The organism is Pseudomonadota bacterium (genome assembly GCA_039033415.1).
Lineage (GTDB): Bacteria > Pseudomonadota > Gammaproteobacteria > Xanthomonadales > SZUA-38 > JANQOZ01.
Map to the genome: position 1 here is coordinate 54,682 of JBCCCR010000015.1, position 57,671 is coordinate 112,352.

At 60.4% G+C, this 57,671-nt stretch carries 50 protein-coding genes (2 of these 50 only partly in view); 30 read left to right on the forward strand and 20 right to left on the reverse strand.

Annotation, left to right across the window (positions count from 1 at the left end):
• The 17 genes from AAF358_13700 to AAF358_13780 all read left to right on the forward strand — a co-directional run.
• A protein-coding gene (locus AAF358_13700; GenBank protein ID MEM7706608.1) for a terminase gpA endonuclease subunit crosses the window boundary here: on the forward strand, positions 1-1,917 show its 3' portion. 117 nt of this gene lie to the left of the window's left edge; the window shows 1,917 of its 2,034 coding nt (coding positions 118-2,034); the start codon falls outside the window, past its left edge; its stop codon occupies positions 1,915-1,917.
• Complete coding sequence (locus AAF358_13705; GenBank protein ID MEM7706609.1) at positions 1,917-2,153, forward strand: hypothetical protein; 237 nt, start codon at positions 1,917-1,919, stop codon at positions 2,151-2,153. The genes AAF358_13700 and AAF358_13705 overlap by 1 nt, the downstream gene beginning before the upstream one ends.
• A complete protein-coding gene (locus AAF358_13710) occupies positions 2,146-3,693 on the forward strand; it encodes a phage portal protein (GenBank protein ID MEM7706610.1) in 1,548 nt (515 codons plus the stop codon). The genes AAF358_13705 and AAF358_13710 overlap by 8 nt, the downstream gene beginning before the upstream one ends.
• Positions 3,644-4,969 (forward strand): S49 family peptidase, encoded by a 1,326-nt coding sequence (locus AAF358_13715; protein MEM7706611.1) that lies wholly within the window; start codon positions 3,644-3,646, stop codon positions 4,967-4,969. Before AAF358_13710 ends, AAF358_13715 begins: the two co-directional genes overlap by 50 nt.
• 50 nt (positions 4,970-5,019) lie before the next feature.
• Positions 5,020-5,385 (forward strand): head decoration protein, encoded by a 366-nt coding sequence (locus AAF358_13720; protein MEM7706612.1) that lies wholly within the window; start codon positions 5,020-5,022, stop codon positions 5,383-5,385.
• Positions 5,386-5,398: 13 nt separating this feature from the next.
• Entirely contained in the window at positions 5,399-6,421 is a 1,023-nt protein-coding gene (locus AAF358_13725; GenBank protein ID MEM7706613.1) for a major capsid protein, read from the forward strand.
• A gap of 42 nt (positions 6,422-6,463) precedes the next feature.
• Entirely contained in the window at positions 6,464-6,769 is a 306-nt protein-coding gene (locus tag AAF358_13730) for a hypothetical protein (GenBank protein MEM7706614.1), read from the forward strand.
• Positions 6,762-7,373 (forward strand): hypothetical protein, encoded by a 612-nt coding sequence (locus AAF358_13735; GenBank protein MEM7706615.1) that lies wholly within the window; start codon positions 6,762-6,764, stop codon positions 7,371-7,373. The genes AAF358_13730 and AAF358_13735 overlap by 8 nt, the downstream gene beginning before the upstream one ends.
• 3 nt (positions 7,374-7,376) lie before the next feature.
• Positions 7,377-7,811 carry a hypothetical protein gene (locus tag AAF358_13740; protein MEM7706616.1) on the forward strand — a complete coding sequence of 145 codons (435 nt, stop codon included), beginning with the start codon at positions 7,377-7,379 and terminating at the stop codon, positions 7,809-7,811.
• Positions 7,812-7,823: 12 nt separating this feature from the next.
• Positions 7,824-7,985 (forward strand): hypothetical protein, encoded by a 162-nt coding sequence (locus AAF358_13745; protein MEM7706617.1) that lies wholly within the window; start codon positions 7,824-7,826, stop codon positions 7,983-7,985.
• The gene (locus AAF358_13750; GenBank protein MEM7706618.1) at positions 7,966-8,901 is read left to right on the forward strand and encodes a hypothetical protein; all 936 of its coding nucleotides are present in this window, start codon (positions 7,966-7,968) and stop codon (positions 8,899-8,901) included. Before AAF358_13745 ends, AAF358_13750 begins: the two co-directional genes overlap by 20 nt.
• 103 nt (positions 8,902-9,004) lie before the next feature.
• On the forward strand, positions 9,005-9,421 hold the full coding sequence (locus AAF358_13755) for a hypothetical protein (GenBank protein ID MEM7706619.1): 417 nt from the start codon (positions 9,005-9,007) through the stop codon (positions 9,419-9,421).
• 86 nt (positions 9,422-9,507) lie between these two features.
• A complete protein-coding gene (locus tag AAF358_13760; protein ID MEM7706620.1) occupies positions 9,508-9,855 on the forward strand; it encodes a DUF1799 domain-containing protein in 348 nt (115 codons plus the stop codon).
• Positions 9,852-15,125 (forward strand): tape measure protein, encoded by a 5,274-nt coding sequence (locus AAF358_13765; GenBank protein ID MEM7706621.1) that lies wholly within the window; start codon positions 9,852-9,854, stop codon positions 15,123-15,125. The genes AAF358_13760 and AAF358_13765 overlap by 4 nt, the downstream gene beginning before the upstream one ends.
• Positions 15,122-18,559, forward strand: a complete 3,438-nt coding sequence (locus AAF358_13770) for a hypothetical protein (GenBank protein ID MEM7706622.1) — start codon at positions 15,122-15,124, stop codon at positions 18,557-18,559. Before AAF358_13765 ends, AAF358_13770 begins: the two co-directional genes overlap by 4 nt.
• Positions 18,559-19,371, forward strand: a complete 813-nt coding sequence (locus AAF358_13775; GenBank protein ID MEM7706623.1) for a hypothetical protein — start codon at positions 18,559-18,561, stop codon at positions 19,369-19,371. Before AAF358_13770 ends, AAF358_13775 begins: the two co-directional genes overlap by 1 nt.
• A complete protein-coding gene (locus AAF358_13780) occupies positions 19,368-20,186 on the forward strand; it encodes a hypothetical protein (protein ID MEM7706624.1) in 819 nt (272 codons plus the stop codon). The genes AAF358_13775 and AAF358_13780 overlap by 4 nt, the downstream gene beginning before the upstream one ends.
• A gap of 61 nt (positions 20,187-20,247) precedes the next feature.
• Here AAF358_13780 and AAF358_13785 read toward each other — a convergent pair whose 3' ends face one another.
• The gene (locus AAF358_13785) at positions 20,248-20,529 is read right to left on the reverse strand and encodes a hypothetical protein (GenBank protein MEM7706625.1); all 282 of its coding nucleotides are present in this window, start codon (positions 20,527-20,529) and stop codon (positions 20,248-20,250) included.
• A 278-nt stretch (positions 20,530-20,807) separates the two neighbouring features.
• Here AAF358_13785 and AAF358_13790 point away from each other — a divergent pair, with 278 nt between their 5' ends.
• On the forward strand, positions 20,808-21,722 hold the full coding sequence (locus AAF358_13790) for an alpha/beta hydrolase (protein MEM7706626.1): 915 nt from the start codon (positions 20,808-20,810) through the stop codon (positions 21,720-21,722).
• A 103-nt stretch (positions 21,723-21,825) separates the two neighbouring features.
• Positions 21,826-23,016 (forward strand): serine hydrolase, encoded by a 1,191-nt coding sequence (locus AAF358_13795; GenBank protein ID MEM7706627.1) that lies wholly within the window; start codon positions 21,826-21,828, stop codon positions 23,014-23,016.
• Between the two features lie 51 nt (positions 23,017-23,067).
• Here the strand turns inward: AAF358_13795 and AAF358_13800 are convergent, their stop codons facing one another.
• A complete protein-coding gene (locus AAF358_13800; GenBank protein MEM7706628.1) occupies positions 23,068-23,940 on the reverse strand; it encodes a hypothetical protein in 873 nt (290 codons plus the stop codon).
• A 324-nt stretch (positions 23,941-24,264) separates the two neighbouring features.
• Here AAF358_13800 and AAF358_13805 point away from each other — a divergent pair, with 324 nt between their 5' ends.
• From AAF358_13805 to AAF358_13820, 4 genes are all read left to right on the forward strand, one after another.
• Entirely contained in the window at positions 24,265-25,146 is an 882-nt protein-coding gene (locus AAF358_13805; GenBank protein MEM7706629.1) for a DUF1838 family protein, read from the forward strand.
• Positions 25,143-25,814: a hypothetical protein gene (locus tag AAF358_13810; protein MEM7706630.1), complete on the forward strand. Its 672-nt coding sequence runs from the start codon at positions 25,143-25,145 to the stop codon at positions 25,812-25,814. Before AAF358_13805 ends, AAF358_13810 begins: the two co-directional genes overlap by 4 nt.
• Before the next feature lie 62 nt (positions 25,815-25,876).
• Positions 25,877-29,749: a C13 family peptidase gene (locus AAF358_13815; GenBank protein ID MEM7706631.1), complete on the forward strand. Its 3,873-nt coding sequence runs from the start codon at positions 25,877-25,879 to the stop codon at positions 29,747-29,749.
• 55 nt (positions 29,750-29,804) lie between these two features.
• Positions 29,805-30,767, forward strand: coding sequence for an NAD(P)H-binding protein (locus AAF358_13820; GenBank protein MEM7706632.1), 963 nt, complete (start codon positions 29,805-29,807; stop codon positions 30,765-30,767).
• A 39-nt stretch (positions 30,768-30,806) separates the two neighbouring features.
• Here AAF358_13820 and AAF358_13825 read toward each other — a convergent pair whose 3' ends face one another.
• The 4 genes from AAF358_13825 to AAF358_13840 all read right to left on the reverse strand — a co-directional run bounded on the left by AAF358_13825 (position 30,807) and on the right by AAF358_13840 (position 34,287).
• Positions 30,807-31,547 (reverse strand): response regulator, encoded by a 741-nt coding sequence (locus AAF358_13825; protein MEM7706633.1) that lies wholly within the window; start codon positions 31,545-31,547, stop codon positions 30,807-30,809.
• A gap of 155 nt (positions 31,548-31,702) precedes the next feature.
• Positions 31,703-32,137 carry a response regulator gene (locus tag AAF358_13830; GenBank protein ID MEM7706634.1) on the reverse strand — a complete coding sequence of 145 codons (435 nt, stop codon included), beginning with the start codon at positions 32,135-32,137 and terminating at the stop codon, positions 31,703-31,705.
• Positions 32,130-33,314 carry an ATP-binding protein gene (locus tag AAF358_13835; protein ID MEM7706635.1) on the reverse strand — a complete coding sequence of 395 codons (1,185 nt, stop codon included), beginning with the start codon at positions 33,312-33,314 and terminating at the stop codon, positions 32,130-32,132. The genes AAF358_13830 and AAF358_13835 overlap by 8 nt, the downstream gene beginning before the upstream one ends.
• Positions 33,315-33,522: 208 nt before the next feature.
• Positions 33,523-34,287, reverse strand: a complete 765-nt coding sequence (locus AAF358_13840; GenBank protein ID MEM7706636.1) for a DUF2797 domain-containing protein — start codon at positions 34,285-34,287, stop codon at positions 33,523-33,525.
• Positions 34,288-34,452: 165 nt separating this feature from the next.
• On the opposite strand from AAF358_13840, the gene AAF358_13845 reads away from it, so the two are divergent.
• On the forward strand, positions 34,453-35,550 hold the full coding sequence (locus AAF358_13845; protein MEM7706637.1) for a D-2-hydroxyacid dehydrogenase: 1,098 nt from the start codon (positions 34,453-34,455) through the stop codon (positions 35,548-35,550).
• Here the strand turns inward: AAF358_13845 and AAF358_13850 are convergent.
• Both AAF358_13850 and AAF358_13855 read right to left on the reverse strand, forming a co-directional pair.
• On the reverse strand, positions 35,544-36,419 hold the full coding sequence (locus tag AAF358_13850; protein MEM7706638.1) for an NAD(P)-dependent oxidoreductase: 876 nt from the start codon (positions 36,417-36,419) through the stop codon (positions 35,544-35,546). The genes AAF358_13845 and AAF358_13850 overlap by 7 nt on opposite strands.
• Positions 36,416-36,619: a hypothetical protein gene (locus tag AAF358_13855; GenBank protein ID MEM7706639.1), complete on the reverse strand. Its 204-nt coding sequence runs from the start codon at positions 36,617-36,619 to the stop codon at positions 36,416-36,418. The genes AAF358_13850 and AAF358_13855 overlap by 4 nt, the downstream gene beginning before the upstream one ends.
• Before the next feature lie 111 nt (positions 36,620-36,730).
• On the opposite strand from AAF358_13855, the gene AAF358_13860 reads away from it, so the two are divergent.
• Entirely contained in the window at positions 36,731-37,615 is an 885-nt protein-coding gene (locus AAF358_13860) for a LysR substrate-binding domain-containing protein (protein ID MEM7706640.1), read from the forward strand.
• Positions 37,616-37,662: 47 nt separating this feature from the next.
• Here the strand turns inward: AAF358_13860 and AAF358_13865 are convergent, their stop codons facing one another.
• The 5 genes from AAF358_13865 to AAF358_13885 all read right to left on the reverse strand — a co-directional run bounded on the left by AAF358_13865 (position 37,663) and on the right by AAF358_13885 (position 44,475).
• Entirely contained in the window at positions 37,663-38,322 is a 660-nt protein-coding gene (locus AAF358_13865) for an SDR family oxidoreductase (protein ID MEM7706641.1), read from the reverse strand.
• Between the two features lie 84 nt (positions 38,323-38,406).
• Positions 38,407-39,801 (reverse strand): TIGR00366 family protein, encoded by a 1,395-nt coding sequence (locus AAF358_13870; protein ID MEM7706642.1) that lies wholly within the window; start codon positions 39,799-39,801, stop codon positions 38,407-38,409.
• A gap of 144 nt (positions 39,802-39,945) precedes the next feature.
• On the reverse strand, positions 39,946-41,841 hold the full coding sequence (locus AAF358_13875; protein ID MEM7706643.1) for an ATP-binding protein: 1,896 nt from the start codon (positions 41,839-41,841) through the stop codon (positions 39,946-39,948).
• Between the two features lie 98 nt (positions 41,842-41,939).
• Positions 41,940-44,078 (reverse strand): S9 family peptidase, encoded by a 2,139-nt coding sequence (locus AAF358_13880; protein MEM7706644.1) that lies wholly within the window; start codon positions 44,076-44,078, stop codon positions 41,940-41,942.
• Positions 44,079-44,121: 43 nt separating this feature from the next.
• Positions 44,122-44,475 carry a hypothetical protein gene (locus tag AAF358_13885; protein ID MEM7706645.1) on the reverse strand — a complete coding sequence of 118 codons (354 nt, stop codon included), beginning with the start codon at positions 44,473-44,475 and terminating at the stop codon, positions 44,122-44,124.
• Positions 44,476-44,709: 234 nt separating this feature from the next.
• Here AAF358_13885 and AAF358_13890 point away from each other — a divergent pair, with 234 nt between their 5' ends.
• Both AAF358_13890 and AAF358_13895 read left to right on the forward strand, forming a co-directional pair.
• Entirely contained in the window at positions 44,710-45,501 is a 792-nt protein-coding gene (locus AAF358_13890) for an arginine deiminase family protein (protein MEM7706646.1), read from the forward strand.
• 259 nt (positions 45,502-45,760) lie between these two features.
• Positions 45,761-47,464: a vanadium-dependent haloperoxidase gene (locus AAF358_13895; protein MEM7706647.1), complete on the forward strand. Its 1,704-nt coding sequence runs from the start codon at positions 45,761-45,763 to the stop codon at positions 47,462-47,464.
• A 48-nt stretch (positions 47,465-47,512) separates the two neighbouring features.
• Here the strand turns inward: AAF358_13895 and AAF358_13900 are convergent, their stop codons facing one another.
• The 3 genes from AAF358_13900 to AAF358_13910 all read right to left on the reverse strand — a co-directional run bounded on the left by AAF358_13900 (position 47,513) and on the right by AAF358_13910 (position 50,958).
• Positions 47,513-48,052 (reverse strand): arsinothricin resistance N-acetyltransferase ArsN1 family B, encoded by a 540-nt coding sequence (locus tag AAF358_13900; GenBank protein ID MEM7706648.1) that lies wholly within the window; start codon positions 48,050-48,052, stop codon positions 47,513-47,515.
• 166 nt (positions 48,053-48,218) lie between these two features.
• Positions 48,219-48,788 (reverse strand): peroxiredoxin, encoded by a 570-nt coding sequence (locus tag AAF358_13905; protein MEM7706649.1) that lies wholly within the window; start codon positions 48,786-48,788, stop codon positions 48,219-48,221.
• Positions 48,789-48,981: 193 nt separating this feature from the next.
• On the reverse strand, positions 48,982-50,958 hold the full coding sequence (locus AAF358_13910; GenBank protein ID MEM7706650.1) for a S9 family peptidase: 1,977 nt from the start codon (positions 50,956-50,958) through the stop codon (positions 48,982-48,984).
• A 182-nt stretch (positions 50,959-51,140) separates the two neighbouring features.
• On the opposite strand from AAF358_13910, the gene AAF358_13915 reads away from it, so the two are divergent.
• Positions 51,141-51,860 carry a class I SAM-dependent methyltransferase gene (locus AAF358_13915; GenBank protein MEM7706651.1) on the forward strand — a complete coding sequence of 240 codons (720 nt, stop codon included), beginning with the start codon at positions 51,141-51,143 and terminating at the stop codon, positions 51,858-51,860.
• A gap of 128 nt (positions 51,861-51,988) precedes the next feature.
• Here AAF358_13915 and AAF358_13920 read toward each other — a convergent pair whose 3' ends face one another.
• From AAF358_13920 to AAF358_13930, 3 genes are read right to left on the reverse strand one after another with little or no spacing between them, the layout of a single operon-like run.
• Complete coding sequence (locus tag AAF358_13920; protein ID MEM7706652.1) at positions 51,989-53,815, reverse strand: polysaccharide deacetylase family protein; 1,827 nt, start codon at positions 53,813-53,815, stop codon at positions 51,989-51,991.
• Positions 53,816-53,871: 56 nt separating this feature from the next.
• Positions 53,872-54,234 (reverse strand): MmcQ/YjbR family DNA-binding protein, encoded by a 363-nt coding sequence (locus AAF358_13925; GenBank protein MEM7706653.1) that lies wholly within the window; start codon positions 54,232-54,234, stop codon positions 53,872-53,874.
• An 18-nt stretch (positions 54,235-54,252) separates the two neighbouring features.
• On the reverse strand, positions 54,253-54,891 hold the full coding sequence (locus tag AAF358_13930) for a hypothetical protein (GenBank protein ID MEM7706654.1): 639 nt from the start codon (positions 54,889-54,891) through the stop codon (positions 54,253-54,255).
• Between the two features lie 124 nt (positions 54,892-55,015).
• Between AAF358_13930 and AAF358_13935 the strand changes: the two genes are divergently transcribed.
• Positions 55,016-55,528, forward strand: a complete 513-nt coding sequence (locus tag AAF358_13935) for a TetR/AcrR family transcriptional regulator (protein ID MEM7706655.1) — start codon at positions 55,016-55,018, stop codon at positions 55,526-55,528.
• Positions 55,529-55,537: 9 nt separating this feature from the next.
• Here AAF358_13935 and AAF358_13940 read toward each other — a convergent pair whose 3' ends face one another.
• On the reverse strand, positions 55,538-56,221 hold the full coding sequence (locus tag AAF358_13940) for a hypothetical protein (protein ID MEM7706656.1): 684 nt from the start codon (positions 56,219-56,221) through the stop codon (positions 55,538-55,540).
• 179 nt (positions 56,222-56,400) lie between these two features.
• Here AAF358_13940 and ccoN point away from each other — a divergent pair, with 179 nt between their 5' ends.
• On the forward strand, positions 56,401-57,671 hold the 5' portion of the coding sequence (ccoN, locus tag AAF358_13945) for a cytochrome-c oxidase, cbb3-type subunit I (GenBank protein ID MEM7706657.1). It continues 157 nt past the right edge of the window; 1,271 of the gene's 1,428 nt are visible here — the first part of the coding sequence; the start codon lies at positions 56,401-56,403; its stop codon lies beyond the right edge, outside the window.

The following is a 57,671-nucleotide window of genomic DNA, read 5'->3' on the forward strand; positions in this document are numbered from 1 at the left end:
GAAGTGACGCACTTGATGGCAAAGCCGGCTGAGTGCCTGCGGGACAACATCCACCGCGAAGTGGTCGTTGTCGCACCGGCGCGGACCGGTAAGACCCAGATGTTGATCGACAACTGGATCTTGCACGGAATTCTCAACGATCCGGCAGATATGAAGGTGTTTTGCCCGGACGAGAAGTTCGCCCGCTGGTTCTCGAAGAAGCGGATCGATGTCGAGCTCATGGGTGCGGTCCCCGAGCTTAGAAGCCAGATTCGCCCGGGCGCCCACAACGACAACGTCTACGACAAGATCTTTCGCAATGGCGTGATGCTGTCGATCGGCTGGCCGTCAAAGTCTCAGCTGGCCGGTCGTGACTTAACCCGGGTTGCGTTTACAGACTACGACCGCGGCGTGGAAAGCGTCGGCGGCGAAGGTAGCCAGTTCGAGCTCGGCGCCAAGCGAACGGAGGCGGCCCTTTCCCGAGCCAAGGTGCTCGCGGAGAGCTCGCCCGGTAAAGCAGTCTACGACCCGAAGTGGAAGCCGCGCAGCCTTCACGACGCGCCGCCTACGACCGGCATCCTGGGTCTGTATCGCGATGGCGATCGGCATCGGGTCTACGGCAAGTGCCCGCACTGCAAAGAGTACTTCATGCCGGAAGCCGGGCCCGAAGCGCTCAGCATTCCGGCGGAAGGAACAAACGAAGAGCGCGCACTGGCGGCGTCTCTCGTCTGCACCAATTGCGGCAGCGAAATCGATCAGACGCAAGAACGCGAGTTTCGTCGGTCGGGGGAGTGGGTCGGCGAAGGCCAGACCATCCACTCGGACGGCACGATCGAAGGCGAGGTTCGACAGACCAACCGAGCAAGCTTTTGGATGCCCGGTTGGTTCGCAGGTTTTCAAACCTGGGCCGGCATCGCGCTGCGCTATTTGCGCGGCCTTGAGAGCTATAACGAGACAGGCGACGAAGAGCCCCTTCGCGTCTGCTACAACACCGACATGGGCGCCCCGTACATCGAGATGGGGCGTCGATCGGACGAAGACCATGCGACCGCCATGCAGGACCGAAAGGTCCCGTTGGAACGCTACCAGCTCCCTGAGTGGACGCGGTGCGTATTGGCGTCCGTTGATGTTCAGGGCGGCGCCAAGTCGCGATTCGAAGTTCTGTTCTTGGCAGTCGGTGAGCATCGAAAGCAGGCCGTCATCGATCGGAAAAGCATCCGGCTTTCTGCTCGAAAACTCACAAATGGCGAGTATGACAAGTTGCGTCCGGCCCAGTATGTCGAGGACTGGCGTCTGATCGAGCAGCAGGTGATCAACACCACCTACAAGCTGCCTAATGGTCGTGAGATGCGAGTTCTCCGAGCCGGTGTTGACACGGGCGGCGAGGACGGCGTTACGAACAACGCCTATGCGTGGTACCGCGAGCTCCGTGAGCGGGGGCTGCACCAGCGGGTCGTCCTGGTCAAGGGTATGGGCCCGAACCCGCCGTATCGAACCAAGGTCTCGTACCCAGACGACAAATCGAACGCCAACGGCGAAATCCCGGTACTGCTGTTGAACACCAACGCGCTGAAAGACGCGGTTTGGGGCGACATCACTCGGCACGACCCAGGCCCCGGCTACGTGTACTACCCGCAGTGGTTAAAGGACTGGTTCTTTCAGGAGCTGTGCGCCGAGCAGCGAATGCCGAAGGGCTGGGAGCGAATCGGCGCCAAACCCAACGAATCTTTTGACTTGTTCGTCTACATCCGCGGCATGTGGATCGATATGGGCGGCGACCGGGTGGACTGGAGCAATCCACCGATTTGGCTTCGCAGCTGGGACTTGAATCCGGAGGTTATGGCTCCGCAAGCCCGGCGAGAAATGCAGCGATCCACACAGGCCGCAGTGGCAGCTACGCCCGCGCGCCCTACGCGCTTCAGATACAGGAGTAGGTGATGGCCACTACAGCCGAACAAAAGATCAAGGCCTTGCAGTCCAAGATTGAAGACCTGGAGGACGCGCTGGGCTCTGGAGAGAAAGTTGTGAAGTTCACCGACGGAACTCTCACCGAGTACCGATCGGTAGAGGAGATCAAGGCGGCGGTGCAGTACTTCACCGATCAGATCACCAGGCTGAACGAAGAAGTACCCCATCGAGCGTACACGGTTCGGGTGAACCAAGGCTATGTCTGAACAGAATTGCCGAATCGGCAAGGTTGAGCCGGCATACAAAGCCGCCGGTGTCGGACCGAGAATCGTTAATTGGATTGGGACGAGCCGCGGACCGCAGTCGACGATCCAAGGCAGCCTGACCAACCTCCGGAACCGCAGCCGGCAGGAGCATCGGAACAACCCGTGGGTCCGCAAAGCGCTGACCTCTCTTGTCGCCAACGAAGTTGGAACCGGCGTAAGCCCCGCTTCATTGGCACTAGACGTCGGTCATCGGGAAGCGATCGACGACCTGTGGAAGATTTCTCACGAACAAATCGACGCGGACCACGCCACGAACTTCTATGGCCTGGAGGCCATGATCGTGGGGGCGCGCCGACAGTCCGGAGAGTGCTTTGTTCGGCGTCGACCGCGGCGAGTCGGTACACCGGACCTGGCGGTACCGCTTCAGATTCAGGTTCTCGAAGGGGATTTCTGTCCGCATAGCAAAGACGAAGATCTCTCGAACGGCAACCGAATTCGATCAGGCATCGAGTTCAATCGCCGCGGGCAACGCGTGGCGTACCACATGTACCCGGAGCATCCTGGCGATCGAAGCACCGTTTTCTTGCGGACTGTCGACACGATCCGGATTCCGGCGAGCCAAATCATCCATCACTTTATCCCGAATCGGCCAGGTCAGATCCGCGGTGAGGTTGACTCAGCGACTAGCTTGCTGGCGGCCAAGAATTTTCACGAGTACTCGGATACGGAGCTGGAGAGGAAGAAAGCGCGCGCACCGTTTACCGGCTTCCTGGCGCGCGAGAAGGTAGACGGCTGGGCATACAACCCGATTACGGGTTCGGAGATCAACTCCGAAACGAATCAAGGCAAGAGCGTAGAGCCTCCGCCAGTTGATTTTTACCCCGGCGCGATCCTTACCGGGCTTCCGGGCGAGTCTCTTGATCTCTTCAATGCCGACGACAACGGCAAAGGGTACGCCGACTACATGCGCTGGCAGCTGCTCACTGTGGCTGCGGGCTACGGCCTTCCTTATGAATTGCTTTCTGGCGACTGGAGCAAGGTCAACGACCGCTTGGTCCGCGCGATTCTTAACGAGTTTCACCGGCTGATTGAGATGAACCGGGAGCACTATTTGGTGCACCAGGTTTGTCGCGTTGTCCGTCGTTGGTGGATGGATTGGGCCGTATTCACTGGTGCGCTGACGCTCCCTGGCTATGACCAAAACCGGTCCGATTATCTCGCCACGATCTGGCAGCCGCAGGCCTGGCCGTACGTGAATCCCGAGACCGATATTAAAGCGGCCATTCTTGCGGCGAATCACGACCTGTCCAGCATCCCGGACGAAGCGCAGAAGCGCGGCGGCAACGCCGCGGCAAACGCAGAAAAGAATGCGGAGTACCGAAAAGACCGGGAAGAGTCTTTCGCCGAAGCCGGCGTGCCGGCTCCGCCTTTGGAGCCCCAGCCAGGTGCTGGGGCTTCCCCTTCTAACGAGGACGACGATGTTCCAGAAGATGATGAAAACGATCCGGCGACTGGGTCCGCACAGCAGTCTAGCGGCTGAGGTCCACGCCAATCTCTATGGCCAAGTTCTGGCTATCGAAGAGACCCATCTGAACGCGTACTTGACGCACGTATTCGCCAATCAAGAGATGCTGGCCGCTGGCCCCTCTATGGTCAGTTCATCGCCGATCGTTAGTGAATCGGGCGTTGCCGTGCTGAACATCTCCGGACCACTGCTTGCGCGCGAGGTGGGCTTCTGCAGTCCGCTGTCGTACGACGCGATCCGCGGGTCAATCGAGACCGCGCTGGAAGATCCCCGGGTCAATCAGATTGTGCTGCGGATGGACACTCCAGGCGGCCACGCCAGTGGCGCGTTCGAGTTGGCCGAGTTCATTTTCGAATCGCGGGGCAAGAAGCCCATCGTTGCTGCCGTCGACCCACTAGCAGCTTCTGCCGGCTATCTGATCGCAGCCTCGGCCGATCGAGTTTATCTGGGGCCCACAGGGCAAGTTGGAAGTATCGGAACGGCCTGGATGCATGAGTCCATCGCTGGAATGAACGAACAAATGGGAAGGGAGGTGACCACAGTCTACTTCGGTGCTCACAAGGTCGATGGGAATCGAAATTTTCCCTTGAGTGAGCAAGCTCGGGCTCGCGCACAGTCCGAGGTGGATCAGTTGGGCAATGAGTTCGTAGCGGCCGTGGCTCGCTACCGAGGTCTGACGCCCGACGCCGTGGCGGCTACCGAAGCGCTGGTTTATCGCGGCCAAGAGGCCATCAATCTGGGCTTGGCCGACGAATTGGCCGACTTTGACACCGTATTGGAGAACGCAATGCCGAAAGAACAATCTGTAACCCTGGGCACTGGTGCCCCTTCAGTGTCTGCGGAGGCAGACCCGAATCAGCCGATCGCTGCAACCGAACCGACTACTGAGCCTCAACAGCCAGCCGCTCCGGCAGCGCCCGCGGCAATGGACGCCGGCTCCGTGCTCAATGCGGTTGTGCAAGCCGGCTTCGCAGAGCAGACCGCAGTCCAACTGGTAACCCAGGAATGGCAGCTGGAATCGCTCACTGCAAAGCTCGCTGAGCTGACCGAACTCCGAGAACACTTTGGAAGCCTTGGTCTTGATGCAGACAGCGTCGTCGCTGCGTATCTGCGAAGCCCGGTCGAAGGCTTCCGAATGGCTATGTCGTCTCGAGAAGAAGACCTCGATCCGGACATTTCTAACACCCCGCCCGCTCCGCGTACCGAGGAAGAAATCGCCGAGGAACGGTCGACCGCTATGTGGGACAAGGCGCAAACCGCCGAATCCTCCGACTCCAAGATCTGGGGCTAACGCCGGCTGACTTGGTTAAACCCTAACGGCAACAACAAGAGGTAACAACAATGCCGAGCATTACTGAAACGCGACACGCTGGCGAGTTTCTCCTGGGCGAGTGGGATGCCATCTATTCCCAGGATGCCGCCATTCTTTTTAACGGCGAAGGCGCGCTGCTTCCCGGCGCAGTCTTGGGTAAGCGAACTGCCGACGGCAAGTACGTGGCTCTGAACCCGGGCGGTTCGGGCGGCGCCGAAGTTGCCGCAGGAATTTTGTTCGAGGCCGCCGACTCCTCAACCGGGGATGCAGTCTGCGTCGTCGTGGCACGTGACGCCATGGTGAACGGAAAGCTGCTGGATTGGGGCGCCGCATCCGCACCGCAGATCGTAACCGCTACCGCTGAGCTTCTGGCGGCTGGCATCAAAGTCATTTAATCGGAGGTAGCTCATGAGTTTGCTTGATATTTTCGCTGCGGATGGGTTCACCACCGCGAGCATGATTACGCCCATCGATCGAGTCCAAACGGTACCCGGTCAAATTGGGAGTCTGGGGATCTTCGTTTCCACCCCGGTGCGAGACATCACGGTTCACATTGAAGAGCGCGCTGGAGAGATTCAGCTGATCCCAACGTCTCAGCGTGGCGCCGAGCCGACCACGAAAGACAAAGAGAAGCGCACCGTTCGCTCCCTCGAGATCCCTCGCATCGCAGTGATGGATCGGATTAACGCGTCTGAGCTGCAGTTCTTGCGCGCCTTCGGCGAAGAGCAACAGCAGGTTGAGGCTGCGGCCGAAATCAATAAGCGGTGGTCCGGTCCGAACGGTCTGATGTCCGACATTGAGATGACTTGGGAGCACATGCGCCTCGGCGCCCTGCGCACTCAGCTTCTGGATGCCGACGGCAGTACCGTGCTGTATGACTACGCCACCGAGTTCGGTGTGGCCTCACCGACCTTTAACCCCAACTCGGCGCTTACCGGCGGCCAGTTCCGGTCCAGTATCGAGAACAACGTTACTCGCTACATGCGGCGAACGGCCAAAGGCGCCAACATCTCCGCTGGTGTGGTTGCGCTTTGTGCTGAGGGTGCTTGGGATAAGCTGATGCAGAACGCCGAGATTCGGGAGACCTTCCTGAATTATGAGGCGGCGGCTCAGCTTCGCGAGAACACGGTTGGCAGCTCGTTCAACTTCGCGGGCGTTCAGTTCCAGGAGTACTTTGGTACTGATGACAACAATACTGTGGCTCTCACTGGCGATGACATCGTGTTCTTCCCGGCGGGCCAGTCTGGTGCCTTCGAGGTTTGCTGGGCGCCAGGTGAGGGATTCGATGATGTCGGCTCTCTCGGTCGTCCCACTTATCCGTTCCTGACTCGTGACGAGAAACGAAACCGGTACGTGGATGTTGAGATCTACAGCTACCCTCTGTACATCTGCCGACGCCCGGATCTGGTGATCCGCGGGACCATGTCCTAAGGCGGCAAACGGGCCCCCTTTTTTAGGGGGCCCAAGTCCTATATGGCTCAGGCAAAACACATTCGACTGTTTCGGGCGACGTTCCGTCACCACGGCGAGGACTACCCGTACCGTTTCCAAAACGGGCAGGAAAGAACCGTCCGGGCGGTCGTTCGATTTGGTCACCAAGTTATCGACTCCGACAACAACGTCGTCGCGGATTCTGCAGACGTGGTTTACCTCCAAAAATCGGAGGTGCCCAAACCTAGTCAGGGCGACCGAATCATTATCGACGGGGATGGGTACGTCCTGGGTCAGCGCCTAGACCAAACCGGCTTTTACGGCGCGTATCTGATTCAAAATGACTAGCATCGCGCTCACTCTGACCGGGCAGCAGGCGCTGATAAACGGCACGGACCCTCGAGTCCTTCGGCGAGCGATGAACCGTGCTCAGCGACGAACAGAGGCGCGGGTGAAGACGGTCGTTCGGCGTGCCGTATCTCGGCGATACACGGTCACTCAGAATCGCGTCTCGAAGGCCTTCCGAGTAGGTCAGCGGCGCTCTAACAACTTCGTCGTATCCGCGCTTCTGCTCTATCAAGGGCGCCGGCTGAATCTCAAAGCCTTTTCTACCGGGCGGCGCACAGTCCGAACGCGTCGAGGCAAGCGGGTCCAGGCGACCGTGAAGGTGCTCCGAAGCGGACGGAAGTCCCCGGTAGACGGCACATACGGCGGCTTTCATGCCACCGGGCGAAACAACAACGAGCTCATCTTAGAGCGGACCGGTGTTGTGCGTAGCGCACCACGCTACGCCGGCGACGAGAAGCTTCGCTCACTCACAGGTCCGGCGATCGCTCAAATGGTTCGATCCGCGCAAGTGCTGGATCAAGTGAACCAACTCATGGAAGAGGTCTACCCAACCGAGTTCTTTCGTCAGCTCAGGCTGGGTCAGCGTCAAAGCGGAAGGAGATAAGCAATGTCGGACCCAGTCGGTGCACTAGATGTTATTCCGCTCGTGGCTCACGTCGACCAAAACAAAACGGATCTGATCAAACGGGTATTGCTGGCTAATACAGCCGATGCGCTTTCTGACTACGAAGCGGATGCGCCCACGGTTCAGATCTACGCCAGCATGTTTGACGCAAACGATCAGCCTGAAGGCGAGATGCGTTGCCACCAAGGTTTCTACTCACTGTTCCACGTTGACTACGTCTGCGACGTCGCGGACCTCAACGCGGTAACGGCCGAAGTTCGAAAAATCGTATTCCCCTATTCGTTTGGAGAAATGTTCGGCGATATCGCCTTTGCCTTTCCGCCGCGCGCCGGCGGAGTTAGCGGCGGCGTTCTCGACATGAAAGGCAAATACGTTCACTGGCAGGACCGCTTCCAGGTCCTGCATCACACCCCTTAGCAGGAGACCCTCATGGTTCGATCCGGCGGGCGGTACGAAGTCCGGGACGGCGAGCGCGTGCTCGTCGATTGGGGCGGCGTACCCGTAGAAGAAAAACAAGAAACCCAACCTGAAACCGCCCCGGCGGACGATGACTACGTGGAGGTAGAAGACGATGCTGTTCTTTCGAAGTAAGACCCTTTTTGCCAAGCTTCAGCCGACGGCGCTGACCGACTCTGTACCGATCGCGACCGACGCCGTTCAGGTGTTTGATCTGGAGATCGACCCGTACGAAGGTGACACCGTCGAAGAGACGGTCGAGCGGGAGCAGTTCGGCAACTACCTGCAGTTCAACACCTCCCCGACAACCACGATGCGCTTTAAGGTTTACTTGAAGGGTACGGGTTCCGCCGGTGACGCTGCTTTCTTCGGTCCGCTTCTGCGCGGTTGCGGTTTCGCCGAGACGCTGAACGCCAGCACCGATGCGACCTACGATCTCGTTTCGACGGGTCAAGAGATGCTGACCCTCAAATACGTGCTGAGCGGCAACCAGGTGCACGCGGCACTCGATTGTCGCGGAACGGTTCGGCTCGAGTTCACTCGCGGCGGCCTGCCCTACCTGCAGTTCGAGTTCACCGGCGCCTACGTGGAGCCTGTTACGTCTGCACTGGCCGCCGACATCTCTGCCTGGGAAGCCATTACCACGCTGCCGGTCAACCGGGCCAACACGGTGTTCACGCTGGACAGCACGACCCCGTGCCTTGAGCAGCTCGTCGCTGACGTTGCTAACGAAGTGGTCTCTCGCGACCTCCCGAACTGCTATAGCACGAGCATCGTCGACCGCTCGCCGAACGGCAACTGCAACTTCGAGGCGCCAACGCTGGCGACGAAGGATTGGTTCGATGTTCTGGAGTCGCACAACGGCGTAACGACTGTTGCAGGCAGCATCGTTCACGGCTCGACGGCCGGGAACATCATTGAGGTACAGATGCCCCGGGTTCAACTGGCCGGCATCAGCTTCGAAAACAGCGACGGCATTCTGGTCTACAACACCAACGCCCGGTTCATCCCGGTAGCGGGTAACGACGAGATCCAGATTATCGTGCGCTAACTGAGTCCCAAAGGACTCTTAAAGGTTGCAACCGCTGTCCCGGGGTTGGGTCGTTCCCCCGGGGCAGCACCTTTTTCTGACGACCCGAAAACGACTGAGGTTAATGGATATGACCGCATTTAAAGGCGCTAAGAATCAGTACACCGAAGAGTGTCTGGCGAAGTTTCAAGACGGCACTGTGGTGCCGTTCAAGGCCACTTTCAAAAAGCTCAAGCGCAGCGAATCCAAAGCGCTGCTGAAGCACCAAGGTGTTTCGATGGGTCGCGCTACCGCGATCAGTAAAGGCGACGCCAACGAAGAAAGTCTCAAGTTCTTCGAAGACGACTATATGGTCGAGCAGACGCTGAAAAATCTCGTGGGTTGGGAGATGCCGTCGCCGGAAGAAGGCGTTGAATGGATTCCGTTTACGCCCGAGAACGTCGCCGAGTGCGTCGAGATTAACGAGTACGCGAACGCCCTAACCGCCGGCTTCATGAAAGTGCAAACGGGATCTGTTGAGGCCGACGTAAAAAACTCCTAGCGGCTGGGCGCTATTGGGCGAGTCGGTCTGACCCTGGAACTACCCAGGAACCGGGCCTCGAAGATTACGACGAGACCGACTTGGCCATGATGAACGAGGCGTCCCGGGCGGCAATCGCTGCCCGGAGCGCTCAGGCATCAGCGAGCTCTCAGCCCGACTTCGAAATCTTCTACAACAACTGGCTGGCGTGGGGTGTCTTTCAGGCTTGTACGACTCAATGGCGCATCGCGCCGATGGGCGGGTACACCGGCTTGGACTACACCGCCGTGCATTCCGTGATGACCACCCTGGGCATTGCGAAGAAGAAACGCTCTTCACATTTCAACCGCCTTCGCTACATCGAGGCCGGCGCAATGGCCGAGATGGCCGAGCAGCGCAAACGGGCTGAGAAGAAGCGCGAGCGCGAGCAGCAGACCCGCCGGAGACGTCGTTGACTACCAAGTTCTTTCAAACAGGCATCGTCGTCACCGGCGACGCCCGCGGCGGCGTGCGCGCGCTTGGTCTCACTCAGGATCAAGTTCGCAAGCTCAACGCAACGATGGCGGCCGGCACCGCTACGGCGCAGGGCTACAGCGCCTCACTGCGCGCGTCTGCGGGATCGTCCCTCATCGCCCGGCAAGCGGCGTTTGCACTGACCAACCAGATGCGCAACTTGAGCGCCGCGTTCGGTGTCTTCGAGTCCATCCGTCTGGCTGATCAGTACGATGATCTGCAGGCTCGCCTCAGCATCGTCACGGAGACGCAGCAGGAGTTCCTGCTAGCTCAACAAGAGACGTTCCGGATCGCTCAGGATACGTCGCAGGGGCTGCGCAATACGATTGACCTGTACGGCCGCCTGGAGATCTCTCTGGACGACCTCGGCACCAGTCAGACCCGCATCCTGCGTCTGACCGAAACGATCAACCAAGCGTTCGCCGTGTCCGGCGCCTCCGCCCAGGAGACGAGCGCCGCGATCATTCAGCTGGCGCAGGGCTTGGCCGCCGGCGCCCTCCGCGGCGACGAATTTCGATCTGTGTCTGAGCAAGGCACCCGAGTCTTGAAAGCATTGCGCGACGGCCTGGGCGTGACTCAAGGCGAGTTGCGCGAGATGGCGAACGCTGGCGAGCTCACTGCCGAGGTCGTGCTGGGCGCTCTCGAGAGCCAAGCCGTCGCCATCGAACGAGAATTCCAAAACCTCCCTCTCACCGCGCGCCGTGCGTTTACGCAGCTGCGCAACTCATTCACTCAGCTGATCGGCGAAGGCAACCAAGTTATCCCGGTTGTCCGTTTCCTCGCTGAGTCTCTTCAGTTCGTTGCCCTCAACCTCGACACGCTCGCTACCGGCATTCTCCTTTTTGCCGGCGTCCGCGCGCTCGCCCCTCTTGTTGCCGGCTTGATCGCCGCGGTTCAAACCGTCCGCAATTTCGGTCTCGCCATGTTGGGCATCGAAGCCGCTATCGCTGCGACGACCGTCAAGACGGCAGTGCTGAGCAAAGCCTTTTTGCTGTTGGGCGGCCCGGTCGGACTGGGCGTCGCCGCAACCCTGGGCGTCATCGCTGCGGGCTGGGCGTTCTTCAACCGAGAAGCGGCCGTCTCCGTTGAGAAGACCGATGAGGTGCTCGAGCGCCTGCGCCTGCTAGAAGGCTCCGAGATCGACCTGACCGTTCGGACTGATGCGATTGACGACGCGTTGGATCGTCTCGATGAGCTGTCTCGCGCTATCGAAGGGTTCCAAGCAGAGCAAGCCCGCGCAATCGGCCGGACCGACCTGGGCGGCATTGGCGCCGAACAACAGCGCGGCATTGCCGGCGAGAACATCGACCGAGCCCAGGTTGAGATTGATCGCGTACTCGACGGTCTGCAGCAGCTGGGCGTGTCGGCCGACGACCTGGGCGATCTTTACGTCCGCCGCTTCGGTGAGATGGCCGACGCAACTTCGATTCTCCGCCGCACGGTCGGTGAAACTCAGCGCGATATGTCGCCACTGGCCGGCACCGTGGGCGAGTTCGCGGTTCAGACCGTGGCAAGCGTGCTCGGTGTCAACAACCTTGCACAATCGATTCGCGGACTGGCCGGCGCAGCGCAGGACGCTGACACCAACGTCGAGCAGATGGATCTTGGCACCTTCGCCGATGAGATCGCCGCGCTGACGGGGCAACTCGATCCGGCAGCCGGCGCGGTGCTCAAGTACAACCAGCGCGTCGCCAAGCTGAACGAAGAGTTCGAGAAAGGCGGCAGCAAAGACGTTGTAGGTTTCTCCAAAGTCATCGAGCTCTCGTCTCGCGTGCTCAACAAGCAGCTGGCGGACCTCAATGACAACACGGCAGCGCTGGAAGCGCAGAAGCGAGCTCAAGAGGAACTGAACCGAGCGCAGCTCGAGTACTTCGAGTTGACGAACCAGATTTCTTCCGGCGGTAACCCGCAAGAAGCTCTACTGCAGCAGCTGGCGACGGACGTGAAAGAGCTCACCGCCGCGTGGGTCGCTGCAGGCGCCGTTGCGGACGGAAGCTTCGGCAAGGCTCTTCAGCAGCTGACCGACGACTACAAAGCCAGTATGGAAGAGCTCGAGTCGTACAACGTTGTGCTCAAAGAGTTCCGGAACGTGATGGTCGACCTCGAAGCCGAAGAGCTGCTTCGGGTGCAGATCGCTATCGAAGAAGCGACCGAGAAGTTCGGCGAGCAGAGCACCGTCGTTCAGACACTGATCGAGCTCTACCGCCGCCTGCAGCTGGCGCAGAATCCTGACGTGTTCGCCGTTCCCGGGCTCTTCGGTCTCACCGGGGACGGCCGGGCGATCGAGAACTTTCAAGAGCTGCTGTCGAACGCTTTCGACGAAGCACGTAGTGCGGGCTCGTTCCGTCAGTTCTTCGATGCGATCGTCGACGGCTTCCGGGAGGCATCGCGGCAAGGCGGCGAGGCGCTTGCGGCGGCCGTTAACAGCGCTGCTCAGTTCGGCGCGTTCGCGGTCAACTCTTTCCGAAACAATCCAGACTCGCCCCTGCGCGCGCTGACCGAAGTCGCGTCGCAGATCCCCGGTATCGTCGGGCAAGTGGCGCAAACCGTCGCCGCGGTCGATTCGATCTTTGGCGGCCGCCTGCTGGGCACGAACTTCGAAACGGATGGGAGCGGCCGGAACTTCTCATTCGGCGCCGGCGGCTTCTCGGGCGGCACCTTCGAAAATCAGTCACGGCAGCGGTCGTTCTTCCGCGGTACCGCCCGGCGAACGATCGAGCGCGATCTGGACCCGGCGGCGCAGAGGCAGCTCGATCTCTTCTTCGACGAAGTCTCCGACGCCATCTCAGACTCCGCTCGCCGCCTTGGCGTGGCCATCCCGCAGCTGATCGCTGGCAACTTTGAAGAAGAGTTCGACGCTGACGGCAATCTCGTGCGCTCAGTCTCGAGCGTGCTGGGTCGGACGTTCGAGGAAAGCTTCGAAGAGTTCACGACGCGCGTACTCGCAGAAAACCTGCTGGGCACGCTGGCCGGCGCGGTCGGCGACCGGGAGGTCACCCGCCAGCTGACCGTGGGCGATTTGGTAGGCCGCGAGTTCTTGGGCGATCTGGGCAGCTTCGGCGGCGTCGATCTCGGCCGAGTGATCGGAGAGACCGTCGAGTCGGTCAACGAAGTGCAGTTCATCGCTGAGCGCTGGCGCGACAACGCGGAGCTCCTACTGGAAGGTGCCCAGTTCCTGCTAGTCGCTCAAGACGACATTCAGCGCGGCGTAGCGCTTCTGCGAGGCGAAGGCGGCCTGCTGGAGCTCACCGATCTGACCGAGTCGCTGGCGTTCGGCAGCGAGACACTGACTGAGACCTATCTGCGGCTCGTCGACTCAACAGCGTTGGCCGAAGACGTCTTCCGGGCGTTCAACGGCACCTTCGAAGGCACCCGCGAGGGCTTCGTCCGCTTCAGCTCGGAGCTCGTCGATTTGCTGGGCGGCCTAGACGCTGCGGGGCAGGCGTTCACGAACATCGTCGAACAGTTCTTCTCGCCCGAAGAAGCCTTGCAGCTGCAGCTCGATCAGGCGGCGACGATCCGTAACCAGCTGCTTTCGGAAGCCAACCTGTCGGCCGGCATCACCGGCGCACAGTTCCGCGACATCCTGACCGAAGCGATCGACGGCGGCGCAACGCCGGAGCGGCTGGCAACGCTGATTCAGCTCGGCGACGTGCTGGCGACGATCTCCGGCCTCGAGCGCGAGCTGGCTGACGTTCGATCCGAAGCCGCGGAGCTCGAGCAAGAGCGGGTCAACAGCCTTCGCGAGCTCCTGCAGGGTCTCGACGAGACGGTCCGGTCATCCGGCCAGACGGAGTTCCAGCAGCAGCTGACGGCACTGGCGCAGTCTTTCCGGGAGGCGATGACCGAAGCCCGGGCGCTCGGCGCTGACACCGACCAGCTGGCTCAAGTTCAAGCGCGCTTTGCGTTCCAGCAGCAACAGCTGATCGATCAGCTGCGACTGAGCACGCTCGACCTCGGCGCCCAGCTGTTTGGGACGCCCCTGACTGAGATTGAGGCGCGCATCGCTGAGCTCCAGGCGCAAACAAGCGGCGGCTTTGAGTCAGCGGCCGACGGTGCGCAGCGACTGTTCGAGCAGATCGCACGCGGTCTACAGCGGATCACCGAGTTCGTTAATGATCTTCTGCTCGACGAGAGCCTGACGACCCTGACACCGCGTCAGCGGGTCAACGAAGCGGAGCGTCAGTTCCTCGATACGCTGACCGCGGCGCAGGGTGGCGACGTCGATGCGCTGAACAACTTGCCGGATATTGCCCGCGAGTTCCTGACAGAAGCCCGCGATTTCTTTGCAAGTTCCGACGCGTTCACCGATATCTTCAACTTCGTGACCAACGCCTTAAACGGGCTGAACGTGACGGCACCCACCGGCGATGGGGGTGGCGGGGGCGGCACCAGTCCGCTCAATGCTGAGCTCCAGTCGCTGCTCGCGGAGCGAGATCGACTGCTGGCGCAGCAGGAAGAAGACCGCCGGCGCGCGCTGGCTGAGCAGTTGGCCCAGAACGTCGCGGATCTGAGCGCGGCCACTGGCGCCACGCTCGAGGCGACCTTGGAGGAGCTCGGTATTGATCTTGCCGATCTAGTGTCCGCGCTGGGTATTGATATCGCGAACCTGAGCCAGGACGCGGCCGACGAGCTGCTGAACCTTGCGCGCACGCTCAACGTCGAGCTGAGCGACCTGTCGACCAACCTAGGACTCGACCTAGGCTCGCTGGGAAGCAACGACAGCTTCTTGAACACGCTGCTCGTCGACGCCGTCAACGGTCTGCCTCCGGAGCTCAGCAATCAGCTGCAGCCGCTCCTACAGGCGATCCAAGACGCCGATACCGACTCGACGTTCGCTACGGCCGTCGATGCCTTCAGTGCGGCCGTGCTGGACCTGCCGCTAACCATTCAGCAGATCTTCGCACCGCTCTTCGACGACGTCGACATTGACCCGGCGGATCTGCTGGGCGGCGAGGTGACGCTGGCCGACACGAACTCGATCTTGGACGTTCAGACCAGCCTGCTGCGAGAGATCGCCAGCGGTCGGCCGATCACGGAGCCGAAAGACGAGACGACGCCGGACGGTCGTAAGAACGATCTCACGCTGCTCGAAGAGCCGCTGGTTGAGATCGCCGATGGAATCGACGACCTGCCGGGCAACTTCCGTAACGCGGTTCAACCGCTCGTGGATGAGATCCGCGATCTTGGCAACAGGGAGAGACAGAAATGACGACAAGGATTGTCGCCGAGTTCCTCGACACCGTGAACGGCGTGAGCGCGCCTCAATACGTGGCGGACATCGGCTATACGACGTCGAACGCCGGCAGCCCCGCGAATACGTTGATCGAAGGGCGGCTAGCGCGCGAGATCAATATCAACTGGCGGATCGGCTGCATTATCTGGGACGGCACCGAGAGTTCGCGGAGCACCAGCAGTATTCGTATAGCGAATTCAGATGGCAGGTACGACTACCTTCTCACGCGGGATTTGCGCGACCAAGCAGTAGTTGTTCATGAAATTTCTTCCGATACAATTAGTAGTGCGACCCGCATCTCGGTCGCCCTAATTGACCGGGTGGATATTCGTGATCGCGGCGAATTAGAGCTAGTGACCTTCGAAAAGATGGTCAAGCTCGAGGTGCCGTTGCTGAGCGAGACCTACGACGGGTCTCAGGCAAACCCTCTTCTGACGGGTTTATCTCGCCCTTTGGCGATCGGCAACTGCGAGAACGTGCGCCCAGTGATCATTGACGCCCCAAATCTTGTCTACGAGACCAACCCCACCGAGCTTACGCAGATCGTCAACGTTCGCGACCGCGGTGCTGTGTTGGCGCCCCCCAACGCCGACAACCCCGGATATACCACGGTATTCGATCAGTTCACCCTGACGAATAATCCGGACGGTCAAATAACGGCCTCAATATTTACGGCGTCGACAGCCGCTTTCAGCGTTGTAGGTACCGACGAGCTAAACGGTGTCGGGGATTTCGAAAATTGGACCGGCGGAGTCCCTGACGGCTGGACCTATACCGCGGGGTTTATCGGAAACCCCGGAACGCTGGCCGAATCCGGCGCGGGCGGACAGGTGGAATTCACGGCGTCCCTGATCACAAACCCGAGTCAAAACACAGACCAACTCGCGACATCGCTGAATATCGATTTGATTCCCGGTGAAGAGTACCAGTACACCATTACCGTCGTTTCCGAATCCAACAACGTCAATCCAACAGAAGGTATTCAGTCGGTCCGGTTGACGGTCAACTCTTTCCAGCTGCCGGGCCAAAACCTATTGGGTGCCGGCGCCGTGCACCCGTTGGCTGCGGGAACCTACAGCGGTGTTTTCGTCGCGCCCGCTCGAGCGCCGGGGCCAATCGAGATCCAAGTATTGTCGTTCGGTGATCCGACGAACCCGGGTCAGATTGTCTTGGACAACTTGACTATCGAGCGCGTCCAGCCGGACACGTCAGATGACGTTCCCGATGTCGTTCGAGATTTGATCTTTCGCGCGGGCTTCGAGGCCGATGACTTTGACGATACGGAAGCGGTCAGCTTGCAAAGCGAGATCGAGTACGCCCTGAATCTCTACGTTCATCCCGACGATCCGATCACCGTTCGCCAGGCTTTGGAGCAGGTGACGAACAGCTTTGCGGGCTTCTCGTACGTCGACAACGAGGGAAAGTTTCACGTCGACAAGCTTCGCCCCGCCCTGCCAGCCGCAACGCCGACAGTTGTGGATCTTCGCGAGATCAATGGCGACCTGAAAATCCTCCAAGATCGAGCCCCGGGGCTTAGCGCCCGACTAGGAGTCGATCGTAACTGGCACCCGCTGCGGGACGGTGACGTTGCCGGCGTGGTGCTCGAAGACGAGAACCAGCGGCTCACTCAGGACTACCTCAAGATCGTCGAGGCTTCGGACGTTGAGGTGTTGGCGCCGGGCTACAGCTTCGCCAAGACAGCTGCCCCGCGCGGCACGTTGCTGCGCGATTATGATGGCTCCCCGCAGCTGCAGATCGATCACGAAGTCGGGCTTTACGGTCAGCTGCGCTACTTCTACGAGATCACCGGCGCGCTCGACCCGAGCCTTGCCAAGTTACAGCCCGGCCAGACCGTCCGCCTCTTGGGGGACCGCTACGGCCTGGACTCCGGGACGGACCTGCTCGTTGTTGGCGTCGACGCGAACTATCAGACCGGCGTGACCAAGCTGACGCTATGGGGAACGGCACCTCGGTATCGGACCGAAGCGACGGCATACACCGGGAGCCAGTCCACGCGAATTTTCGGGCTTACGATGCCTGATTCTAATCAGATCACCGTGTGTTTCTGCATGCAGGCGGATGACTACGCAACCGGTTCCGAACAAATGATTTTCCGCTGCATCGAGAACGGCGGGGCAGGTGATTTTTACGCGCGGGTTCGGTTCAACGGGGACCTGCAAATTGTAGGCGAGAACGATGCCGGGACCACAAGGCTGAACGTCGCGGTTCAAGCCCCGGGCTTTGTCAACGGTGCGAAGTATTCGGTATTGCTGGCGATCGATATGCTCGATCAAGTCCTGGTGTGGATAAACGGCCGGGCATACCCCACGACCGTCACGACGTTTACGTCCGACTCGATCGACCCCGGTACGATCGCGCACATCGCAAACCTAAGCGGGCTCGGGACCACGCAAACTTTCGGGGGCAGCATCAGCCACGTTGGAATTTGGTTCGATCGTGCTGTTGATCTGCTGGATCCAGCAGTTCCGCTGCAGTACTTCGACCGCTACTACCGCCCGCTTGACGGCGGCGACGATGGGTCTTTGCTCAATGGCACAGCGCCAACCTTGTGGTTTCCGGACGGCCGAGCGCCTAATCGCGGGACAGGCGGCGCAGGAACGGTGGAGCAGGACGCTGGCACGATATCCAACTCCAGCCCGACCGATGACAGCGCCCTACCGGGCTTCAAGCGTTACCAGACCACCGCCCGATCTTTCAGCAACAGCTCCGGAGATCTAGGTTACTACCGACACGGAGGCGGAACCGTCGACAACGCGCTGGTCAGCGGCTGCATTGCCTTTCAGCTGCCGGCGTCGCTGTCATCAGGTCAGGAGTATTTGTTCGACTGGGGGAGCCGCGGCGTTCAGGTTCTTTACGACGGCGTTAGTGAGCGCATATGGGTCGCCGGTGAAAACAGCTCCGGAGCCAGTATCGCCGGATTGCGTTCGCTGTCGTCCGGCCTGGTCGGCGGCGCTTGGTACGCCTTGCTCTTTGCGATTGACACGCAAAACGGCGAGCGACATTTCTATCTCAACGAGTCACCAGACCTGTCCATCGATACTGTCTCTACCGGAGAAAGCCTCGACTTTAGCGCTGGGGAACAGACCATCGGTGTGGCGGGGATCGAGACCAACGTCAACGCTTTTGACGGCGCCATTTGCCATCTCGGAATTTGCACCGGCCTTTTTCTCGACTTCAGCAAGCCCGCCGTGCGGCGCCGGTTCTTCGACAAGTACAACCGGCCAGTCTACGGCGGCGACGATGGCAGCTTGGCGTTTGGCCAACAGCCGGAGATCTGGTGCCCCGACGGTGACGGAACCCGCAACGCCGGCAGCTTTGGCGCTTTCGTCTTAATCACGACTGGGGCCGGCTCGGTCTCGCTCGCCGACACCTACCCCACGGACGCGTAATGTTTATCGCTTGGGACAACGTGCTCGATCTACTGAGCGCGGACGACCTCGATGTGTCTGGCGGTACGCCGACGCTGCCTGCAGCGAACCTGCTAGACCCGCGCCTCGAGTCAGTCTTTCGCGTGCCCTTTGCGGCTGCCGGCGTTGAGTGCGAATTCGACGTGGTGAACGCTGGACTCTTCTTGCCGCCCAACTTCCAGATCCAGGCAATCCTCGGTAGCGACGTTGCGGGCCCGTCGGGCAGTGTGAGCAACGACACCGAGCTAGCCTCAATCTGGGTGTCCGACTTCATCAACATCGGCACGATCGTCGATGAGACCGGACTGATCCAGCCGAACTATGTTCAAGTGCACGCCTCGTCCTTTACCGCGCGCAATACTGACCTGCGGGTCTACGCGGCGTCCGGTGAGTTCCAGCAGGTCGCCCGGGTCTGGTCCGGCCCCGTATGGGACCTGCCGGGCACGGCCCAGGCATCGTGGTCAGACACCGGCCGCATGAACCGTTCCGATCTCGGCTACGGCTTCAAGCGCGAAGGCGTGCGTTACCGCAAGTGGACAGTGCGGGTGCCGCTTGTCACGACCGACGAAGCATGGAACGACACCGCCAATAACTTCTTCGAAGCCGTGCGCGAGCTCGCAGTCGGGCAAGAGATGCTGTTTGTTCCATTCGTCGACGATCCGAATGACAGCGCGCACGACGGGTACCTCACACAGAAGGGATTCACCTACGGCCGACTGGCCGCCCAAGCTGAATTGAAAACGCAGGGCGGCGATTACTGGGGCGTGCAGATGACCATCGAGGAAACCAAATGAGTACGGTGATCAGCTATTTGAACCTGATCGATACGGCGACGGTCAACGTCTTCGACAACGGCGACAACGTTCCGGGCGTGCCGGGGTCCGGAGCCAACCTTCAAAACCCAAATCGAAACTCAAAGTGGGTCGGCCCCGTCGTCCCGGTGTCGGGTGGCGCCAACGGCATCGCCTATGAGTGGGACGATTCCGTCGATCTCAGCGTGGTTGCCCTGCTTGACCACGATGCAGTTCTAACTAATCCGGCGGATTTCGTCCTACAGAACCGAAATGCGGCGCTCTCTTGGTCCAATCTTGCTGACTCTCTTGGCGTTGTTTGGGAAGACGACGAAGCCGCTCGCCACGGGGTCTGGTATTTGCCGACCCCGCTTGAGTCCACGGGGATTCGAATGTTGTGGAATACCAACGCTAGCACCGGAGAGACGATCTCGGCCTCGCGGCTTTGGGCGGGTCCGGCGATCGACCTTAGCGGCTCGGTGACAACTCACACGGAAAATACCGAGCTGATCGACCCGTCGACACAGTCCTACGGCCGGCAGCTGACCCGAGACGGCCGCACGCGACAGCTGAAGCGCACCGTAACGGAGCTGGGCGATATCCCAACCGCAACGGCCTGGGGCGACGAAACGGACTCTGTGAACTGTTTGGATAGCATGGGGGCCGCTGTAGGCCGCTCAGGAGACGTTCTGCTCATCCCAGACACGACGACTGCGGCAAACCGGCGCCGTGGCTTTGTGTACGGGACACTCACTCAGGATTTGAAATTGCAAGGTCTCAGACCTCGGCGAGCGACGATCGCTATTCGCGAACTGTGAATACTCGATTTGGTACAAAACCTCAGCACTTCTGAAAAAGTGTCCGAGGTTTTATCCCACGTCAACCCATCCAAGGCATCCAACGCCGGCACTCCGCCGCGCGCTGATCTTCTTGTTGGATCGACTTCCCAATCTCTTCTACGCGATACAGCGCATCCATCACAGCCTCTTCGCGCCGTTCGGTTCCTCTCGCGCTTTGACGAAGCTCTCGAATTACTTGATCGGTCTTTGCGCTTTCAGCCACGGCATCATATTCGGGAATTGGGCACTGACTCATCAGGCCCAAAGCTGTTGCGCCGCTCACTAAAACCAGGCTGGAGCCTGTAATCAGGAACTTGGTCATCCTCTTCATTCCTTCAGTATATCAGCCGTTCTAAACAGGCTCTTTAGCCCTATAAGACTCGAAAAGCACACCCCTCCCGTTTGTTTCGCGGTCGATTCACGGTCGATTGTGGAGGGTACTGGAGAGTCCTATAGGGCTCGTAGAATCGCTAAGTTATTGAAAAATCAATGCCTATTCAACACCTTTTAGCCCCCGTATCTAGGGTTCGAATCCCTCTCTCTCCGCCACTCTATCCCCTGCTATCCTGCACCTGCTTTCTGTTACAGCAGGTAACGCCCGTGAAAATTGCCCGGCTAGCTTTCTTCTTTCTCCTCAGCCCCCTAGCCCAGGCCGAATGGACCCATCTCACGGTCAAAGGCGCCGGCGAGGTCCCGCTCAACGTGGTCACCGCGGGCAACCCGGAATCTCCGCCCATTCTGTTTATTCACGGAATCGGCCAAAGCCACTACAGCTTTGTCCACCAGCTGAACTCCGACCTGGCCAACGATTACTTCCTGGTCACCTTTGACTTGCGTGGCCACGGCGCCTCCGGCAAACCCTGGGCGCCGGAGGCCTATCAGCTCCGGAGCGTTTGGGCGGATGACGTTGACGCGGTGATGGAAGCCACCGGCATCCAAAATCCCGTTGTCCTGGCCTGGTCTTACGGCACCCTGGTGCTGATGGACTACATTCGGGAGCGAGGCGCAGACGGCCTGGTCGCCATCAACCTGACGGGTGCTTTAGGTTCTTTGGTGCCGGTTCGTCTGCCGACCAACGACCCAAATACGGAAGAGTTCCTCCGGCTAAGGAAGTTACGCCAAAGCCCGAATCTGGCGGACAAGATCAAGGCGAGTGAGGGTATGAGCCGGTGGCTTACCGCCACGCCGATGGCGGACGACGATAAGCGTCTGTTTGACGCAATTTCCCAGATGCTGCCAGCCTACGCAAGAACCCCCATGATGCAGCGCCCGTTCAACAACGAGGATTTGCTGGGCGGCCTAGACATGCCGGTGATGCTGTCGCTGGGTTCGGAAGACAACCCGCTACAGCTGGAAGACGGCGCGGCGCTGGCCAAAGCCCACAAGAACATCAGTCTGTCGGTCTTCGACGGCGCGGGACACTCCGTCTTCTTCGAGCAGCCAGAGCGCTTCAATCGCGAGCTGCGGACCTTTGTCGAAGCCAGCCTGCGCGCTCACGAAACACCAGAACCGTAAACCGCGCCAATACCCCTGACGTATGGGCGGCTGCCTAATCCCGCTAGGCTGGGCGTCGGGCCGTGTGCAATACTTTTCCTACCGATAGTCCTCGGGGAGGCCCATGGCAAAACGCCGCGTCGTTGGAGCAATGGCAGCGCTGGTATTGGTTGTGCTGGCTGTTGGGGCAGCAACCGTTGACTGGCGATTCTGGTACCGGTGGCACAACTTGCCCAAGGACCCGGGCGAGTGGCCGGCCAGTTACTACCAACCCAAGCACCAGCTGCCCGGCAACGAGCAGGCGTTTTTTCCCATAGCCAGCGACGTCGAGCGCAGCGTTCCAGGCGATACCCTTGAGTCCGCCGCCGCCTGGGCTGAAGCCCACAACTCAGCTGCGCTTCTGATCCTCCATCGGGGCAAAATTCAGCTGGAGCGCTACTGGCAGGACATCGGACCCGACTCGCTTTTCACCGGGCGCGCGATGACCCGGTCGCTCTTACCGCCGCTGGTCGCTGTGGCGATGAGCGACGGCCATATCGGGTCCCTGGACGACCCAGTCGGACGGTACCTTAACGAATGGCGCGACGACGCAAGAGGCAAGATCACGCTTCGGCAGCTTCTGCAAAACATCAGCGGTCTGGAGAACCCCCCGCTGGCCGGAGATCCCGATCCGATGGCCAAGAACGCGCAGGTGTCGCTGAGCTCTGACTTCCGCAAGGCGGCGCTCAACTTTGACCTGGAAAACACGCCGGGTACATTTTTCGGCCTGTCGAATGCGAACGCACAGCTGATCGGGGCGGTTCTGGAGTCGGCCACCGGCGTTCCCTACGAAGACTATTTGAACGATCGACTGTGGAGCCTCCTCGGCGCCGGCCCGGCGGAGCTCTACATGGACCGACCGCGCGGCATGCCTGCGGTTTACTGCTGCTTTCGCGCGACGCCGCGAGACTGGCTTCGCTACGGGGCGGCGCTCGCCACTGACGGGATGGTGAATGGCCAGCGAATCTGGCCAGAGGGATGGACTCAGCAAATGGCCACCCCATCGGCGATCTATCCCAACTACGGACTCCAGCTGTGGGTCGGGAACCCGCCGAACTCGGATCGTCGGCCCTACATCCAGGGCCAGGAAATGAGTGTGCCGCACGGCCCGCCGGTCGAAAGCGAGCGTTTCTTTTTCCTGGAAGGTGGAGGTTATCGAACGATGATCGTGCTGCCGGAGGAAGAGCTGGTGATTCTGCGGCTGGGCTACTATCACCCGGAGTGGCAAACCTCCGCCCTCCCGAATCTGATACTTGCTGGCATCAACGCACCGTGATCCCGCCGTGCTGCTGAACGCCTGATCCAGCAAACGCAGAGGCTAAGTTGGCTAGACCTCGAACGGAATCGGCCGATCAAACTCGTCCCAGCGCGGCTTCAGCAGCTCGGGATACTCTCGCTCCATGCGATTGAGCATCTCCCGAGGCAGTTCAGCAGGTGAGTTCACTTTTTTGCCGTCCCAGAAGCCCGAGAGGTGACCCTTGCCCTCCGGCATTCCCAGCCACTTGGGATACTCGTAAGCGTAATGTCCGCAAAAATGCACGGGTAGAGAAGTGATGCTCTGGTTCGCAAACAGGTCGAACTCGACCCACTGGCAAGAGTTTTCAATGTGGGTGGCCGGCCAGTCCGGCGGCGCACTGCGCACGCTGTCCAGCTTGATGAGGTCGTTCTCAATGCGGAACTGCCGAAACACGTCCTGGGTATACCCGCCGCCATTCATATTACGAAAGCCCGCTGGGCTGCCGATCGTGCCGGGATCGTTCAACAGCAGCGATACCGGAACCTCAACCCGCTTTTCCGTAATCGGGTTAATGACACTGTCGGTAAACTTGTTGGTTTTGAGATCGCGCGGGTAAGACAGGTTATGGGCGTGAATTCGGTAGTTGTTATTGCCGAGATGCCGGAAATAGCTGTATTCGATTCCCTCGTAGCGCAGCAGCGGCTCCGGTCGCCGCCCCCCAGGGATCATAAAAACAATCCAGTGGTACCAGGTCAGGGTCGTGCCCTGCTCTTCCACGAGGTCGCGCTCCATACGCATGTGCGCGCGAAACTCCTCAACCGGGTCATCAAAATCCAGAAACTCCGACACGACCGGGCTCACCGCCGGCGCAACGGACATCCCGGATTCCGCGCTTAAGGCGCTGCCTCCAAGAACCCCTCCGGCGGCGCCGGCGGCGGAAACCAAACTGCGTCTGCTGATCATGGTCAAGACCCCACAAGTTGCGCCACCCACAGGCTCCGGCATTTTGTCTACGGACGCAAGGCAGAAGACCGCTGGAATCCATGCGCGTTGGTTCTGACAACCCTTATCATTTGCATGGCCAAAATGAGAAGACGAAGCAAATTGACGCGGGTACTGGGCCATAATGGCGGCGACTCTGGAACCGGAGTCGGGCGCCAGGGCGTCTGCGGTGAAGCCAAACCTGCCAGGAATCAATCGATGAGCTATTTTTTGACGCGCGCCTTAAGAGGCCTGCACTCAAATTTAAAGCGGCCCGTGTCCACTCGGAGCCAGCGGCGGAGATTTATGACCGCAACCCTGGCAGCGAGCGCGACGGCCGTACCCGGCACAATGGCGCTCGCGAGCCCGGCGGCGCTGCCCGCCTTTCCCGGTGGCCGCATTCGATCCGAATTTGTGAATTACGAAGATCCGCTGGAACATCAGCGACAGAGCTTCCGGGTCCTGCGCAATATGCGTAAAAACGCGGACGTTCTGTTCTGGTACCACTTTCAAATGTACGCCGTGCAGGACGGGCGTCGCCCCGAAGCGGTGGTGCGCTGGGAGGGCATCGAGCTTTCCCATCATCAAAACCTTGGGCCGGGTATGTACCGAATCGGCGGTCACAACCTGTCTTTTCCCCGCGACATCAAAACAGGACGCTGGACCGACAGCGCCGTCAATCCGATCACCGGGGAAACGGTTGCGGTTCCCGCGATCACCCTGACCGGCGATCCTGGCTACCTCTATACGCCGGACGGCGTGATCCCACTCGACAGCCCGGAAGCGCCGCCGCGGATTCGTCACGAGCAGTTTTTGATCGAAGGAGACCTGATGAAGATCGAACAGGTGCGCCAGCCGCCGGCTTCCTGGCCCGCCACGTTTATCGAAACGTCGGCCAACTGGTCGCCGCTTTCGCTCTTTCAGGACGACAGCATTCTGGATCTCCCGACCGGCACCTCCGGCGGCTACGTTTTCCCCTGGCCCGAATGGATGGATATGGGCGACCGGCCTGGCCATATGTTCGCCACCTGGAACGGTCGCAAGCTCCAGTCCGTCGACCAGCTGCCGGCGGAGTTTTTCCAGAAAGCCAGTACGGTTCATCCAGAGCTGCTTGAGGTGGACATGACGAGGTTCTCCAAAGCCCTCCCCGAACCGCTCGCCAAGCGGGTTGCCGAGGCAGCCGCATGAACGCCGTCAAACGTCATCTGAGGGTGGGCATTTTGGCCGCGGTCCTCGCTACCTGCTGCTGGTCCTTCAGCCAGGCGAACGATCAAGCCGATTCCCTGGCAGCGATACAGGCGCTCCTCCCAGGCGACTATCTTGGCGAGGGGAGTCGGGGCCCTGTCTATCATCGGATCGTGCCGCTAAAGGTGCCCGCGTTGGGCGGCCAGATTTTCTATCACCACATCAGCACGGAGTCGTTCGGCGGCCCGGCAGCGCAGCGTAAATTTTATGTTTTCGAAGGCACCGACCTGATCATGCGGTCCACGGTGCTGCTGGAAAGCGGCGTCACGCTGGACAGCAACTGGGACATGGCGCTGCAGCTCACCCAGGTCACGGAGGAGAAGCTCCTCAGATTTCCCGACGGCTGCCGGTTTCAGTGGCGCGACGACAACGGCGACTTCGTCGCACGCGTAGACCGCAGCGTGTGTAGCTACGACAGCCCCACGTTCGGCGGCCGAGTCAGCCCGGAGATGACCTATCGCCTCACGCCCTGCGATCTGGCGATTGCGGAGGGCATTTACCGCGAGGACGGCAGCCCTGTCTTTCCGCCGTCTGACGTCACGAATCGCCGGATGGTCACAGCAAATGACACGAACAAAGGCGCAATGACGGGATGTAACGCTTCGCGCTGACGTACAGTCCCTGCACCGCCACAACGGGTAGCTTTTCTGCAGGATCCCGTTAGGCTAACCCTATGATTTCTCGCTCTTGGACAGCCCGCACAGCCGGGCTCGTAATGCTGTTTCTGCCGCTGGTTTGGAGCAGCGCCCACTCCCAATCTCTGCGCTTTGAGCGCTTCGTGCCGGCACTGCAGCAGCCCTGGTATTTCTCCGACGGGGTTGACGGTATTGCTGCGGTCGGCGATACGGTCTTTGCGGTGAGCGAAGGCAACGCCTTTGCGCTCAGCCGCACCGGGCGAATCATCACGCTCGGCTCGCCGTTCGGCGCCAATAACGCTTTTGATTTTGTGGCGAGGAACAACCTGCTTTTTATCCCCACCTTCGGTGGTGTGGTTCAGATGGATCAGAACTTCGAGTCGATTCGATTTCTTTCCGATGGCGGCTCGGGAGGCCCAGGCGGGATTATCCGGGCAGCCGCGATGGACTTTCTGAGCGACGGCAGCTTCGCCGTCCTCGACGTGGACTCTTCCGTGCCTGACGCTAGCGCCAACAGCGTCAAGATTTTTGACGCTGACTTTGATTTTCTGTCGAGCTTTCAAGGTCTGGGCACCTGCCCCATCACCTTTTCGATTCAGCCGACAGGGCTATTTGTCGCTCCCGACGACACCATTTACGTGACACACACCTGCGCCAGCGAAATCCAGCAATTCAGCCGCTCTGGAACTCTGCTCCGCACCCTTGGCTCCGTTTCCGACACGCCCCGTCCCCAGGATTTGACGATGAGCGCCGACGGCAACCAAATCGTTGTGGCAACAGAACGTGACGTCGCGGTGCTGGACACCCTAACCGGTGCACTGGTTACTCGTTTCAGCCCGCCACCAAGCGGCAGCAACTTTTTTCCCGCCATTACCCTCGCGCCTGACGGCACGTACTTGCTCGGATCGATCTCTGCAATACACCGCTTTAGCAAAACCTTCCAGCTGCTGAGCACGTTCCAGAGCGCCTCCCCTGAGGAGGGTTTCTTTGATGAACCGCGGGATATCGCCGTCGATAACCGCAACGGCGTCGTGAATGTCATCGAGGGCCGCAACAACCGAATATCCGTCCTGGACTCCCAGGGACAATTGACCACGGTTTACGACCGCAGTACGGCGAACTTTGACACGTTAGATACCCCATCCAGCATCGCCAACCTGGGCCAGCTGGGGCTGCCTTTTACAGGACTTGAGGAGAACTTTTATGGTGTCGCTGACTGCAACGGCGTGAAGTATTTTTCCGGCGACGGCACGACCTATCTGCCGCTGACAACGGTCGCCGGCAGCAACCCAGGGGAATTCGTGCAGCGCTGCGGCAAACGGATCGGCATGCTGCCGATCGCCATCGACGACGTTGAGCTTTTTCTCACAGACGGCGGAAACGATACAGTCAAAGTCTTCGACGCAATCACCTACGATTTCCGCCGCGAGTGGACTTCAATCAATCCGCAGACCAACGCCCCTTTCAGAATCCGGTCGCTGACGAGTGATGGTGAGCACCTGATTGCACTGGGACAAGACAGGGTGGTTTTCTATGATCGCGACGGCGTGCCGCAGCGAGACTTCGACATCGGGGACAGTGGCGGTGACATCACCTACACGCAGCTCGGCGATCTGCTGGTGACCAGCTCGAGAGCACTGCGACGGTACACGCTGGAAGGCGAGCTGACCCAGGAAACCCCGTTGCCCCGGGGCATCGGCCCCGGGCAGGTGCGCGACATCACTAACTCCTCCGCCGTCGATCTCGGTAACGATCAAATTGTTGTGGCCGACGGTCGCAACAATCGGGTGAAATACCTGCGCGCGCTAACCACCACAGAAAATCCTAAAGCGATTGTGGTTGCCGGCGGAGGCCCCTACCCCGGCAACGCCCTGTGGGACGCAACCCGGGTCAACGCCAACTTTGGGTATCGCACCCTGCTCAACCAAGGGTTTGACAAGGATGGTGTCCAATACCTGTCCGATGACAATGCCGACCTGGACCAGAACGGCGTCGAGGACGACATCGACGCGCCGGCAATCGGCAGCGAACTGGAGGCGGCGATCACCGGAGCCTTTTCCGCGGACGCCACCGAGCTCGTGATCTACCTGGTGGATCACGGCGGCGACGACACGTTCCGGCTGAGCGGCACCGAGACGATCACGAGCACCCAACTCAACGAATGGCTGGACACCTGGCAGCAGGCCAGCGGCGGCCAGCGCATCACCGTGATCTACGATGCGTGCCAGTCCGGCTCTTTTGTCGACGAGATCAGCGCCGGCAGCGCCAACCGGATTGTGATCGCCAGCGCACGGGCCGACCAGAGCGCCTACTTTGTCTCGCAGGGTGCGCTGTCCTTTTCCAACCAGTTCTGGACGCAGATCTTCAACGGGCAGTCGCTCAAGGCAGCCTATGAGGCGGCCACCGAGGTGATCGAGCAGGCGTTTCCCACGCAAAACCCAATCCTTGACAGCAACGGCAACGGCATCGGGAACGAAACCGCGGACTTTGCCGTGCTCGACCTGATCGGCGGTGGCTTTATCGGCAACGGCACCACCATCAGCGGCTCCCGGCCCATCATCACCAGCGTCTTTCCGCCCATCACGCTCGCAAACGGCAACGAGACCGCGCTGACCGCGTTCGGCGTCACCGACTCCGACGGCGTAGCCCGGGTCTGGGCAATATTGATTCCTCCCGGCTACGTGCCTGGCTCAGCCGACAACCCCGTGAGTGAACTGCCCACGGTGAATCTAGACTCGCAAAGCGGCGATGATTTCTCGGCGACCTTTGCGGGCTTTTCCGAAATCGGTACCTACCAGGTCGTAATCTACGCCGAGGACGGCTTCGGCAACGTCTCGGTGCCGAGCATCAGCACGGTGACCGTCAACAGTCCACTGCAGCGGCGCGCCGTCATTATCGCCGGGGGCGATCAGTCAGACGCTGGCTTTGCGGGAGTCAGCGCCAACACGCGCCTGGCTTACGCGGCGCTGGAACAGCAGGGCTACGGTCCGGACGGCGTCTCCTGCGACAGCGCCCTCTGCGACGCCGTGCAGTTTCTCACGCCCGAGGCGGTGGCAGGTTTTGACGCCACCGCAACCCTCAGCAACGTGGAAGACGCCATTTCGGTATGGGGCGCCACCGAGACCCAGGATCTGACGGTCTACCTGACCGGCCCCCGCGGCGGCGGCGGCTTTCAGCTTGCGGGCGGCGACGTGCTGACCGCGGCAGCGCTGGACGGGTTCCTGGACATCGCCGAGGCCGCAAACCCGGGGCGGGTCACGGTGATCGTCGACGGCGATCTGGCCGGCGAATTTGTGAACCAGCTGAGTCCTTCGGACGGCCGCCGCTTCCTGATCGCCAGCGCGTCGGGTACCGACGTCGCGGCCAACGCGCTGGAAGGCGTCGTGTCGTTTTCCCGGTTCTTCTGGTCGCAGACGCTGAACGGCGCCACGGTGTTCGACGCCTTCCGTCAGGCCCGCAGCGGCATTCGCTTTGCCGCGGACTGCCAGAACCCGGAAATCGACACCGACGGCAACAACGTTCCCAACCAGCTATTCGACGGCCTGTCAGCCGGCGCCTATCGAATTGGCTCCGGGATTCTGCTGGCCGGGGATGACCCCTTGATCGAGTCGACCCAGGGACCGTCGGTGGTGACGGAAGGCAGCGCTTACAACCTGACCGTAAGCGGCATCACGACTACGGGCACCATCGACCGCGTGGTGGCGGTGATCGGCATGAACGGCAGCTGCGAGGTCACCCAGGTGCTCAACAACCTGGGGAACGGTCGCTGGGGCGGCGAACTGCCGATGGTGGATTTCGAATCACCGAGACTGAGCGTCGCGGCTTTTGCGGTAGACGATGACGGCAACGTCTCACTGCCGGTGACCCGCAGCGTTGTCGGCGACCTGGTCTTTCGCAACGGCCTCGAGTAGAGATAGTGCTGGACCCCGCACGCGCCTCGCGCCTTGTAGCGATAACGTAAGAACCTTGGGTTCCAACCAACATCGCGTGCTGCTGGCGGGTGCTTCCGGGTACATCGGTCGCGCGGTGGCGGCCAAGCTGCTCGCCGATGGTTATGAGGTGATTGCGCCGCTGCGCAGACCGGATCAGGCGCCGCCCGGCTGCCGGGTAATCCATACCGAACTGGACGACCCCAACAAGCTATCGACGGCTCTCGCCGGCGTCAATACATCGGCCATCATTTCCTGCATCGCGTCGCGCAGCGGCGTCGCCCAAGACGCCTGGCGTGTCGACTATCAGGCCAATCGGAATCTTCTCCAGGTTGCCTCGGCGCTCGGAGCAAATCGTTTTATCCTGCTTTCAGCAATCTGCGTACAACGGCCGAAGCTCGCATTTCAGCAGGCCAAGCTCGCGTTTGAGACCGACCTTAGAGCCGCCGGCCTCACCTATTCGATCGTCCGACCCACCGCCTTCTTTCGATCCCTGTCGGGTCAAGTTCCTCGCGTGCAGCAAGGCAAACCCTATCTGTTGTTTGGCGACGGCTCGCTGACCGCGTGCAAACCGATCGCTGAGGATGATCTGGCGGCGTTTATCGTTCAGTGTCTCGTCGATGAGGACAAACAAAACCGAGTGCTGCCCATCGGTGGGCCGGGACCCGCCCTGACACCGCGCGAGCAGGGCGAGATGCTGTTTGAACTGACGGGCCAACCGCCGCGCTTCAAGCGCGTGCCCCCAGCCCTTTTCTCGGTGGCGTTGAGCCTGCTGAATCCGCTCAGCAAGATCATTCCGGCCCTGGCGGCCAAGGCGGAGCTGGCGCGCATCGGACGGTACTACGCCACCGAATCGATGCTGCTTTGGGACGAGGACCGCGCGCGTTACGACGAATCAGCCACACCCAGCACCGGTAAAATCACGCTTCGAGATCACTACGAGCGCGTGCTGACCGAGGGTATGGCCGGTCAAGAGGCTGGCGACCAGAAGCTGTTTTAGCCGGGCTGCCGCCGTAGATGCCGGAGCAAGAACGCCGAGTCAGGCGAGCGCAATACGATTGCGCGCCTCGTCAAAAGACCCGACGCGATCCAGCATCCGCACCAGTTGCGCTACCGAGCGAACCGACATCTTCTCCATGGCATGCGACCGGTGAATCTCTACGGTCCGCGGAGAAATCCCAAGCTCCAGGCCGATACTCTTATTGGCTTGACCATCGGCAATCAGCGCCATCACCTGCCGTTCCCGAGGCGTCAGGCTGTCGATCCGCCGGTTGACCTCGTCAGCCTCCAGCGCGGATTCGTGGCCCGCACGGTTTTGTTCCAGCGCTTCGTTTACGCGATGAAGTAGGTCCTGGTCGCGAATGGGTTTTGGCAAGAAATCGACGGCGCCGAGCTTCAGCGCCTCGACCGCCATCGGAATATCGCCATGGCCCGACATAAAAATCAGTGCCAGCTGACGATAGTCTCGCGTCATGAGTTCCCGCTGCAGCTCCAGGCCACTCATCTCCGGCATCCTGACGTCCAAAACCAGCACCCCAGGCCGGCCGTCGTATACATCGAGAAACTGCTGGGCAGAAGCAAGCGCCAGGCACTTCAGGTTGACAGATTCAAGCAGCAGCGTCAGCGCGCTTCGGATGGCGTCATCATCGTCGACAACGTAGACCGTTTGGTCGATTGCGCGACGCCCAGCCTTGGAAAATGCCTGTTCGCAGTCGGGATCTGCGGGAGTATCCACGGCCAGACCCGCAGCCAAATCGGTGTTGGATACGGAGCGTCCCATCACTCCACCTCCTTCCTGATCGGGTTAAGTCCTTAGCCTCCATCCTCACAAATCGCCCGCCGCTTCACTATAAGTATTTGCCCCAGCTAGGGTAACCGGATGTTGCGGGGGGCTAAGTCCGAGTTTGGCACCGAGCCGAAGTCGCTGCGGAACGCTTAGGCGCTCTGTTCTGACAGGTCAGTCGCTTCTCGACAAACGTCGGCCAGCGTTGCGACGTTTTGGGACGTCAGCGGCTTATTCAGGATGTCCCTCCCCATCGGGAAAGCCAACGCTCGGGACCGGTCAGCCGGATTCAGCGAGGTTGTCAGCAGCACCACCACGGAACGTTCAAAACGCGGTCCAAACTCCGCCTGCGCTTGATCAAGGAACTCAAACCCATCCATCCGAGGCATGTTGATATCGAGGGTGATCAGGTCAACCCGAGGGCGGTCGTTGCGGCGCAGATGAGCCAGGGCATCTTCAGCGAGCGAAAAGAAGTTCAGGGTGGCGACTAGCCCTGATCGTTCGATGATGCGTCGATACAGATACTGATCGGTCTCGTCGTCATCGATCATCACCATGCTGCCGATGACGCTCGATGCTTCACCCATCGGTTGCCACCGGCAGCGTCACGGAAAAAACCGAGCCTCCGCCTCGCCGTGAGTGAACGTCGATGTTGCCGGCATGATTGAGGGCCACGCGGCGGCACAGCGCAAGACCAATTCCGGTCCCTGAGTATTCGCTGGCCAGATGAAGCCGCTTGAACATGCCAAAAATTCGGCCCTGGTCTTCGGGATCGATGCCAATGCCGTTGTCTTTGACGTCGATCACACACTCGCGGCTGCCCTCCGAACCGCCAATGGCGATCTCAATCTTCGGCGCAACGCCTGGAGCCACGTATTTCAAGCCGTTAGCGATCAGGTTCTGGAACAGGATTCGCAGCTGCGAAGCCACTCCGACGACACGAGGCAGCGTGCCGGCACTTACCGTCGCACCTGAAACCTGGATCTGCTGGGCGAGGTCATCAATCACGTCGTTGACCAAATTCGCCAGATCCAGCGACTGCTTATCGACCTCGATGCCGGAGACCCGGGTATAGCTCATCACGTCTTCGATGAGCTGGTTCATGCGGCCGGTGGTCTGATGACACCGTTCGAGCATCATCAGCGCCTCGCTGTCCTTGTCTGAATCCAGCAGCAGACCGAGCTCGGTATGCAGCAGCGCCAGCGTATTGGTGGGCGCCTTTAGATCGTTGGAAAGCACGTTGGTAAATTCCTGCTGCTCGAGGCGCAGTCGCTTACTGGTAATCCGCGCTGCTTTCAGACGAACCAGGTCTGAGACACAGCTCGAAATCTTCTGGACCGTCGCCTGATCTTCCTCCGTCCATTCCCGAGGCTCATCGGCGATCACGCAAAAGGCGCCCACCGGCTCCTCGCTTTCGCCATAGATCGGGTTTCCCAGGTAAGCCATCACGCCAAGATTGGGGATTGCCAGATTGTCTTTCACCAGCTTGTGGCTCAGCGCATTGTCCACAACCAGCGGACAATTGCGGCCGACAACATGTTGGCAAAAGGAGTGGTCGAGCGGGGTTTGACGCCGTTCACGCCACGGGTCTTGCAGACCGTGCTGACTCTTAAAAAACTGGCGATCCTGATCAAAGTCCACGATGGACACCAGCGCTACCGGGACGTTCAGGAGATGTGCCGCAAGTTCGGTCAGACTGTCAAAATTCTGCTCCGGCGCTGCGTCAACAAGGTCGAGATCTCCTAGCTGTTGTGTATCAGCCATGAATTTCAGCGAATTGTCTGCAGTTCAAGGGTTACCGCCTGCCTTATGCCAATGTCGATTAGGCCTGCCGTTTCGGCCCGGCGTAACCCTTCATAGCGGCCAAGATCCGTCGAACTTGAGTCTGGATAGGCTTGTCGCCTCGATCTCTGGGTATTTTGGTGGCACTTGGATAAGCAACGCCCTCGTATACGGTCTCTTGAGGGTCAAATCAGCTGACATCCACCTCGTAGCCCTGGTGCTTGCGAATGTTGAGCACCCGGTCGTCATTCAGCAGGAGATATTGTCCTTTGATACCAAGTAGCGTGCCATCGATAGCAGGCTGTTTGTCAAAGCCGACGCTCTTGACCTTCTCCGGGAATACCTGCACCGGATAGTTGATTCGCCATACCGCGTCATCTTCATCGACATACTGAGTGAGGTCTCTGGCCAGCTCACCACGAAGGCGGTCTTTGAAGGCCAGCAGATCATCGTCGCAGATTTCGTTTTTCAGCATGCGACGCCAGTTGGTCCGGTCGGTGAGGTGAGCCTTCAGCGCGACTTCGATCACGCCGGCGGTATAGCGATTCGGCGTACGGGCAAACACCACCGCCTCCGAGGCGCCTTGATCAATCCAGCGCGTGGGAATCTGTGTGTTTCTGGTGATACCCACTTTCACCGCTGAGCTTTTGGCCAGGTAGACCACGTGTTCCTGAAGACAGTGTTTTCTGGCCCACGCCATATCGCGGGCTTCGCCGTCATGAGCGCGACACAGCTCTGGACCCAGGATACATTCGCTGGCTTCAGGCGCGGAGCGAAAACACGGGAAGCAGAACCCCTGGCCGAACGACTTTTTGGTCTCCCGGCCACACTTGATGCAGTGGATAAGCCCGGCGTAGCGCAGCGAGATCGGCTGGCCAATGCGCGGGTTGAGATCGATTCTCGAACCGCCAACCGGCAGGTGGTAGCTCACAACCTCGTCTAGGCTGACGGTCATTTTTCTCAGATTGCCTTTGATCACTTTTCTCCCTTTGGTCTGATCGCCCCCCGATCGCGGTCAAGGCATACCGGGCACCGTCTTTCATCCTACCGTGCGCGGCCGGCGACGGTTGCATTCGCGCCATCGTGACGGCGATCATAAGCAGGACGCACGGAGACCCGCATGAACCTATCGCAATTAATCGTACTGATTGCTGGCATAAGCCTGACCGGCGCCGCTATCGCGCAGTCCAATATTGAAGAACTCATCGCGCAGACTGGCGTAAAGGAGGGGGCCGCAGCGCTGCGGGAGCTACCCGGCTGGCGAAAGCCTCAAAAGATCATTGTGCGGGACGTGGGGCTGCCGCGCAGCGAAATCGAGGGAGCGATACCGGGGGTTGAAGTGATCCTCACCGTCAGCGAAAGCCAGGCCATCGACAACGCGCGCGGCGCGGACGCGATCATCGGCTGGTGTTCCGAGCCGCTGTTGAGGGCGAGCGACCACATCGCGTGGGTCCAGATCTTTAGCGCCGGAGCCGAGCGCTGCGTAACGGCTGGACCCATCGCTGACGGATCGATGGTGCTGACCAACATGCAGAAAATGTCTTCACCCGTGCTGGCCGAACACGCCATTGCGCTGACCTTGGGTCTGGCGCGCCAGCTCCCCTACTTCACTAAACAGATGACCACCGGCCAGTGGCGAAAACAATCGTTGGCCACCGACCGCATGCAGTCGATTGCGGGCAAGACTCTCCTGGTCGTCGGCCTGGGGGGCATCGGTATCGAGGTGGCAAAACGAGCGGCCGCTTTGGACATGAGGGTCATTGGCACCCGCCGCAGTTCGCGAGAGGGCCCCACCTATATCGATTACGTTGGCCTGTCCGATGAACTGCTTAACCTGGCGGGCGAGGCGGATTTTATTGTGGTTACCCTGCCCCTGACTCCGGACACACGCGGCCTGCTCGATCGAGAATTCTTCAACGCCGCGAAGCGAGGGGCAAAGCTGGTGAACGTTGGCCGAGGCCCGGTGGTGGTCACCGATGATCTGCTTGCTGCCCTACGCAGCGGGCAGCTCAGCGGCGCAGCGCTGGACGTGACCGATCCAGAGCCGCTGCCGCCAACGCACCCCCTCTGGCAAATGGAAAACGTGCTCATTACGCCGCACGTAGCGGCACGCGGCGGCAGCCTCGCGCGCCACATGATCATCCTGAAAGAAAACCTCCGCCGTTTTGCCGCCGGCGACGCGCTGCTGAATGTGGTCGACCCTCAGCTCGGCTATTGAGGCGCGGGCTCGCGGTCAGCGTAAAGCCTCGCGACCGTTGTAAGATTGTCGTCTCCCATGCCAGCGCCAAGGGCGCTGGCAAACACCGCAGCGGCCGCGCTGCTGACCGGCAGCGACGCTGCATGGCTCCCAATGGCGTAAGAGAAATCCTTGGCGACGAGCTCGACCGGAAACAACGGCTCATGCTGTCCTGCCAGCATCAGACCAGCCGCACCTTTGGCTGCCGGACTCATGACCGGTGTTTCGCCGAGCTGCGCGAACGCTTTTTGCGCATCAAGACCGAGCTCCCGACTACGGTTTAGGAGCTCCGCCAGCGCAGCGACCTGGATACCAAACAGCGTATTCGCCAGCAGCTTTAGTGCTGTTCCAGCACCCGTCGGTCCGGCATGGTGTTGCGCCTGCCCGAGCTGTGCGAGAACGGGTGATATACGGGCCACGGCCTCGTCGGAGCCGCCGAGCAGATGTACAAGCTGACCCGCCTCGGCCTGTGGGCGCGAGCCTAGCACCGGGGCGTCAGCAAATAGTCGGTCGTGTCTCTCCGCGACGCCGGCAAGTTCTTTGACCCACTCCACCGACAGCGTGGAGGACTCTACTGCCCAGGCATTCGACTTCAGCGCCCGGAGCGCGCCCGTTTCCCTCTCCAGCCATACAGAACGGGAGGCCTCATCGTCGCGCAAGGCCGCGATGACGCCCGTCGCGTCGCTCACCGCATTCGCGGGGGAGTTGGCCGGACGCGCCCCCTGCTCTGCCAGCTCGCGGACCGACCCGGGGTTTCGATTCCATACCGTTACGGTGTGGCCAGCCGCCAGAAGCCGTCGCGCCATGCGTGACCCCATCGCGCCAAGCCCGAGGATCGCAAGATGGGTCATCGGGCCGGTTCCTCCTGCTGCCGCTGGGTACTGCCCAGCGGATCGTGCCAGCAAAGGTCCTCCTCCTGCGGGGAAACCGGCCTTTCTGCCAGGATGGCGTGCAGCCTCGGAATAAAGCCCCAGCTGGCTTTGACCTGCGAAAGTCGTTGCCGTGAACCTATCGGGGCCGTGATTTCCTCAGGGAATGAAAATAGCGACATCAGTGAACTCCTGTTGATCTGTCGACGGATGTTGGGAGCTATCCTGCCCGCGCTCTCGCTCATGCAGAAGTGGGGCAATACTGATAAGATTTATTCTTTTTGAGAATATATATGGATCAGCTGCTCGCGATGCGCCAGTTTGTGTCGGTGGTGGACGCTGGCTCGTTTTCCGCCGCCGCCCGCCTGCTGCACGTGGGTCAACCAGCGGTCTCCAAGGCGATCGCAGCGCTTGAAGACCACCTCGGCGTGAGGCTGCTCGTTCGTACGACCCGTTCCCACAGCGTGACTCACGCCGGCGAACGTTTCTACGAGCGGGCGAGGCGCGTGCTGGATGAGGTGGACGAAGCGGAGAAGGCGGCCAGGGACGAAAGTACCGCGCTGACCGGGCGTTTGCGCGTTGCTGCGCCGCCGGTCTACGCCAGCTCGCAGATCATTCCTCGTCTAGCCGAATTTACCAACGACCACCCCGATCTGAGCATCGACTTTGTGCTCGATGATCGTCTGATCAATCTAGTGGAAGAAGGTGTGGACGTCGGGATACGGGCCGGTGAGCTGCGAGACTCCTCGCTGGTCGCTCGCCGCATCGATACCTCACACCGCCTGGTGGTCGGCGCGCCGGCCTATCTGGAGCGGTACGGCGAGCCCCAAAAACCCGCGGAGCTGGCGAGGTTTCGCGTCATCACCTACGCCGGTTTTCGAGGACCAACCCAGTGGTCCTTCAAACGCGGCGGTCATACCAGCGAGGTAATGCTGGACAGCGGCATTCGCGTCAGCGCCGCTGAAGCGCTTCGCGCTGCGATTATCGCCGGTCTTGGCTATGGCGTTGTGTCATCGCGCATGATGGAGGCAGAGCTTGCCAGCGGTCAGGTTCGCCAGGTGCTCAAAGGCTGGACCTTACCAGCCACCGGGGTCTGGGCGATTTATCCCGCTGGCCGGCGACCGCCGGCTAAGGCAACCGCCTTCGTTGAGTGGCTAGCGGAGGGTGGGAACACCTAGCGGACGGCCGATCCAACCGGCGTTAGCACAACGCGTGCCCGCGATTCTTACCAGGGAAGCTCGTAGCCTTCCGCGTGCCAGAATCGACCGGTGTTTTCCATGGACAGCTCGTCCATTCGGTCGATTAATCCGGCTGCCGCCTGGGCGGGCTCAATGCCTCGCAGGCCGGTCATTTCGGTGGCAACCAAACCCGGGTGCAGCAGGGCCACCGCAATACCGCGACGGGCTAGGTCATGACTCAAGTTTTTGCCCACCATATTGACCGCCGCCTTGGAGCAGCGATAGCCGTAGTTGTTGCCGCTGCCGTTGTCCTCAACGGAGCCAACCCGGCTGGAAACAATGCCGACCTTTGCCCCGTCTTCAAGGTTCCCGGCAAGGGCTCGAGTGATCCGGAGCGGCCCAAGAGCGTTGACCTGGAATTGCTCCAGCATCGAGTCGTAGTCGAGGCTGTCGAAATGATCGCCGCGCAGGATGCCAGCATTGTTGATAAGCCAGTCGATCTTTCGCCCGCCCAGCGAGTGCGCAAGCTGCGCTACGTCGTCAGCGCTGGAAACATCAACACCGTCGAAAACCTCCGCCCCGGCCGCGCCGAGCTCCCGGTTGGCCCCGCGGCAGACGCCGATCACGCTGTCGCCGCGCGCCGCAAGCTGCCGGCAGATTTCCAGTCCGATGCCGCGATTGGCGCCGGTGACCAGTGCTGTTGTCATGCGTTCCACTCCTTTTGCCGGCGCCGGCGCCGCGATTGTTCCACGCCGCTGAGCCTAACGATGCTGGAATTCCGGCTCAACTTATTACAACGGAACAAAGGTCACCAACAGCGCTGAGGTGGCGAAAATATAGAGAAAAGGCAGCACGAGATAACCCATAACGTCTCGCGCCTGAATGCGAACGCCCGCCCCCATCACCGGCAAAATGACCAGCAGAAAAAACGGCTGGAGCAGATTGGTCGACGTTTCACCGTAAGCGACCGCCAGCGCCACCCGGGCGATAAACGGCTGGACCTGGTCTTCCGGCAGCGTCGCCGCCAAACTGGCCGCGGCCTCGGTGAAGGCCGGTCCGATCACCGCCCACTCACCTCCCGCGGACGGAATGGCAAAGTTCACCACGGCGCCGCTCAGCATGCCAATAAACGGAAGCGTACCGACCGTGGCACCCTCAGACATCCAGCCGGCGATCTGTGTACCCAAACCGCTGAACATCATGATACCCATAATCCCGGCGTAAAACGGATACTGGAACACGATGCCGGAGACGTTGGAGCAGGCTCGTTTCATAGCGATGACGTAGCGCATCGGCGTCCCGTGGGTGAGCAAGCCAACGGCGAGAAAGATAAAGATCATAATGTTGAGATCGATATCAAAGCCGTTGCGCGCGAAGTGGCGAAAGACGTAGCTCAGCGCTGCGAGGGCAATGACCAGCTGCAGCCAGATTGTGTTGTTTAAGCGGTCAGAAATCGATTTTCCAGTCAGCACGTGCGTAGCTGCTTCCTCTGCCACCGTGCCGCGTTCTTCGTAGGCAGGGTCAGCGAGGTCGCGCATAGAACGGCTCGCATGCACGTGCGGACGCATGAGCCACATGAGCAGCGGCACCGCCAGAAAATGGTGAGCGATATAAGCCCAGTTCAGCGGACTCCCAAGCGTCGCGGAAATGGGGATTTGCTCGGACAACACGCCGGTCTCGATCAGGAAATTGCCTTCGGTATTCAGCAGCAGCGGAATGGAGCTCGACAAGCCACCGACCCAGGGCTGGCCTGCAAGATAGACACAGGCCACGAGATAAGAGTAGTCGAGACCGTCGACGCGCCGCGCCAGCTCTCGGGCGAGCACGGCGGTCAGCACCGCCCAGCCCCAGCTGATCAGACCAAACAGGCCACCCACCACAACCACCAGCACATAAACGGCGCCAGGTGTGGCTGCGAGCTTTGCCAGCCGATTGATCAATTGAGCAATGAACGGCGACAGCGCAATCGCGTAGCCGGTCACCAGGATCAAGACCATTTGCATGCCAAATTCCAGCAGTGTCCAGAACCCGCGGTACCAGTCGTCGACCACCGCGTTCACGCTCCGGTCGGTAAAGACCAGCGCCAATCCGGCGACCAGCAGCGTCAGAATGATCGCAAAGACAAAAGGTTCTGGAATCCAGCGCTGAAGCCGGTTTGACAGCACGCTGCCGGCGGCACGCAACATGTCAGTCGTTTGTCCTTTGGCGTTCTTGCCGGCACAGGGAGACTGGAAGCATGCTAGGAAGGACACCGGGTTTCGAAGTGGGGCCACTGTACCCCATCCTCAGCAAATTGATGAAGCGACCGCGTCCGTGGGCCGACCTGTTGCCTATGGCTGGTGCAAGGTGAGCTTTTGCAGCAGCTGCTCCGCCGTGAAGGGCTTTGACAAAAAGCCGTAGCGACCGGACTCGATGCCGTCGATTGCCAGTTCGCTCGGCACATAGCCAGAACAGATCAGTACCCCGCCCTGCGGACAGCGATCTTCAAAGACTTCGAGGACCTCAGCGAGTGGCGCTCCGGGGAACAGCGCGTCGGTACACAATAGATGAAAAGGCTGATCCATTTCCGCAAGCGCTTTGAGCGCCGCTTCCCCATCGGCAGCTTCGACGGTCCGAAAGCCACCCTTGCTCAGCGCAAAAACAATGAGCTGACGGACCAGCGGATCGTCTTCGACCACCAAAACGCGGCGACCTTGAAAGGCCGCGGAGTCAGTATCGTTCTCGTCGCCTTGCTTGTCCGAGGATGACGACTCCGCAGCATCCGGCGCCAGGGTGACGCGCGGGAAACTGATCGAGAATCGGGTGCCCTCACCCGGCTGACTGAAGACATCGATGGCCCCATCACTCTGCTCAACAATACCGAAGACGCTGGAGAGACCGAGTCCGGTCCCCTTCCCGACTCCTTTGGTGGTAAAAAACGGATCGAAGATCTGTTCCCGCGTCTCAGCGTCCATCCCAACACCCGAGTCTTCAACTTCAACGATCACCCGGCCGGCCTGGATCACGTCAGAAGGGGCCAGACAGCGTGTGCGCAGGCGGATCTCCCCGCCGTTGGGCATGGCGTCAATCGAGTTGAGCACTAGGTTGTACAGCAACTGACGCAGCTGCGTTTCGTCAACATAGATGGCGGCGTCGGGATCGAGATCGAGCTGAATAGCGGTATTGGACGGCAGTAAGGCCTTGAGCGTATCTGCCGTGTCTGCCACCACTTCGGAGGCACGCAGGTAGCTCGGCGACCGGACCTCCTGGCGACCGAAAATCAGCAGCTTGTCCGAAAGCTGCTTCGCCTGTCCGGTTGCGCTGGCGATGGCCTCGATCGCCTTGTCGCGGAATGCTTCGCTGCTGTCGTTTTGCAGGAGAGCCGTCCAGCCTTGAATCACCAGCAGCGCGTTGTTGAAGTCGTGCGCAACCCCTGCCGCCAGCCTGCCGAGCGCATCCAGCTTCTGTGTTTGGCTGGCAACGATCTGCGCTTCGCGCCACGCCTGCTCCGCATCCTGGCGCTGTCGGATCTCGGTGCGCAACCGATTGACCGCCTGGTTACGCTCCCGGAGCGCCGCATCCTGGCCAGAGAGCGATTTTTCGATGGTGCTTACCACAAACCAGACGGAAAACGCCATCCCGGCCCAGAAAAGCACCGAAACAAAGCTGGCTCGGGCCCAAAGCATGGGACCGCCCGCGGCATAGCTGACGTTATCGGGCCCGGCCCACCATCCGAGGTACTGCACGACAAAAAACCCAAACAGCACGACCGTCGTTGCCAGCAGGAGACGAACCATCACCTTCCGGCCCAGCAGCAGGGCCGAGAAAATCAGACAGAAGGCCACGCAAAGCACGGGACCGGCGGCCACCCCGACAAAAAACAGCGCTGCGAAAGATGCGGCAAGCGACAGGCTGAGAATGGTCCAGACGCGAACCAGATAGGAAAATCGGCCGCTGGACAGGTAAGCAGCCGGTACCAGAGAGACGACCAAAAGCACGCTGACCATCCGAAAGCTGGGGCTGCCGTCGAAAAGAAAAATCAAAATCGCCGTAATAGCCAGAACGGCCAGCAGCACCACGCGGATCTGCTTGAGGAGGTCGTTCCGCCAGTCGGGGATTACCGGCGAAGCGCGTTGCTCTCGAGATTCTTCAACCGCCGGTCTCACCGGCGGTTCAACGGGACCCACCTTCAGCTGCCGCTGCGGCGACTCGGCGGCCGCCCCGTTGTCGTCCGCCGTATCGTTCAACGCTCGTCGACAGTACGGGAAAATTTTTCCATCGAGAGATGTTGATACGCCTGCGGAAAATATTCAAGCAGTGCCATAGACCGGGCGCTGGCCGCCATCTACCCGTGCCTCACCGGCGATTGATCCTCAAGACCAAAAACTTTGAGCGCAAAAGCGTACTCGTGGGCGCGCTCCTCCAGCCGCTCAAATCGCGCTGCTGAACCGCTGTGGCCAGCTGCCATATTCATCTTTAGGAAAAACGGGCCACCGGTCGCTTCTGCCCGCAGCCTTGCGACCCATTTAGCGGGTTCCCAATAGGTGACCCGGTAGTCGGTCAATCCGCCGGTAGCGAGCAGCGGCGGATAGTCGACGTCCCCGCGGATGTTGTCATAGGGAGAGTACCCAGCAATCGTCTGGAAAGCCGTCAGGTCGTTGATCGGATCCCCCCACTCAACCCACTCGGGCGGGGTTAACGGCAGGTCCGCATCCGAGATCGTGTTGAGCACGTCGACGAAGGGTACTGCGGCAATCGCGCCGCCGAAAAGATCCGGCCGCAGGTTCAGCGTGGCGCCAACCAGCAACCCGCCTGCGGATCCGCCATAGCTGACCGTCCTGCCCTTCCCCCCGTAACCGCGGTCCTGCAGGGCTTCGGCAACCCGTGCAAAATCGGTAAACGAATGGTTTTTGTTGGCCAGCTTGCCGTCCTGATACCACTGTCGGCCGTTGTCAGAACCGCCCCGAACATGAGCTGTTGCGTAAACCACACCCCGATCGACCAACGACAGCAAAGCGCTGCTGAACCAGGCCTGCATCGTGGTTCCGTAGCTGCCGTAACCGTAAAGCAGCAGAGGCGTTGTGCCGTCAGCCCGGGTGGTCTTGAGCCTGAGCAGCGTTACTGGAATCTGAGCCCCGTCATCAGCCGTCACAAACAGGCGCTCCACCGCGTAGAGACCTGGGTCGTGGCCACTGGGAATTTCCTGTTGTTTCTGTAGCACCCGCTTCTGCGACTTTAGATCCACATCGAAGGTCTGGACCGGTGTGGACGGCGACTCGTAGTGGATGCGCAGCGACCGGGTGTCGAACTCAAGACCTCGGCTGAGCTCCAGATTGTACGCAGGGTCCGGAAAGTCTAGCTCGAAGCTCTCGCTGCGGGCGTAGTCGGACACCACAAGCCTTGGCAGGGCCTCGCGCCGCTCCAGACGGATTAACCAATCTTTGAGTGTAATGAGGTCACTCACGTAGCGACCGTCCTGATGAGGCAGCCAGTCCTGCCAGTGTTCCCGACCGGGTGAGGCAACGGGGGTGACGACAAGCTTAAAGTCCATCGCTCCCTGCGCATTGGTGCGCAGGTAAAAGTGATTGCCCTGATGATGTGGGTAGTAGAGTTCGTCCTCGACGCGAGCCGCAATCAGGCACGGCTCTGTCCCCGGGCTGGCGTCAAGCGCTAGATACCGATATTCCGTTGAGGTGCCCTTGGTGCTGCCAATAAACAGGTATTCGCGGCTCTGGCTGGCGTGAATCCCGAGAAAATAACTGTCGTCAGGTTCCTCATACACCAGCAGGTCTTCGGCCGGCGCAGTCCCCAGCAGGTGATGCTTGACGCGCTTCGGGCGCTGGCTGTTGTCACGTTCGACGTAGAAGAATGACCGCGAGTCTGAGGCCCAGACCACATGCCCACCGGTTTGCGAAATGGTCTCGAGGAGAGCCTCGCCGGACTCAATATGGCGTATCGTCAAATCGTAATACTCAGAACCCAACCGATCGACGCCGCAGGCGATCAGTGAGTGATCCGGGCTGTGGACCACGCTGGCGATACGAAAGAACGCCTCGCCTTTCGCTTCGAGGTCACCATCAAACAGGATCTGCTCCCGGAGCCCCTCCCGCGTGGTCCGCACGTAGACCGGGTAATCGCCGCCGTCGCGGTAGCGAACCGCATACGCAAATTCTCCGTCGGGTCTTGGTAGCGAGCTGTCCGCCTCTTTGATCCGCCCCCGCATCTCCCGGACCAGCCGTCGGCGCAGCGGTTCCAGGTCGTGGGTCGCTGCTTCGTAATACGCGTTTTCGGCATTCAGATGGTCGCGGATCGCCACGCTCAGCCGCGACGGGTCGCGCAGCACCTCCTGCCAGTACGGATCGCGGAGCCAGGCATATTCATCGACACGGTTTACGCCATGCTGAGTCGTCGTCTCGGGGCGCCGGTCAGCGATCGGTGGCGCATGGTTAACATCATCAAAGGGATTGCGAGGTGGCTGGCTCATCGCGCTAGCGTTGCGGAGAGGTCTGGGAAAGTGAGAGCACCGCTCAGTTAGATCGGTGGTCGCCGGACGGGCGCCGCGGTTCTTCTGGCGCATAGCCGTCTGCGACGTATGCCGGCCCTTTCAGAATATGAACGACAACGCATCCAATAGACACGGTCAGCAGGACGGTCCAAAGCGTCACAACCGTGGCGATCACAAAAATGTCGACGCTGGCGATCTGCTTGGCGACTGATTCAAGCGAATCATTGCTCGGAAACCAGCGAGCGACCGCCGACAAGGATCCGACAGAGAGCGTGGTGACAAGACACAGTAGCGGCATTTTGCGCAGCAGCGTGAGCTCTAGCCCCGGCGGAGTCCGGCGAACGTGAAGTCGTTTGGGGAATTGGTTGCTCGTCAACGTCTTTTTCGGGTCGATGCTGCTAGTGATAAGCCAGTAAAGCACAGACACGTGGCAATGTTCCGTCAAGGTATGGATCCCGACACTGCCAAGCGCGACCCCTGCGCTCGTCACTGTAGGTAAGGGCTTTCCCGGCTGTGCGATTGCCCAACCCCGCGCCAGCAGGCAGAGTAAAGACCAGCCGGCGCTTCTTAAGCCAGCAAGACCACCGGACGCTGAGCGGACCCGAGAAGTATGGACCTATTTCAGTTTGATCAAGCCATTGTCAGGCAGCCCGCGGCATCGGTCATCAACGGCCTGCGCGCGGTAGATCGGGGGGCTCCAGACTTCGACCAGCTTGGCGCGGAGCACCGCGCGTACGTGAAAGCCCTGGTGGCCGCCGGCGTAGCGGTCACCGTGCTGCCCCCCGCCCCTGCGCTTCCGGACGCCGTATTTGTTGAGGATCCGGCGCTGGTGTTTTCCAGCGGAGCCATTGCGCTTCGTCCGGGTGCCGCGTCACGGTTCGGCGAAGCGGCTGAACTGCTCCCCGAGCTGCAAAAGCATTTCACCAACGTTCTTCAACTACCCGGCCCCGGCAACGTTGAGGGCGGGGATGTGCTCATCACACCCGAAAAGGTCATGGTCGGCTTGTCTGAACGCACCAACCTCGAAGGCGCTGAAGCGCTCATGAGCTGCCTGAACCACCTCGGCCTGCGAGGCGCCATTGTGCATACGCCGCCCGACGTCCTGCACTTCAAGTCCGACTGCTCGATGCTCGACAACGAAACGGTGTTGTCGACGCGCAGGCTGGCCGCCAGCGGGGTATTTAACGGCCTCAGAACGATCCTGGTGCCCCAAGGAGAAGAGGCTGCAGCCAACGCATTGCGGATCAACGATCGAGTGCTGATCGGGAGCCATTTCCACCAAACGATCGACCAGCTTAGCGGGCAGGGTTATTCGCTCGAGCCCCTCAAGACCGACGAAATCAGCAAGCTTGACGCCGGACTATCCTGCATGTCGCTGCGCTGGCGGAGTGCAATAGGGTAAGCCGACAAATCCGTCACCGGCGCCGGGGCGACACCGACACTCACCGCGCCTTGAGAAGGCACCTCAAATCAGCCGTTTACCTACGTCGATCTCCGGAAATTTCCGAATATTTCCTGTTTTGTTCCGAGTAAATTCGAACTCCGTCTCGTATTAATGGTGAAGGGACGACCGGCGTGCCGGACGTCAGAACCCGTATGCAGGGCGCTGGCTCATTGGCCATGCCTACCGCCAAGCTTGAACACAACCGATGAGAGAACCGATGATCCAAAAAAACGCCACCCGATCGAATCAGGAAAGCTCCCGAAACGCGCTTGAAACCGCTGAGCGCAACCCACGCCGACAGTTTTTGAGCCAGGTCGGAGCGGCTGCGGCCGGAACCGGCGCGGCGATGATGACCGGCACGGTCGACGCAAAAAACGCCGTCCCTAGCGACAAGAGTGAGGTGGGGGTTTCCCGGGTGCGCAGCGTGGCAGCCAGGTCAATGCGCGTCGGCGTCGCCCGCGAGCAGTTCCTCGTTCGCAGTCCTGTCAATCAAGGGAATGGCGATGAGGATCAGCTGCCGGACTTTATCGGCAGCTTTACCAAAACGCTGCCGCACAATGCGGTGGGGGAAGTTGATGCAGCAGCCTATGGCGCTTACCTGCAGGCGCTCGAGGGTCGCAGCGACACGGCCTGGGAACACATTGCGCTCGCCCCCGAAGCGGACCGGAAGCTGGCCAATCCGCAGGCGTCCCTGGCATTCAGTCTTGTGGGCGGTGATTCCCACGCGTTTTTTATGCCGCCAGCGCCGGGCTTCGGCAGCGCGGAAACCGCAGCCGAGATGGCGGAGGTCTACCTTCATGCGCTGCTTCGCGACGTGCCCTTTGAGGCCTATGGGTCAGATCCTTCCGCGGACTTCGCCGCGCGCGAACTCAGCGCGTTTTCCGGTTTCACCGGCCCCCGGCAAGGCGGTGCGGTGACGCCGGCCACGCTGTTTCGAGGGTCGTTTGCCGGCGACCTCACCGGCAACTATGTTTCTCAGTTCCTGCTGCTGCCGGTTCCACAAGGCGCTGCGCTCACGGAACAGCGCTACCAGACGACCGTGCCGGGGGACGACCATATGCTGAACCGCGAGGACTGGCTCAACGTGCTCCGCGGCGGCGCCCCGGCCACCGCCAGCCGCTTTGAGCCGGAACCCCGGTTTATCACCACCGCTCGCGACCTTGGTGAATACGTCCACCGGGATTACACCTATCAGACCTATCTCCAGGCCGCGCTGATCCTGCTCGGCTTGAGCGAGCCACTGCGCGCGGGGAACCCGTACAACACCAGCGCCACCCAGGGAGGTTTTGTCACGTTCGGAGCGGCGGAGGTGCTATCTCAGATCGGTGACGTGGCCCTGCAGTCGCTTCGTGCCGCGTGGTACCAGAAGTGGCAGGTCCACCGGAGGCTGCGGCCTGAGGTGTTTGGGGGTCGCGTCCAGTTCACGCGCTCCGGCGAGCGGTCTTACCCAATCAATAGCGAACTGCTCAATTCGCCGGTATTGGACGCCATTGCAGACGCCAACAACGGGGAATACTGGCTGCCGATGGCCTACCCCGAGGGCTCACCGACCCACCCCGCCTACCCCGCTGGGCACGCGGCGATTGCCGGCGCCTGCGTCACGGTGCTCAAAGCATTCTTTGACGGCAGCAGCGTCATTCCGGAGCCGGTTGAGGTTGTGCCCGGCTCCGACGGACAGGCGCTTCAACCCTATAGCGGCACGGAGGTTCTCACGGTTGAAGGCGAGCTCAACAAGCTGGCCAACAACATCGCCATCGGCCGCAACCTGGCCGGCGTCCATTGGCGTACCGACGGCACCGACGGAATATTGCTGGGCGAGGACGTTGCCGTGCGCATGCTGCGCGACCTGCGGCAAACCTACAACGAGGTCGCGGGCGAAATTCGATTCACCGGTTTTGCCGGCAACACGATCATTATTTGAGGACGTTCATGCGACCAACGTCTCATGGCGCTTGAGCAACGACCGGTATCAGGTCACGGCTTTTGTCGACAATGCGTCGGACGACGTTGCCGCGTCAGGCGCCTCTGACATGGTTTTCTCCCAGTACCCCACGTCCACCCACTGGTCGAACTTCCGACCGGTCTGACGAAAATGAGCGACTTTGGTGAAGCCCAGCTTTTCGTGCAGCGCGACGCTGGGATCGTTGGGCAGCGCAATCCCCGCAAGCACCGCGTGGACACCCTGCCCCTCCAGGCGCTGGAGTAAAGCGCACATCAGCCGCGTGCCCATGCCCTGGCCTGCGGCCTCGGGCGAGAGATACACCGTACTCTCCACGGTGTGTCGATATGCCTGCCGCGGTTTCCAGCGGGTTGCGTAGGCGTAGCCGGCGATGCTCTCGTTGCTTTCACCCAGCAGCCAGGGAAAATCGGCCGTGGTGGCCGCGATCCGGCGGGCCATCTCGCTGACAGCGAGCGGTTCGGTTTCAAAGGTCGCCAGGCTATGTGCAATGTAGTGGTTGTAGATCTCACACAGCGCCAGCGCGTCAGCTTCAGTCGCGTCTCGAATCATCGGCGCAGCTTAGCGTGTTTGCTGTGCGCGCCAACATATACAAAACCCTCGTTCTGGCGCTGCTTTCCGATCCATCGCGGCGATGGCACCGGTGAGATCGGCACCCACAAAAAAGGCCGCGCCCCTCCCGGGACGCGGCCTTTAAGACGTCGCGAGCTGCGGCGGCTTAGCCTACAAAAGCGTTGCGCTCAGGCTTGTCAGCGGGCGCGGCCTCACCCTTCATCCACGCCAGCATGGTGTCGGCGTCGGAAACCTCAAACGGGTCGCTCGGGCAGTTGTCGCCGAAATCTGGCTCGACAAACACTTTCTCGATGGTGCTGTCATTCACCAGCATCGAGTAGCGCCAGGAACGCATGCCAAAACCCAGGTTGTCCTTATCGACCAGCATGCCCATTTTGCGGGTGAACTCACCGCTGCCGTCCGGCAGCATTTTGACCTTGTCCGCGCCGATGTGCTTGCCCCACTGGAACATGACAAACGCGTCGTTCACCGACAGGCAGTAAATCTCATCGACGCCCTGCGCAGCAAACTGGTCAGAAAGCTCTTCATAGCGTGGCAGGTGCGTTGAGGAACACGTCGGGGTGAAGGCTCCGGGCAGCGCAAAGATGATGACTTTTTTGCCGGCAAAGATGTCGTCTGAGGTCGTGTCCTGCCACTTGAACGGATTGTCTCCGCCGATCGACTCGTCACGGACGCGGGTTTTGAATACTACGCTTGGGACCTTCTCGGGGGTCATCTGGGATCTCTCCTGAAGTGTGATGTAAAGAGCGAAATAAGGGTGCTGGCGGCGGCCAGCAAATTAACCGCGGTAAGCTATCAATTCGACGTTTTCGATTGAAATAGTTTATATCTATGGGCGTGATAGGCCTGCTGCATAACGTCGACGGCAATCCGCCGCCAAGGCGCTCACAGGCCGTGTCAGACCTTCGTCAGGGGGCCGCCACCTCCGTTGCCACGGCGGGACCGATATGTCGATTGAAGAAATCCAGCTTGGCCTGGAAAAAGTCGCGTCGGGTTGCCGGATTGACAAACCCATGCCCCTCACGCCGTTCCACAACTAGGGAGAATGGCCTGTCAGCCTCGGTTAACGCCTCCACCAGACGCGTCGACTGAATGGGTGGGGCCCGTTCGTCACGCTTGCCGTAGGAAATCATCAGCGCTGCCTTGATCGCCGCAACGTGGTTCACCGGAGACTGCTGATAATGAAGCTCCGGGTCCGTGCCCAGCGCGAGCTTCAGGTATTCAACGCCTCCCCGAACATCCGGGATATCCCCCGAGCGAAACATCAACGCCATGTCGTAGACGCCGACGTGGCCAACTGCGCATTTATAGAGGTCCGGCTCCCGGGCGACGCTCATCAGAGCCGAATACCCGCCAAAGCTGCCACCTGAAATACAAACGCGTTGAGGGTCGACAAGGGCCTGTTCAATGCCCCAGCGCACGCCGTCGGTGATGTCATTCTGAATCGCCGTTCCCCACCGGCGATGCCCGGCTCGCTCAAATGCCAGGCCATAGCCTCCCGATCCGCGATAGTTGACCTGCAGCACCTGAAAGCCCCGATTGGCCAGCATCTGCACCTCGGGCTGGTAGCGCCAGTTGTCTCGCGGACCGTGGGGTCCACCGTGCACCTGCACCACCGTCGGCAGAGGCCCCAGGGCTCCGACCGGCCGTGTGAGATAGCCCTCGATCTCCTGTCCGTCCCGGGCCGCAAAGGTAATCGGTTGCATCGGAGCAAGGTCGTTGGGTTCAAGCCATCGCCGTGAGCTCAGGAGGTAGTCGACCTTAAGCTTGTTGGTCTGCAGCATGAAATAATCGCCGGGGTTTCGATCAGCGGTGACCCACAAAACGGCTTCTTCCCCACCTCGCGTCCAGCTCGCGACGGTCATGAACTGTTCCGTAAAAGCCGCCTGAACCTTGGACAGAGCCTGGCTTTCCGGGTGATCGGGATCGAGATAGGTGCACTTCGGCATCGCGGCCTCAAAACACACGCCGAGCACGGTGAACTGATCGCTTCCCATCACTACCCGACCCGCATCGTAATTAGGATCGGCAATGACCGGCTCGACTGCGCCGGATTCCATATCGATACGGACGAGCGAGATGGTGTCAAAGCCGACATTCGTCAGCGCCAGCACGCCGCTGCCGTCCTCGCTGACGCTCACGGCCCGAAGGTGCTGCTCAAGGCTTTCCGCCTGCATCAGAAGTCGCCAATCGGCGGATTTTTTGCCCCGTACATGCAGCACCGCGCGCCCCTCTGGGTCAGTGCCGAACGACGCCCAGTGACTCATCTTCGCGTTGGTGACGGCCCGCGCCTGCGGAACCGGCAGACGAGTCACCGCACGTTTAGTCCCGTTAATGATGTTCAGCTGATAAACCGTCGGTATCGCGGCCATCTGGTTGGCAAAGGGGTAGGAGATGATCAGCGCATGCTTTTTGTCGTCCGGCAGCGGATGCAGCACACCGCCCCAGGCGCGCTCGCCGTCAGCTTTCCGGATTTTGCTGCCCGTGCCCATTTCGCCGACCCGATACCCGAAAACCAGCTTTCGTCGACCGCCGTCCGCGTCCATGGCGAATAGCTCACCGAAATCCGCCACCCGGTCGTTGTCTGATTGTCGCGAGAGGATTTTCGCGAGCACGCGGTCATTGCTGGCCCAATAGAGCTGACCGACCTGCTGTCCCAAATCCATCCGGATCGAGGACATCACGGCCATTTTTTGCCGGTCGATGACCACCAGCGCGTTCTGATTACCCGCTGGAATCAAAGCCGCGAGGTAACTACCGTCCGGCGATATGCGCAGCGAGCGGTATTCCGCGGGACGAACAAAGTCGTCGAGCGAAACTGGGGTGGTGATTCCCACCAACGGCGAAGTGAGCAACAGTGCGGAAAGTAGGCAACGAGTGAGCATGGAGCTCCTTTTCATGCATCGGGAATTAACCCCCGCAATAATAGCAACCTCCCTCGGTGGGCTGTCCAGTGAAAACCGAATACCCAACGACGAAAAATCTGAAATCAGACTTCGGGATTTTGGTGACGTGACCTTCACGGTCGGCGCGAAATCATGATGATTTAGCTAATCCAGGTACGGAGATGGGCCTCAGATTCCTGATGTTTCCGCTTTGGTCGCTCCTCTTGTGTTTCGGCTGTGCCGCCGAAGAAAGGGAGGAGGTTTATCAGCAGCGCTCACCCAACCGCGACGGTATTGGCAAGGTCTATATGGGCCGGGAGATCTCGCACGTCATGGGGCACCTCGGGGCTCGGTGGCTGGAGCGACCCGAGCGAGTGAGCGAGGAGCGTACAGACCTGCTGGTTCAGAACCTGCCGCTGGAGCCCGACGACGTCATTGCCGATATTGGCGCAGGCACCGGGTATTTCTCCTTCCCGATGGCAGCTCGCGTGCCGGAAGGCAAGGTTTTGGCCGTGGATATCCAGCCTGAGATGCTGGCGATCATCGAGCAACGTAAGCGTACCGCCGCGGTGAACAACATCGACACGGTGCTCGGCACCGAGCGCGACCCGGGGTTGCCGGAAGCCGCGGTTGATCTAATCCTCATTGTGGACGCGTACCACGAGTTTTCTTATCCACGCGAAATGGGGCTGGGTCTGGCGCGCTCACTCAAACCCGGAGGGCGCCTGGTGCTGATCGAATACCGGGGGGAAGATCCGAGGGTGCCAATCAAACGCCTGCACAAGATGACGGAGCAGCAGGCAAAAAAAGAGATGGCGGCGATCGGACTGACCTGGGAACGTACGCTGTCACTCTTGCCTCAACAGCACTTCATGATTTTCCGCCGCCCGGTCAACAGCTGACCCGCTCGCCGCGAAACCCGACTCACCGTCGAACATACCGGCTTTTCACGCTTTACCGACGTCTCTGACTATCCCTTTGGATGGCGGGAATTCATGGAGAAGATTGCCGCGGTGGCGCAGGCCACCGCTTAGCGGGAGTTGGAGATGCCGGCAATCTTTTCTGATTCGCCCTCGATGCTTCGCCGGCGGAGCGGCGTCAGCACCTCGCTAGAGACCCAATAGATGTCTTCGTTGCTCGTGTAGAACAGGTAACGGCCATCCAAGCTCACAAAAGGGCAGAGTTCGTGGCCAGCGGTATTGATGCCAGGCCCGAGAGGCACCGCATCACCCCAGGAGGCATCCTCCCGGCGAAAAGTCACGTACAGATCTCCGCGCCCCTGACCACCGGCTCGCGTGCTGGAAAAGATCAGATAGCTGCCGTCAGCGGCGATAAAAGGATCGGCGTCGAAGGACGGGCTGTTCACCGATTCGGGCAGCTGGGTCACGGTTACCGCATTTCGGCTCTCCACGCCTGCGGCCAGGTAAAGATCGGGGTTGTCCAGGTCGTTGGTGTGCATCGTCGAGGCAAACGCCAGCGTCCCGAGGTTGGTAAAGGATGCGTAGTACTCGTGACCGGCGGTATTAACGGGCGCGGGCAGAAGCCGTGGATCACTCCAACCATCCCTGCGGCGTTCGATGTATCCGATATCGTAGGTGTCTTGCCGGACGCCATTCGCGGCCCGGGTTGTGATGAAGTACAGCCGAGATTGATCCGGTGAAAACATCGGATCGTTGAAGCCAGCCTTTGGGTCACTGAGCAGGACTTCAGGCGGTGTCCAGCGCTCACCGTCAAACCGGGTGACGCGGATTTCGTCACGCCCCCCCAGCGCTACGCCATAAAACATCTCCCGGCCGTCCGCGGAGAACACCGAGCCGTATTCATACTGGTCCGGCAGCGATACCACGCCAGGAGCAAACACCTGAGGATCAGGGCCCGGCGACGCTTCGCCGAGGTAGCTTCCCGTGGCCGGGGGCAACAGGGATCGGCGCACCAGCTCGGCGCGCAGCACCGCCTCGTTCTCCAGCCGATGGACCAGCCAGCGTGCGGGGAAGCCAGCCACTTCCGCCAGGGCGGCAACCCGGCCCTGCCCTAAAAACAGCGTATCGGGCTGCTCAGCGGCGATGGGGTCTTCATAAGCCTGTGTCGCCGGAATAATCCGCCAGCCTGCTTCTCGCAACGCCGCCACCAGATCACCGATGAACAGCGCCGCGAGGTCGTTTTCGTGCAGGAGCAGCACGTGGCGTGGTGATCGACCCAGCGTTTCCTGGGCAATCCGATCGTAGAATTCGATTCCCTGCATCAATACCGACAGATACACCTCACGCCACGCATCGCGGTCGAAAGCGATGCCAAGCCGACGCTGCTCACCCAGCAGCGCCTCCAGATACCAGTCGTAGTTGTCGATGGTGACGTACCCGTTCTCAAGACCGAGCTGCTGAAGACCTTCCACAATCGCATCACGGCGCTCTCGGGGGCGTCCCTCGTGGAGGTATGGAAATCGAAACCGCGGCACGTACGCTGGGAGCCTCGACAGCACCTGATGAGCCTCAGAAACGTCGTCGAGAAATGCTTTTGGCGTGACTCGGTTGGCCGAGGGATGGCTATGCGAGTGATTGGCGATCGCATGACCGGCCTCAGCGTATTGCCTGAGCCGCGCCACGCCCGCGGGATCATCGAGCTTCCCCGAGTTGGCAAAAAACATGGCGCCATCCACCTTCGCCTTTCGGAGCGCCTCGATCAGCATCTCGGTACGCTCGACGCCGGTCAGCAGCGCACCGTCGCCACGGGGCGCGTCATCGAAGGTCAACGCGATTTCTCTTGGCCTTGGCTCTTCGGCGTCTGCGGCTCCGGCTGGCAGCGGTGCCAACGCCGCAGCAGAAATCATCAGCAAAACGATCGTCGGAAAATGGTGCATGGCGATGGCTCAAGCGAGAACGCCGCTGACTTTACCAGGGAACCCGAAGTCGAGCGTTAAGGCGCCAGCTCCGGATGGGCTTTGACCAGCGTCGCGGAAGCGACCTGTCGCCAGGCGGCGGTCAGCAGCTCGGCAAGCCGCGCATCCGGCAGGCCGTCCAGACTGACGCCGAGCCAACCCTGAGCCGCCCAGCCCACATCGTGAAAGCGGTCGGGGTGAGTGGCCAGCAGTGCCTCCCGGTCGGCGGCGGACAGTTTGACGACGCAGCGACCCGGCTGTCGGCCGACGGTGGCAAAGATTTTGTTTTTGACGCGAAAGGAGGACTGTTCGAAATGGGGCTTCTCCTCGGCTGAAGGAAGCACCAGCGCCAGCGCGCGCACCCGAACCACATCCTGATTGTCAGTGGGGTCTTTCGCCATCGTTGAGCTGGCCAGCTTTTACCGGCCTCTTCGGATCATCGTCACGCCGACACAGGCTGCCCAGCATACCTGAATCGAATAGATCACCAGCGCCGTGGAGACATCCATCGCGTTGCCGCCTGCGGCAAGGACGCCGACTGGCACCACGCTGGCAAGAAGGCCGAGGCCGGCCAGCCAGGGCTGCCGAGGCACTTTTCTCAGCAGCTGAATCGACCACAGCATATAGGCGAGCGCGATCGCATACACCGCCAGCTTCGCGAGTGCCTGATTGAGGTCCCAGGCGAAGTCAAATATGTCGTGACCAATTTCGTCCTCGCCGCGTGCCGCCAGGCTCGGAAAAACAAAGCCGTTCACCACCGCCGCGAGACTGTTGGCGATCGCGGCAGCCAGATAACAAATCAGACCTGTCAGCACTGGCAGGTGGCTCAGCCCGAGCCCCGAAGCAAAGTGAACCAGGCCGGTGGCGAGGGCAACAACCATGAGCAGCATGACGCCATGAACCATACCCGCAATGCCAGTCATGCCGGCCACGCTCGTGGGGTGGTGGGTCATAAAGAAGACGGTTCCGAGCGCCGCACCCACCAGCAGATAGCCGAAGCTCTTGTGGTGCTCCGTCCGGCCCGGGGCTGCGTCTGTGTTAGTTTCTCGTTGGTCCATTACTGCTCCGCGCTGTCATGAAAGCCATGCAAGGGTGCCTGAGACACCCCGCCAACCCCAAGGGATACGGCCTCCCGAACGTCTGTTACCGGACAACTCGCGCCGATTGTCCGGGTTCGAACCTGTGATCGAAGCCGTCGACCGACGCAAGCTGCGCACGCGCAAGGCCATCATTCAGGCCTTCAACGAACTTTTTTTTGAGGGTGAACTTGAAGAAATTCGGGTACCGGACATCGTCGATCGAGCGGACGTCGGGCGCTCGACGTTTTACGAACACTTCGGGAACGCCCAGCAGGTGTTCCTGGCCGCCTTTTCCTACCCGCTGTCGACGCTGGCAGCGGTGCTCGCCGGCGATGGCAATGCCGCGGAGCTGGAAACACTGTTAGAGCACCTATGGGACAACCGCAGTCGCGCCCGCAAGACGTTTGCGGGGCGCGGGCGGGAACAGATCGGCCGGCTACTCCGTCAGCTTCTTGAAGAACGGTGCCGAGATCTTCCAGGCGATCGGAGATTGAACCCGGTCCAGGCTGTCGCCCGAACTGAGCAGGCTATGGGGCTGCTGCGTGCCTGGCTACTCGGAGAACTCGCCTGCTCGCGCGACGAGCTCAAGCACGCGATTATTGGGATCGCTGCCTGACCCGATAAGTCAGAACGGTTTGGTTGCGCCCAGGAACGCCACGCTCAGGATGCCCACCCAATACATGTAAGCCACCTTCCGAGAGTTCCGGATCGATGTCTCCAGCTTGTTCTCTACTGCCGGGTTGTCACCATGGGCCGCCAGCTCGCGAAACATCATGGTCCACTCGCGCATCACAAAGCGCAGATACAAACCGATGCACAGCATCAGGGCGTAGATCAGGATCTTCCAGCTGTACCAGTAAAAGCCTTCCATCGCCTTAAAGGGACCATAACCCAGCAGTGAGCTGATGGCGGAGATGATCAGTGCCGGGATCACGACAAATCGAATGGCCTCGTCGATTTTGGTCAGGCGAATGCCGGTATCGGTCTCACGGTACACGAAGGCGGCCCAGCACAGGGCCAGCCAAACCCCGAAAACGACCCACATTCCGGTGAGCCACATGCCGCCCAGCGGCTGGACGCCCCAGAAATGGCCCATATGAAGCCCCAGCGGCAGCAGCAGGATAATACCCGTACGCGCGAGGATATCGATCCGATAAGCGGTTTCCATATGCCGCCGACGCTCCTCCATGCCGAGCTTTCGGTTGACCACGTTGTAAGACTTTTGAAAAACGCCCCACTCGCCGCCGAGCCAGTAAACCATAGCCACGATGTGCAGCCAGCGAAGAACCGCCAGTTCGCTGATCCCCATGAATCGACTCCGTTGCTTATTTCACGAATTGTTATAGGACTATAACATTTCAAATCGCCCGACCACACGCCCAATTCGATGAATTTTGAACCGTTCCTAAACGGCCCTACGTAGTTACCGAAATGTGATGCGGGCTTTGCGGATGGGTTACTCGGTTGAGTGCCCGGACAATGCGCCCCATGAACACTCAAGCCGCTACGTACAATGACGCGATCGTCCGCAAAATGGCGATCATGACCGTGGTCTGGGGAATCGTCGGTATGACGGTTGGCGTATTGATCGCCGCCCAGCTTTACTGGCCCGCGCTGAACTTCGATCTGCCGTGGCTCACCTACAGTCGACTGAGGCCGCTGCACACCAACGCGGTGATCTTTGCGTTCGGCGGAACCGCGCTGATGGCCACGTCCTTTCACGTGGTTCAGCGCACCTGCCACACGCGGCTTTTTTCAGACGGGCTGGCCAGCTTCGTGTTCTGGGGTTGGCAGCTGGTCATCGTGGCGGCTGCGGTGTCGCTGCCGCTAGGGCTGACCCAAAGTAAAGAATACGCTGAGCTGATCTGGCCGATCGATTTGCTGATCGCCGTCGTCTGGGTCGCCTACGCCATCGTCTTTTTCGGCACTATCGCCAAGCGCCAGGTCAAACACATCTATGTGGCGAACTGGTTCTACGCGGCGTTCATCCTGACGGTGGCGGTGCTACATATCGTCAACAGCCTGGCTATACCTACCAGTTTGACGCATTCCTACCCGATCTATTCGGGCGCAATCGACGCGATGGTGCAGTGGTGGTACGGACACAACGCGGTGGGCTTTTTCCTGACCGCCGGCTTCCTGGGCATGATGTACTACTACGTGCCCAAGCAAGCCAACCGACCCATCTACTCCTATCGGTTGTCCGTCGTGCACTTCTGGGCCCTGATCTCGATTTACATGTGGGCCGGACCGCATCACCTGCACTACACATCGGTCCCCGACTGGGCCCAGTCTCTCGGCATGGTGTTCTCACTGATCCTGCTGGCACCGAGCTGGGGCGGCATGATCAACGGGATCATGACGCTCAGCGGCGCGTGGGACAAGCTGCGGGACGACCCGATCCTGAAGTTCATGATCGTGTCCCTGTCGTTCTACGGCATGTCGACCTTCGAAGGACCGATGATGTCGATCAAGACCGTCAACGCGCTGTCCCACTACACCGACTGGACGATTGGCCACGTGCACTCCGGCGCTCTTGGTTGGGTCGCGATGATGACGGTCGGCGCCATGTACTGCCTGATTCCGCGGGTCTTCGGCAAAGAACAGATGTACAGCATCCCGATGATCAACGTGCACTTCTGGACCACCACGATCGGCATCGTGCTCTACACGGTTTCCATGTGGATCGCCGGTATTTCCCAGGGACTGATGTGGCGGGCCACCAACCCTGACGGGACGCTGACCTACACGTTCATCGA

What these genes read in the sequence shown, in the direction of transcription:
- AAF358_13705 (MEM7706609.1), top strand. Translation starts at nt 1,917, where the DNA reads ATGGCCACTACAGCCGAACAAAAGATCAAGGCCTTGCAGTCCAAGATT.
- AAF358_13710 (MEM7706610.1), top strand. Translation starts at nt 2,146, where the DNA reads ATGTCTGAACAGAATTGCCGAATCGGCAAGGTTGAGCCGGCATACAAA.
- AAF358_13715 (MEM7706611.1), top strand. Translation starts at nt 3,644, where the DNA reads ATGATGAAAACGATCCGGCGACTGGGTCCGCACAGCAGTCTAGCGGCT.
- AAF358_13720 (MEM7706612.1), top strand. Translation starts at nt 5,020, where the DNA reads ATGCCGAGCATTACTGAAACGCGACACGCTGGCGAGTTTCTCCTGGGC.
- AAF358_13725 (MEM7706613.1), top strand. Translation starts at nt 5,399, where the DNA reads ATGAGTTTGCTTGATATTTTCGCTGCGGATGGGTTCACCACCGCGAGC.
- AAF358_13730 (MEM7706614.1), top strand. Translation starts at nt 6,464, where the DNA reads ATGGCTCAGGCAAAACACATTCGACTGTTTCGGGCGACGTTCCGTCAC.
- AAF358_13735 (MEM7706615.1), top strand. Translation starts at nt 6,762, where the DNA reads ATGACTAGCATCGCGCTCACTCTGACCGGGCAGCAGGCGCTGATAAAC.
- AAF358_13740 (MEM7706616.1), top strand. Translation starts at nt 7,377, where the DNA reads ATGTCGGACCCAGTCGGTGCACTAGATGTTATTCCGCTCGTGGCTCAC.
- AAF358_13745 (MEM7706617.1), top strand. Translation starts at nt 7,824, where the DNA reads ATGGTTCGATCCGGCGGGCGGTACGAAGTCCGGGACGGCGAGCGCGTG.
- AAF358_13750 (MEM7706618.1), top strand. Translation starts at nt 7,966, where the DNA reads ATGCTGTTCTTTCGAAGTAAGACCCTTTTTGCCAAGCTTCAGCCGACG.
- AAF358_13755 (MEM7706619.1), top strand. Translation starts at nt 9,005, where the DNA reads ATGGATATGACCGCATTTAAAGGCGCTAAGAATCAGTACACCGAAGAG.
- AAF358_13760 (MEM7706620.1), top strand. Translation starts at nt 9,508, where the DNA reads ATGATGAACGAGGCGTCCCGGGCGGCAATCGCTGCCCGGAGCGCTCAG.
- AAF358_13770 (MEM7706622.1), top strand. Translation starts at nt 15,122, where the DNA reads ATGACGACAAGGATTGTCGCCGAGTTCCTCGACACCGTGAACGGCGTG.
- AAF358_13775 (MEM7706623.1), top strand. Translation starts at nt 18,559, where the DNA reads ATGTTTATCGCTTGGGACAACGTGCTCGATCTACTGAGCGCGGACGAC.
- AAF358_13780 (MEM7706624.1), top strand. Translation starts at nt 19,368, where the DNA reads ATGAGTACGGTGATCAGCTATTTGAACCTGATCGATACGGCGACGGTC.
- AAF358_13785 (MEM7706625.1), bottom strand. Translation starts at nt 20,529, where the DNA reads ATGACCAAGTTCCTGATTACAGGCTCCAGCCTGGTTTTAGTGAGCGGC.
- AAF358_13795 (MEM7706627.1), top strand. Translation starts at nt 21,826, where the DNA reads ATGGCAAAACGCCGCGTCGTTGGAGCAATGGCAGCGCTGGTATTGGTT.
- AAF358_13800 (MEM7706628.1), bottom strand. Translation starts at nt 23,940, where the DNA reads ATGATCAGCAGACGCAGTTTGGTTTCCGCCGCCGGCGCCGCCGGAGGG.
- AAF358_13805 (MEM7706629.1), top strand. Translation starts at nt 24,265, where the DNA reads ATGACCGCAACCCTGGCAGCGAGCGCGACGGCCGTACCCGGCACAATG.
- AAF358_13810 (MEM7706630.1), top strand. Translation starts at nt 25,143, where the DNA reads ATGAACGCCGTCAAACGTCATCTGAGGGTGGGCATTTTGGCCGCGGTC.
- AAF358_13815 (MEM7706631.1), top strand. Translation starts at nt 25,877, where the DNA reads ATGATTTCTCGCTCTTGGACAGCCCGCACAGCCGGGCTCGTAATGCTG.
- AAF358_13825 (MEM7706633.1), bottom strand. Translation starts at nt 31,547, where the DNA reads ATGGGACGCTCCGTATCCAACACCGATTTGGCTGCGGGTCTGGCCGTG.
- AAF358_13830 (MEM7706634.1), bottom strand. Translation starts at nt 32,137, where the DNA reads ATGGGTGAAGCATCGAGCGTCATCGGCAGCATGGTGATGATCGATGAC.
- AAF358_13835 (MEM7706635.1), bottom strand. Translation starts at nt 33,314, where the DNA reads ATGGCTGATACACAACAGCTAGGAGATCTCGACCTTGTTGACGCAGCG.
- AAF358_13840 (MEM7706636.1), bottom strand. Translation starts at nt 34,287, where the DNA reads ATGACCGTCAGCCTAGACGAGGTTGTGAGCTACCACCTGCCGGTTGGC.
- AAF358_13845 (MEM7706637.1), top strand. Translation starts at nt 34,453, where the DNA reads ATGAACCTATCGCAATTAATCGTACTGATTGCTGGCATAAGCCTGACC.
- AAF358_13850 (MEM7706638.1), bottom strand. Translation starts at nt 36,419, where the DNA reads ATGACCCATCTTGCGATCCTCGGGCTTGGCGCGATGGGGTCACGCATG.
- AAF358_13855 (MEM7706639.1), bottom strand. Translation starts at nt 36,619, where the DNA reads ATGTCGCTATTTTCATTCCCTGAGGAAATCACGGCCCCGATAGGTTCA.
- AAF358_13860 (MEM7706640.1), top strand. Translation starts at nt 36,731, where the DNA reads ATGGATCAGCTGCTCGCGATGCGCCAGTTTGTGTCGGTGGTGGACGCT.
- AAF358_13865 (MEM7706641.1), bottom strand. Translation starts at nt 38,322, where the DNA reads ATGACAACAGCACTGGTCACCGGCGCCAATCGCGGCATCGGACTGGAA.
- AAF358_13870 (MEM7706642.1), bottom strand. Translation starts at nt 39,801, where the DNA reads ATGTTGCGTGCCGCCGGCAGCGTGCTGTCAAACCGGCTTCAGCGCTGG.
- AAF358_13880 (MEM7706644.1), bottom strand. Translation starts at nt 44,078, where the DNA reads ATGAGCCAGCCACCTCGCAATCCCTTTGATGATGTTAACCATGCGCCA.
- AAF358_13890 (MEM7706646.1), top strand. Translation starts at nt 44,710, where the DNA reads ATGGACCTATTTCAGTTTGATCAAGCCATTGTCAGGCAGCCCGCGGCA.
- AAF358_13895 (MEM7706647.1), top strand. Translation starts at nt 45,761, where the DNA reads ATGATCCAAAAAAACGCCACCCGATCGAATCAGGAAAGCTCCCGAAAC.
- AAF358_13900 (MEM7706648.1), bottom strand. Translation starts at nt 48,052, where the DNA reads ATGATTCGAGACGCGACTGAAGCTGACGCGCTGGCGCTGTGTGAGATC.
- AAF358_13905 (MEM7706649.1), bottom strand. Translation starts at nt 48,788, where the DNA reads ATGACCCCCGAGAAGGTCCCAAGCGTAGTATTCAAAACCCGCGTCCGT.
- AAF358_13910 (MEM7706650.1), bottom strand. Translation starts at nt 50,958, where the DNA reads ATGCTCACTCGTTGCCTACTTTCCGCACTGTTGCTCACTTCGCCGTTG.
- AAF358_13915 (MEM7706651.1), top strand. Translation starts at nt 51,141, where the DNA reads ATGGGCCTCAGATTCCTGATGTTTCCGCTTTGGTCGCTCCTCTTGTGT.
- AAF358_13920 (MEM7706652.1), bottom strand. Translation starts at nt 53,815, where the DNA reads ATGCACCATTTTCCGACGATCGTTTTGCTGATGATTTCTGCTGCGGCG.
- AAF358_13925 (MEM7706653.1), bottom strand. Translation starts at nt 54,234, where the DNA reads ATGGCGAAAGACCCCACTGACAATCAGGATGTGGTTCGGGTGCGCGCG.
- AAF358_13930 (MEM7706654.1), bottom strand. Translation starts at nt 54,891, where the DNA reads ATGGACCAACGAGAAACTAACACAGACGCAGCCCCGGGCCGGACGGAG.
- AAF358_13940 (MEM7706656.1), bottom strand. Translation starts at nt 56,221, where the DNA reads ATGGGGATCAGCGAACTGGCGGTTCTTCGCTGGCTGCACATCGTGGCT.